Source organism: Amycolatopsis sp. NPDC058340 (assembly GCF_042723975.1).
Taxonomy (GTDB): Bacteria; Actinomycetota; Actinomycetes; order Mycobacteriales; family Pseudonocardiaceae; genus Amycolatopsis.
Map to the genome: position 1 here is coordinate 84,310 of NZ_JBHXIB010000004.1, position 55,736 is coordinate 140,045.

Genomic DNA, 55,736 nt, shown 5'->3' on the forward strand with positions numbered 1-55,736 from the left:
GCTCCACCCCGATCTGCCCCCTTACTGCCCCGCTCCCCCCCTGGCGGCGGGGGGCGCCACCCGCTTGAGCACCGCCCCCGCCCCCGGCTCCGCCCGACCATGGTGCGACCGCGACCGGTGCCCGCGCATGGGTGCCGGGACCCCATATTCCGGTGCGGCATCGGCCGGCCACCGTCCGTGCCCGGCGGTCACTCTCCGGACATCTTCGTGCGTGCGCTGAATGTGGGGGTGCCGCCCCCATGTGCGTACCGCGCCGGGCTGACAGCATTGCCGCCGTGACGCCCCCACCATCGGCGACGTCCCTGCCGCCGAGGTGGTGGGAGCACGGCCGGACCCCGCGCGAACGGACAGCGGACAAGCCCCTCTGGGCGGACTTCGCCGAACACGCAGTCGCCACGCTTCTGCCGGAGCGCCCCCCAGTCGGTGACTGGCGTGTGGAGTTCGCCGGGGTCTTCAGGTCGCTCGTCGACGCCGCCTCGCGTGACGCGGTCCCGGACGATCTCGCCGGCGCCGACGCCGACGCGCTTCGCCAGGGTTTCGCGGCTCAACTCGACCAGCACCTGCTCAACCTCTCGGTCCGCACTCTGGTCCTCGAACTCCACCGCGCCCGCAAGGCCGGAACCCTCCAGGGCGAGACGCCCGAAGAGCGCTTCTCGGATTTCGTGCGCGGGCAATCCACGCCGGCCGGGCTCGTCCGGTTGTTCGGCGAGTACCCGGTGCTGGCGCGGCTTCTCGCCCAGGCCTGTCTGCACGCCGCCGAAGCCAACGCCGAAACCCTCGCCCGGTTCTCCGCCGACGCGGCCTTGCTGCCCTGCTCGGTCGTCGACGGCGAACTCGGCACGCTCGTCGAGGTCGCGGGCGGGATCGGCGACTCGCACGCCCGCGGACGTTCGGTCAAACTGCTCCGCTTCTCCAGTGGCGCCAAGGTGATCTACAAACCCCGCCCGCTGATCCTGCACGAGCGTTTCACCGACGTCGTCGAGCAGCTCAACAAACGGCTGCCCGGGCTCGAACTGCGAACCGCCGACGCGCTTCAGCGTGACGGGTACGGCTGGCTCCGCTTCGTCGAACACCGGCCGTGCGCCGACATCGGCGACGTCGACCGTTTCTACCGCAGGCAGGGCATCCTCCTGGCGCTCCTGCACGCCCTCGACGCCACAGACGTCCACTACGAGAACATCATCGCCTGCGGCGACCAGCCGGTGCTGATCGACATCGAGACGCTGTTCCAGCCGTCGCCGCCCGTTCCACCGGAGGGTGATCCCGCGGCGGCGATGCTGGCCCGGTCGGTGCAGCGCACGCTGCTGCTCCCCCAGCTCTTCGCCGGTGAGCACGGTGCCGTCGACATCTCCGGCCTCGCCGGCCGCGGTGGCAAGCTGCCCACCGATCGGGTCGATTGGGCCGATCCGGGGACCGATCGGATGCGGCTGGTCCGCGTGCCCGGCGAACTCGCCGGAAGCAACAACCTCCCGCGCCTCGACGGCCGCGACGTCAGCCCCGCCGAGCACAGCGCGGCGCTGCTGGCCGGATTCCGGCTCGGCTATGACGCGATCTCCAGCGGACGGGACGAACTCGCCGAGCTTCTCCGGCGCTGCGCCGAGGATCCCATCCGGGTGCTCATCCGGCCGACGAACTTCTACTTCCGCTTGCTGGACGAGACCACCCATCCCGATCTGCTTCGCGACGCCGCCGACCGCGACCACGCGTTCGACCTGCTCGAAGAGGATTCGGTGCGCGAGGAGAAGCTGCTCCGGCTCGTACCGCACGAGCGAGAGGACCTGTGGGCGGGCGACGTGCCGATGTTCACCTCGAACCCCGGTTCGACGTCGCTGCTGGATTCGCGTGGAGACAGCGTCGAAGGGGTCGTCGAGCGGCCGTCGCTGGACACCGTGCTGGCGAAGGTCGCCGACATGGATCCGCTCGACCAGCGGGACCAGGAGTGGCTGATCTCGGCCACCCTCGCCATCAGCACGGCGGCCGACGGGCACCATGGCGGCGGCGAGACCGCGGAAACGGCGGTGCCGAACCAGGCGCCCGACGCGGAACGGCTGCTGGTCACCGCGTGCGGGATCGCCGACCAGATCGTCGCCAACGCCTTCTCCGACGAGCACCGCTCCAACTGGCTCGGGATCGAACTCGTCGACGACCGCTACTGGACGGTCCTCCCGATGGGTGCGGGGCTCGGCGAAGGCTATTGCGGTGTCGCGTTGTTCCTCGCACAGCTCGCCGAGCTGACCGGGATCGCGCGGTACCGCGATCTGGCCGCGTACGCGATCAGCCCGCTTCCCGGCCTTTTCGCCACGCTCCGCGCCGATCGCGAGCTGGCCGCCACCGCCGGTTGCGGCGGGCTTCTCGGGCTCGGCGGTGTCGCGTACACGATCGCCCGGCTCAGCACGCTGGTCGGGCTTCCCGCCGGCGACCTCATCGAGCAGGCCGTCGATCTGATGCCCGAGGCCACCCCCGAAACGCCGTCCGGGTTCACGACGGGACTCGCGGGCGGCGTCGCGTCGATGCGGTCGGTGTATGTCCAAACAGGACTGGAGACGGCGCTGACGCGCGCGGACCGCTACGCCGCACAGCTCCTCGAACGCGAACGTCCGGCGGAGAAGGCCTTCGCCCGCGGTTCGGCCGGGATCGATTGGGTTCTCCGGGCACACGCCCGTTCCGGCGAAGAACCACCCGGAAAGGCGGACGATCGGGCGGAAAGCGACGGCGGCTGGTGCGACGGCCTCGCGGGTGACGCCCTCGGAATGGCCGCGCACCTGCCCGATCCCGAGTACGCCAACGACCTGGACCGGACGATCAGACGACTGACCGACCGGGCACCGCTGAAGGATCTCAGCCTCTGCCACGGCGAGTCCGGAGTGCTGGACGTGTTGTGCGTGCTGGCGGAGAACGGGCACACTGGCGCCGCGAACGCGGTACGCCGCCGGACCGGTCATCTGCTCGCCGCCATCGACCAGCGCGGTGCCCGCTGCGGGACGCCCGGCGCGGTCCCGTCGCCAGGGCTGCTGAGCGGTCTGGCGGGGATCGGCTACGGCCTGCTGCGGCTGGGATTCGGCGACCGGGTCCCCTCCGCGCTCCTGCTCCGCCCCGACCGGCCGCATCCCGCGGCCACCGTTTTTCCGCCGGTAAACCGAGTATGAGGAGAAGAATCGCATGTACGAAAGAGATCTGCCCGCCACCGAAGACGTCCTCGGCGCCGTGAACCTGCCGCGCGCCCTCGAGGTCGGCTCGCGCAACCACGCGCTGGCGGGCAGCAAACCGCGGCTGAGCGCCAACCCGCTCGCCACCCTGTCCACGGACACCGGTTCCCCGTCCGTCGTCAGCGTCTTCACCGGCGGCTGGATCTGAGTCACAGGCTCACGAAGGCGGGTTCGCGCCGCCCGCCTTCGTGATCGACTTTTGGCCGTGACAGCGGAATCCGCTCGCTATAGTCACGGCGGTGGGTATCCGTTCGTCGCGGGTGATCGGCCGCGACGCCGAATTGGCCGAGCTCTCCGGAGCTCTCGATCGCGCCATCGCGGGTCGCGGCGGCGCGATCTTCCTCGTGGGCGAAGGCGGCATCGGCAAATCCCGGCTCGCCGTCGAAGCCGCCTCGCGAGCGGTCGCCGCCGACGTCCCGGTATTGCAGGGCAGGGCCAGTTCGATCGGCCCGCTCGTCCCGTTCCGGCCGCTCACCCAGGCGCTGCTGTCGCATTTCCGCGGCGGGGGCCCGCCGGAGGCGACCGAACTCGACCCGTTCATCCCGGTGCTCGCCCAGCTCATCCCCGATTGGAGCCGAGGAGACCGGCCTCGGGAATCGGGCTCCCTCATGGTGCTCGCCGAAGCGGTGTTCCGTCTGCTGGCCATCACCAGCCGCGACCGTGGCGCGCTCCTCGTCCTCGACGATCTCCAGGACGCCGACGCCGAGACGCTGTTCATCCTCGAATACCTCGTCGACAACCTGTCCGCGGCGCAGGCCCTGTTCGTCGGCACGCTCCGCAACGAGCCCTCCGACGCGCTGCGCCTGGCGACCTCCGGAGCGCAGCGGATGAGCTGCGCCGTCGTCGAACTCGGCAGGCTCGGCCTCGCCGACACCCACGCGCTCGCCGCCGCCTGCCTCGAAACCGAGCCGGGGCGACTGCCGTCGGCCGCGACGGAACTGTTGTGGCGCAACAGTGCCGGCCTTCCGTTCATCGTCGAGGAACTGCTCCACGGCATGGTGAACGACGGTCTGCTGGTCGAGGGCCGCGACGGCTGGCGCGTCATCGGCGAGCTCCGCGCCCGCGTCCCCGCCGCACTGGTCACCAGTATCGGCGTCCGGATGGAGCAGCTCGGCGAGCAGGCGGGCGAACTGCTTTCGGTCGCGGCGATCATCGGCCGCCGTTTCCCGCTGACGGTGGTGCAAGCGGTCACCGGGACGAACGACAGGACCCTGCACAACCACCTCGGCGCCGCGGTGTCCGCGAACCTGGTGACCACCGACGAGATGACGCCCGGCTGGTACGCCTTCCGTCATCCGCTGACCGCGGAAGCGTTGCTGGCGCGCCAGTCACCCGCACGGAAGGCGGAACTCGCCCGTCAAACCGCCGACGCGGTCGAGGAGCTGTACCCGGGGCTGCCGGGCGATCTGTGCGCGCTCGTCGCGTCGCTCCGGCTGACCGCCCTGGACGAGCCGGCCGCGGGCCGCTTGTTCGCGGAGACCGGTCGTCGCGCTCTCGACGCGGGTGCCGCGGACTCCGCGGTCACGATGCTCACCAAGGCCCTCGACCTGCTCGCCGGGGCCGACGCGGGTGATCGGGCCGAGGTGCTGGAGACGCTGGTGCACGCGCTCGGACAGACCGGTCAGTTCGACCGGGCCGTCGAACTTTCCGCCGCGTTCGGCGAGATCGGCACGCTCGAACGGGCCGCGAAGCTGCGCACCCAGCTGGCGTGGGCCGCCTACATCGCGGGACGGCACGACGAATGCCTCGGCCAGATCGAACGCGCCCGCGCTCCCCTCGGTTCGGCGATCTCACCCGCTCAGCGAGCGGCGCTCGACGCCGTCGAAGCGAACCTCTGGCTCGACGTCCCCGGCCGGACCGGCACGGCCGAACGGCTCGCACGTCAGGCGTGGAAGGTGGCCGAGGCGACCGAGCAGCCGTTCGTCGTCTGCCAGGCGTTGCAGGTGCTCGGGATGCTCGCGCTGTCGCGGGACCTCACCGAATCCGAGCACTACATGCAGCTCGCGCGGCGGACCGCCGAGGACAACCACCTGCACCACCTCCGCACCCAGGCGCTGGTCCGGCTCGGCGGACATCGCGTGCTGATGAACGGGGACGAGCAGACCCTCCTGCTCGCGCGCGCGGACGCCCAGCGGACCGGGTCGATCACCCTGCACTGCGCGGTCGATTCCGTGCGCACCATGCACGCGATCCTGCGCTGCGACTTCGGCACCGCGCACACCCTGCTCGCGGAGAACCTCGCCGTGCTGGGCAGGCTCCGGTTGACCGCGTTGCTGCAGTACGCGCATATGACCAGGGCGATGTCGGCGGGGCACCGGGCGGACCGTCCCGCGATGGAGCAGGCACTCGGCGACTTCCGCGACTGCGGGGGTGAGAACGCGCAGGAGATGGTGCTCAGCATCGGGCTGGCGCGTGTCTTCTGTTCACTGCTCGAAGAGGACTTCGACCGGGCCCGCCGCGAACTCGGCCAGGTCGTCGAACTGGAGGACCGGCGGCCGAGCCGCTTCCACCTCGCCGGCCAGCACGGGCTCAGGACGCTCGTCGACACCCTCGGCGGCGCGCCCTGCCCGGAGGACGGATCCGCGGTGAGCGGGATGCGGTGGAACCGGCAGTTCGTCGAGTTCGCGCACGCCGTCGAGCACGGCAGGCGCGGCGACGTGGCCGAAGCCGAACGAGCGGTGGCCTCCGCGCTGGAGACGTCGGCGCCCTATCCCCTTGCCCGCCATCTCGGGCTCCGGCTGATCGCCGAACCGGCCGCCGCCGATGGCTGGGGCGATCCGGCCGGCTGGCTCAAGGAGGCCGAGGAGTACTTCCACGGCAGGGATATCCCAGCGGTGGCGGCCGCCTGCCGGAGCCTGCTGCGCAAACTCGGCGCGCCCGTCCGGCAGCGGCGCTCCGGGGTCGACCGGGTTCCCGGCGGCCTGCGCGCGGCGGGGGTCACCGTGCGCGAATACGAGGTGCTGGTGCTGCTCGCCGAGCGGATGGGCAACAAGGACATCGGCGCCCGCCTGCACATCTCGCCCCGGACGGTCGAGAAACATGTCGCGAGCCTGCTCGCCAAGACCGGGCTCGCCGACCGTGCGGCCCTCGCCGAACACGCCGCCGGACCGCGACCTGGCATGCTGTGATCCATGAGCGACCTGATCGTGTACGGCGCCGGCTGGTGCCCCGACGTCAAACGCAGCCGGGCCCTGCTGGACTCGAAGGGCGTCGAGTACGACTACATCGACGTCGAAGCGGACTCCGGCGCGGAAGAGACGGTGCGGGCACTGCAGAACGGCGCGCGGCGGATCCCGACCATCGTCTGGCCCGACGGCACCCACCTGGTCGAGCCGAGCGACGACGAGCTCACCGCGCACCTGAACCGGTGACCCTCCCGGACGTCCCGGTCGGCACGAGGGTCGTCGTGCGGTACCGGATCGAAGGCGGGTTCACCGACGCCCTCGGCTACCTGCGCTCCCGTGACGACACCGAATGCACGGTGGAGACCAAACGCGGACTCGCGACGATCCGGCTCGCGGATATCGTCCTGGCGAAGACGGTCCCGCCGCCTCCGGCTCCGCGCGCACCTCGTGCGTGGTAAGGACGGTTCTAACCGTCCTTACCACTCACGAGCCCATCGTGAACGGGACTAGCTCTTGCGCGACTTGGTGGCCTTCTTCTTCGCGTCCTTGGCCTTGCCCTTGATCGTCCCGACCGCGTCCTGCAGCGGCGCATAAGTGCCGTACAGCGCGGGATCCGGCTTCGGAGCGGTGCCCGGACCGCCGAGCGGCTCCGGGTCCATCAGGTACTCGATCCCGTCTTCGCCGAAGCTCCAGCCGCCCTTCGAGCCGTCCGGCCCGTCGGACAGATGCCACACGGTGTTGTTGTGGTCCTGGTTCTCCTCGTCGAACAACGCCGTCGGCGCGATGTCGCTTTCCAGGCCGTCGGCCTTGAGTTCCTCGATCGCGGCGAGCCACTGCTTCTGGTGCACCGTGTCCCGGGCGAGGTTGAACTGCAGCATCGCCTTCACACCGGGGTCGTCGGTCATGTTGTACAGCCGCGCCGTCTGCAACCGGCCCTGCGCCTCGGCCGCCGCGTTCGCCCGGAAATCGGCCAGCAGATTGCCCGACGCCACGACGTAGCGGCCGTTCCAGGGATAGCCCTGGCTGTCACTCGGCGTGGCCCCGCCACCGGAGATGATCGCCTGCTGGGGATCCATCCCGCCGAGGATCGCCGCGGTGGCCGGATCCTTCGCCGCTTCGGCCACCATGGTGGCGGGAGCCCCTTCCAGCAGCCGGGCGACCATCGTCGCGAGCATCTCGACGTGCCCGATCTCCTCGGTCGCCGTATCCATGATCAGATCCTTGTACTTGCCCTCGATCCGGCAATTCCAGCCTTGGAAGAGGTACTGCATGGTGACGGTCATTTCACCGTAGGCGCCGCCGATGAGTTCCTGCAGCTTACGGGCGTACAAGGCGTCCGGCTTTTCCGGTCTGGCCTCGAACTGGAGCGATTTGGTATGACGGAACACTGATTACCTCCGAAGAATTCAGGGAAAGAACGGATCAGCGGGAGTCGGCGATCGGCGCCTTCGAGCCGGAGAGCGGAATGAGCCCGAGTGCGATCATCCCGACGGCGAGCCCGAGGTGCAGCCAGTTGTCGGCGCTGTTGACCGGCACGAAATTCGCCGCCGACCCGTGGTCGATCAGCAGCCCGTACAGCCACAGCACCAGGTAGATCACCCCGCCGCCGACGAGGAACGCCTTCGCGCCACCAGCCGTCCGGGCCAGCACGATGCCCGCGACGCCGAACGCCAGATGGACGATGTTGTGCAGGATGGAAACCTGGAACACGCCCAGCAGCAACGCGCCGGACTCGTGCCCGGCACCGCTCAGCTGCTCGTAGTTCGTCGTGATTCCGGGAATGAAGCCGAGGATGCCGACGAGCAGGAAGACCGCGCCCACGCCGAGGGCGATGAGCTGGCGCGGTGCCCGCCGAACGGTGGCCGGCGATGCAGTCATGATTTCCTCCGATCCGGGTGGAATGGATTTCTCGAACGTCGAGTACCCGCGCCAAAGCCGGTCACACGGGAATCCAGGTTTTCGAATTCTGGGGAATCAGCGTGTGATCCGGGGTTTCCGGGGTAGCCACAGCGAAGCACCCACGTGACAAGGAGGCGGAAATCGTGGCCGAGCAGACAGGGCCGGTCGGCAGGGTTTTCCGGGCCGGCTTCCACGCTCTCTCCGCACTTCGCGGCGCGCGAGCGTTCCACCCGAACGGCCTACTGCTCAAGGGGGAGCTTCACGCTTTGAGGCGCGACGACCTGGCGCTGCCGGTGGAACCGGTGGAAGTCACCGTGCGAATGTCCAAAGGGGCCGGTCTTCCGGGCCGGACACCCGACGCGCTCGGGCTCGCGGTCCGGATCCCCGCCGCCGACGGCGATCCGTGGGACCTCACCCTGACCACTTCCGCCGGCCGCGTTCTACCGCGGCCGGCACGAGGCTGGACCCACGGCCGCTACAGCTCGCTGCTGCCCTATCGCGCGAACGGCGAACTGCTCTGGCTGTCGGCCCGTGCGGAAACGCCACGGCACGCCGAAGCGTCACTGGACGCTTTGAGGCGGCTGGTGAAGGAAGGGCCGGTGACCTTCCTCGTCGAATCCGTTCGCGCGAACGGGCATCGGAAGCCCTGCGCGACGCTCACCCTCTATGAGGTGGACGAAGACGCCCCGCGCCCCGCCTTCGATCCCATGCTGAACGCTCCCCCTGGCTGGGAGCCGCGGCCCCGCTGGCTCACCGGGCTGCGCGAGCGCGCGTATGAGGGCAGCCGCGAAGGACGCTGACTCATCCCGCGAGCGGTTTGTCCAGCACGGCCTTCACGTGGCTGAAGTTCTCGATCGAGTAGCGCCCGTGATAGCGGCCCATCCCGCTCTCCCCCACGCCGCCGAACGGCAGTTCCGGCGCGGCGAGGTGGATGATCGCCGCGCCGAACACCAGCCCGCCCGACGACGTCTCCGTCTCGATCCTGCGCTTCGTTTCGTCCGATTCGGTGAAGGCGTACAGCGCCAGCGGCTTGTCGCGTTCGTTGACGAACGCCAGCGCCGCGTCGACGTCCGGCACGTCGATGATCGGCAGGATCGGGCCGAAGATCTCGTCCCGCATCACCGGCGCGTCCGGCGATACATCGGTGAGCACGGTGGGCGCGATGTACTTCTCGTCGCGGTCGGCCTGGCCGCCGACGACCACGGTTCCGTTGTCCAGCAAGGCGGTGAGCCGGTCGTGGTGCCGGGTCGAGACGATGCGGCCGTAGGACTCGCTGGTGGCCGGGTCATCACCGAACATCGCTCGGACGGTCTCGGCCAGGTGTTCCGCCAGCTTGGGGCCGGTGTCGCCGATCGCGAGGACGTAGTCGGGCGCGACGCAGGTCTGGCCCGCGTTGGCGAACTTGCCGTAGGCCAGCCGCTGGGCGGTCACGGCGAGGTCCGCCCCCGGCTCGACGATCGCCGGGCTCTTCCCGCCCAGCTCCAGCGTGACCGGCGTGAGGTGCTTCGCCGCCGCGGCCATGACGATCCGGCCGACCGTCCCGTTGCCGGTGTAGAAGATGGTGTCGAACTTCTGCTCCAGCAACGCCGTCGTCTCGGGGATCGCACCCTCGACGACACGGACGCCCTCGACGTAGTTCGGCAGATGCTCCGCGATCGCGGCCGAGGTGTTCGGAGACAGCTCGCTCGGCTTCACGACCGCGCAATTACCCGCCGCCAGCGCGCCGACCAGCGGCGCGAGCACCAGCTGCAGCGGGTAGTTCCACGGCCCGATGATCAGCGCCACCCCGAGCGGCTCGCGAACGACACGGCCGTCGGCCGGTCGCAGCGGGTACGGCAGGTCGGCTGGCTCCGGGCTCAGCCAGGAGTCGAGATTCTCCAGCGTGTGGTCGATCTCGTTCCGCACGAGCGCGATCTCCGCGCGCTTCGCCTCGGCGGTGTTCTTCCGCAGGTCGGCGTACAGCGCCTTGAGGAAGACGTCGGCCTGCTCGGACAGGAGCCTCCGCAGGCCCGTGAGCTGCGTTCGCCGCCACTCCACCGGTTTCGTGACACCGGAACGAAAGAGGGTGCGCAGTTCGTCGACGACGACGTGGGCATCGCTGCTGGTCATGAATCCGAGCCTAGCCATGGACCGCGGCGGATGCCCAGCGCTGCGCGGTATAGAGCGTTATACAAGAAGGTGAAGGGCGCTTTCCCCGCGTGGCATGCGGGGAAAGCGCCCTTCGGCGTTACGGGTAGCTCACCAGGTTGCTCGGCCGCGTGTCCGGCGGCGTCACCGCCCCGGCGTCGTTGATCACGTGGGTGATGGTCCCCTTGTAGTTCAACGAGACCGTCACCAGGTTGTGGAACCGGACGCCGGAGCGGTTCGGCACCTCGAAAGCGTGATAAAGGTTCACTGACGGGTTGTCGTTGAAGAAGCAGTAGCTGCCAAGGCCCCACGCCTCGTGCGTGGTCACGTTGTCCCCCACCTTGTAGGCGGCGTACCCGTTGAGCCCGTTGGGACTCTTCCAGCCTGCCTGATCGGGGACGTCGTACGGGATCTCGTTCTGGAAGAAGATCGTCCTGCCGTTCTGGCCGTTCCAGATCACCTGGTACTTCTGGTAGTGCTCGACGAACAGACCGGTGGCCAGCACGTTGTCGCCGTTGACGACCACACCGGTGTCGCCGGTGTTGATCGTCCAGCCGTAGGTGCCCGCGTTGCCGTGGTCGGCGCGCCAGGCCCAGATGTGGTCGATGATCGTGTCACGGCTGTTCACGATCAGGCTGTTCGTCGCCTTGCCCGCGATCTGGCCGCCGATCCGGAAGAACACGTCCTGCAAGGTCGTCGGGTTCGCGGCGTGGTTCGCCGTCGAGCCGGCCTGCCCGACCGTGAGCAGCGACTGGGAATTCGTCGTTCCGGCGTCGAACAGCAGGCCCTTGAGCCGGACGCCGTCGACGTCGGCGACCTTCATGGCGTCGACGCCGTTGTCCGGCACCAGCGTCGGATAGCCGACACCGAGCACGACGGTGTTCGCCTTCGTCACGTTCAGCGTCTGGTTCAGGTGGTAGACGCCCGGGGTGAAGAACAGGTTGCAGCCCTGGGAAAGCGCGGTGTTGATCGACGACGCCGTGTCTCCCGCCTTCACGACGTAGAACTGGCTCATCGGCAGCGAGGAGCCCTGGGTGCCGCCGTTGGCCCAGCTCGGCCCGGAAGCGTTGGTGCGCAAGGAGGGCAGGAACACGCGGTACTTGCCGGAGCCGTCGAGGTACAGATACGGGACGTCGCGCGACACCGGCGTGGTGCCGAGCGTCGTCTCCGGCGGGTTCGGGAAGGTGTTGGCGGGCGCGCCGTTCGTCCCGGAGAAGACCATGTTCCAGACGCCGCCGTCCCAGCTGCCGTAGCTGCTGTCCCGGGTGTACCACTGCTGCTGCGAGACCGACGCGGCCTGTCCGGAGACCTTGGTGTCGGCGGTGTAGCCACCGCTGGCGAATCCGTAGCTGGCGGGATAGAGCTGGAGCCCGCCGCGGATGTCCATCCGGCGGAACGGCGCGGCCTGCGCGACGGCCCAGCGGGTCGAACCACCGCTCGGGACGACGGCGAGGTTCTCCGCCGAGCGCCAGAAGTTCTGCAGTGCCACACCCTTGTCCGACTCGTTGAACGCGTCGACGGTCACGTCACCGTTGATCACCACGTCGCCCGGGTTCTGGCCGAGGCCCGCGACCGAGGTGTAGTAGCCGACGTTGTCGTGGATTCCGTTGTACACACCGGGCTTGAACAGATGTGCGTACCGGCGCTCGGTGAACTGCGCGGTCAGTGTGTCCTTCTGCGCGTTGAAGTCCGCGTCGAGCTTCGCCTGGATCGACGACGCCGGCATGCCCGGGTCGAAGATCCGCACGTTCGGGCCGAAATCCGGGACCTCGGCCTGAGCCGGGCAGGTCGCCTGCGTCGATCCGATCGTGTAGGTCGCGGACGCCACCGGGGAGTTCGCCGAGCCGGATTTGAGTGCGATCGCGGAGATCGTCGAAGACGCGGAGACCGTGATCGGCCCGGTGTACAGAGTGGACGAAGCCGTCGGCGCGGAACCGTCCACTGTGTACCGGATGGTCGCGCCCGCGGTCGCGCTCGACAGGGTCACCGAACGGGCGCTCGGATAGCTGCCGCCCGGCGGATCGAAGGTCGGCGAGGCGACGGTCGTGCCGCCGCCACCATGGGTGTACGTGAAGTGCGGGGTGTCGTACTGCGGCCCGTTCTTCTCGTAGGTGAACCAGTAGTCGAGCACCGTGCCCGCCGACAGCGAGCCGACGGTGTGCCGCCATGTGCCCCCGTTGTCGGTCATGCGGACGTTCTGCTGCCCTACGCCCGGAACGCCGGTGTAGTGGATATCGACGTAACGCGCGGGGGTCGACGGCGTGAAGGAGAACTGCGCCTGTGTCGAGTTCAAGGACGCGGCGCTCTGGCTGTAGTCGGCGGCCGCGGCGGTGGCACCGCCGAGCCCGGCGGCGATCAGGAGCGCGGAAAGGCCGAGGGCGAGCACACCCCGGACCCCTTTCCGCCGTTTGGGCTGCACAAAGATCCGATTCACGTCGTGACACCTCCGGCGTTGGAAATCCACGGGCGAAGCAATTCGTTGCGCGCCACAACAAAGTAGCCGTCCGTGCGATATGTCCAGATCACGCTTCGGTAACAGTGGTGGTCCAAACCACTCACTCCGCCAGGCAGCCCACCTTGACAGGGCCGTTCGGCGCCATCGAGCGGTGCGTTCAGGTGCCGGTCAGCGGTCCGGGACGACGTAGAGCGTCGACGCTTCCCCGCCGTGCATCGCGCTCAGGCTGGTCCGGCAGGCGAGGAGGACCTCGCGGTTCGCGACCGTGTCCGGCGGGACGCCACAGCCGTCGCAGAAGAGCTCGACCGATCCCGGGAAGGTCTCGTCGACCCGGACTTCGACCGTGCGATCGCAGCGGCGGCACCACCGGTGCCCGGTGACGATCAGGACGTGCATCGGATCCGAGATGCACTGGTGCACCCAGCAGCGGTGGACGTAGCAGGTCGTCCGGACGTGCGCGCTGAGCCCGTGCTCTTCCGCCACGTCCTCCGCGGCGAGGATCGCGGCCAGCCGTCGATCGGCGATTTCGCCGTACCGGTCCCGGCGCCGGGCCGGAGGGGCCGTGTCCGCCGCCGCGAGCAGTCTGAGATGAGCCCTTGAGGGTGGCGGAGTACGTAGCACCATGTGGGTCTCGACCTTTCGGCGTCCACCGGAAGTCTTATCAGCTCAACCCCGGTTTCGCCGGAGTGACACCCGACCGGGCGACAAGGACCTGAGAAAGGTTCGTTTGTACGGCCCTTGTATTCCCGCTGCCCATGCTGCCCGGACAACCGAATCCGTTCAGGAGGCAGGAATTGTTGACCAAGGTAGCCGTGCTCGCGACAGCGACCGCGCTCTCCTTCGGCGTGGCCGCACCGGCCGGCGCCGAGGTGACCGCGTTGCCGACGGCCAATATGGAAGCGGTGCTCAAGGCCGCCCAGATCGACCCGCGCCGGGCCGACAGCGCGCTGACCCCTGGTGCCAAGGACAGCGTGCTGCTGGTGGAGCAGGCACTGGCCGCCAAGGGGCTGCTCGACCAGCAGTACGTGGACGGCCACTTCGGCACGTCGACGATCACGGCGTACTCCAGCTACCAGAAGTCGCTGGGCTACACCGGGATCGACGCCTCCGGCCTGCCGGGAAAGACGTCGCTCGAGAAGCTGGGCGAGAACCGCTACACCGTCACCGCGGTGGTCTCGGCGGGTAGCCGCCTCACCTACCACGGTAAGACGATGAACACCCGGACCAAGGCGATGCTGGTGAAGGCCGAGGGGCTGCTCGGCAGGCAGCTCACCATCACGCAGGGCTCGTACAACCCCGGCGGCGTCGGCGCTTCGGCGGGGACGCACGACGGTGGCGGCGCGCTCGACATCGGCGTCGAGGGCATGTCCTCGACCACGCGGACCGACGTCGCGCGGAAGCTGCGGCAGGTGGGCTTCGCGGCTTGGGTCCGGACTCCGGCCCAAGGCTTCGCCTACCACATCCACGCCATCGCACTGTCCGATCCGGACCTTTCGTCCGGCGCGCAGCACCAGGCGGGCGACTACTACCTCGGCTACAACGGCCTCGCCGGCCGCGGTGCCGACGACGGCCCGGCCGTCACGCCGAAGCTCACCTGGGAGGAGTACCAGCGCTCCTGATCACCTTTCCAAAGGCCACCTTCGCCGATGCCGATCGTCGCGAAGGTGGCCTTCGGGCTGTCCGGGAACGCCCGGGTAGGCTTCGGCGCGACGGCAAAACCAGCGGGAAGGGAACATCGCGTGGAGGCTCAACCGGTCGGTCAGTGGCTCGACGAGCTGGCATCGAAGGCCTCGACGCCCGGTGGTGGCGCGGGTGCCGCGATGAACGCCGCTGTCGGCGCCGCCCTGGTCTCCATGGTGTGCAACCTGACCATCGGCAAGCCGAAGTACGCCGAGCACGAGGCCACCATGACCGAGGCGCTGGCCAAGGCCGAGGACCTCCGTGCGCGCGCGCTCGGCCTCGCCGCCGACGACGCCGCCGCGTTCGACGCCGTGGTCGCCGCGTACAAGCTCCCCAAGGCCACCGACGAGGAGAAGCAGGCCCGCACGGCCGCCATCCAGGCCGCGCTGGTCGGCGCCGCCGAGGTGCCGCTGCGCACGGCCGCCCTCGCCGCCGAGGTCATCGACGTCGCCGCTTCGATCCTCGAAGGCGCCAACACCAACGTCATCTCCGACATCGCGGTCGCGGCCTCGTCCGCGAAGTCCGCGCTCGAATCGGGCGTGGTCAACGTCGAGGTCAACCTCGCGTCCATGTCGGACGAGCAGCTCCGCAAGGAGACCGAGGCCCGCCTCACCGAGTACACCCCCGCCGCCGGGCGCGCCGACGCCCTGATCGCCCAGGTTCGCGAAAGGCTCGCCCGATGACCCTGATCGACGGGCGCGCCATCGCCGCCGCCATCACCGCCGAGGTCACCGAGACCGCCGCCAAACTCCGCGAATCGGGCACCGCCCCGACGCTGGCCGTGCTCGTGCCGACCGACGACGACGCCACCGCCTGGTACGTGCGCTCGATCGAGCGTGCCGCGAAGAAGGTCGGCGTCGACTGCCGGGTGGTCCAGCTCGAGAACCCGACCGGCGCGGACGTCACCCGCGAGCTCGACAAGCTGTCCGCGGACCCGTCGGTCCACGGCATCATCTGCCAGACCCCGCTGCCCGAAGGCGTGACACTCGACGACGTCGGCGCGCACATCGACCCGCGCAAGGACGTCGACGGCGCAAACCCGGTCAGCCTCGGCCGTCTCACCGCCGGCCTCCCGACCTACGCGCCCGCCACCGCCGCCGCGGTGCTGGAGATCCTGAAGCGCGAGCAGGTCGCCCTGTCCGGTGCCCAGGTCGCCGTCGTGGGCCGCTCGACCATCGTCGGGAAGCCCGCCGCGCTGCTGCTGCTCGGCGAACACGCGACGGTGACCGTCTGCCACTCCCGCACCAAGGACCTCGCGGCGGTCACCAAGACCGCGGACGTCCTGGTCGTGGCCGTCGGCCGCGCGCACTTCATCGGCGCGGACCACGTCAAGCCCGGTGCCGTGGTGATCGACGTCGGCACGAACCCGACTCCCGAAGGCGGGCTCGCCGGCGACGTCGACCAGGCCGCGGTCGAGGAGATCGCGGGTTCGATCACGCCGGTCCCCGGCGGCGTCGGCCCGGTCACGACGTCGCTGCTGCTGCGGCACACCGTCACCGCCGCGCAGTCCTGAACCACCGAAGGCGGCGAGTCCACTGAGGACTCGCCGCCATTTCTCTTGTGCTCAGACGCCGAACTCGCGTGATCAGAGACGGATCTCGCGTGATTGGGGACCGAACACGGTGTTCGCCCTCCAATCACGCGAGATCCGCCTTCAATCACGCGAGTTCGGCGTCTGATCACGCGAGTTACGCCTCCCGTCAGGTCCCGATCACCGTTTCGACCACCTTTCGCACCTGCGCGGTCTCCGGGGCGGGGGCGGTGCGGTCGGCGTAAAGCAGGTGCGTAGCACCGATGAGCGTGGCGGCCAGGGTCTCGACGTCGGCGTCCTCGGCGATCCGGCCCTGATCCCGTTCCTCCTTGAGGTAACCGCCGATCATGACGGCGGCCTGGGTCAGCACCGGAATCCCGGCGGGCCATTCGCGGCGCAACCGGGCACGAAGCTCGTCGCGGAAGATCACGAGCGGGACGATCGCGACCGCGACCGACTCGAAGACCGTCGTGAGCGCCGAGGTGAGGTTTTCCACGACCGTCCCGGTGCCGACGGACTCCCGCAGCCCCTTCTCGTCGAGCTTCTCGATCCGGTCCAGCACGAACTCCGCGAGGAAGCCGTCGAAGTCGTCGAAATGCCGGTGCAGCACGCCTTTCGCGCAGTCCGCCTCCGTGGTCACCGCGCGGCTGGTGAGCCCGCTCGGCCCGTCTCGTAGCAAGACCCGTTCGGCGGCGTCGAACAACTGCGCGCGGACGGCGCGCAAAGCTACCCCGGTCGGCATCCGGCTCCCTTGCGTTGACGAGTGGGCAAGTGCCCACTTAAGGTGGGCGCATGCCCACTCTACCCTCGGGGCAAGAGCCTCATCGCTATCGACAGGCCGCGGAATCCTTCGGCGTGGACGTCGAACGCTACGACCGGACCCGCCCCGCCTATCCCCCGGAACTCGTCGGCCAGCTCATCGCCGCCGCTCCCGGCCGCGAGACCCTCGACGTCGGTGCCGGCACCGGCATCGAAGCGCGCCAGTTCCAAGCCTCGGGTTGCCACGTGCTGGGCGTCGAGCCGGACCAGAGGATGGCCGAGTTCGCCCGCCGGAGCGGGATCGACGTCGAAGTCGCGAAGTTCGAGGATTGGGAGCCCGCCGGACGCCGGTTCGATCTGCTCGTCTCCGGGCAGGCCTGGCATTGGGTCGACCCGGTGGCGGGCGCAGTCAAGGCCGCCGAGGTCTTACGGCCCGCCGGGCTCTTCGCCGCGTTCTGGCACGTACCCGAACCGCCGGAAGAGGTCGCGGACGCCCTGGCGGACGCGTACGGGCGGCTCGTGCCGGACGCCCCGATCGACCTCAAGAGCGTGCCGAAACAGTCCTCGGACCCGTACGGGCCACTCATCGTGAAGGTCGCCGACGGCCTGCGCGAAGCGGGCGCGTTCGGCGAGCCGGAACGAAGCCGTCACGACTGGGACCGCGTCTACACCCGTGACGAGTGGCTGGATCAGCTTCCGACGTTCGGCTCGCTGACCTGGGTCGAATCCACAGTGCGACAAGAGATCCTCGCTGAAGTCGGGGCGGCGATCGACAGGATGGGCGGCCGGTTCACCACGCGCTACGCCACCGTCGCGATCACCGCGGTCCGGCGCTGACCCGCCGGTGACGGGAGCCGCCCCGCTCCCGTCACCGGCGTCCGTCAGGGCGTGACGGGGACGTTGGTCAGCCCGTTCACCGCCCTCGACACGGTGTTGGACGCATAGACGACGTTCGGCCGCTCCGAGCACTTCGACGTCGACGTGATCTTGATGGCGTACTGGCCGACGCCGCCGAGATCGGACTTGTTGTCCCGCCACACGTTCCCGCAGCCGTTCGGGAACGACGGGGTGGTACCGGGATTGTGCGTCTCGTAGCCGTTCGCGAAGGTTCCCGGCGAGGCGAAGGTGCCGGTGTTCCCCTCGATGACGTATCCGAATCCCTTGACGTCGACCCAGGAATCGGCCGAGTTCTGCCCGGAAACCCCTTGACCGTCGAAGGTGTTGCCCCGGATCACGCCGCCCTCGGTGCCCTCCTTGACGTCGATGCCCTCCGCGGCAACGTACGGTCCGATGTGGTTGTTCAGCACCTGGATCCGGTCGCTTCGGTCCACCCCGCCGGAGTTCCCGTGGCAGGCCCAGTTCGAGTTCGCCGAGCCGAGGTAGACGCCCTCGCCGTAACCGGCCTGCACGAGCCCGGTGTGGCTGATCGTCGAATCACGGATGACGCTGTCGGCCGAGGAACGGCGGAAATGCACGGCTTCCTCGTCGATCCGGTGCACCCGCACCCCTTCGATCACGGTGTGGTGCGAGTTGTCGGCGACGATCCCCTTCTTGGCCTCCTGCACGGTGAAGCCCTTGAGGTGCCAGTACGGCGCGCCGTAGAGCCAGAACCCGTACCCGGAATCCCAGCCCGCCGTCGGAGCCGGGCAGGAAGGTGCTTCACCGGACGGGCCGTCGTTGATCAGGACCGCCGTCGACGGTCCGGTCACCGTGATCGGCGCCGCAGCCGTGCCCGGTTTCGTCGCGACGAACGAACCCCGGTAGGTGCCCGCGGCCAGCCGGATGGTCTGGCCAGGGCTCGCCGCGGCCAACGCGGCCCGCAGTTCCGCCGCGGTGCCCACGTCGACGACGTCCCCGGGTGGCACGCTGGTGGTGGTCGTCGGCGGGGTGCTCGTGGTCGGCGACGACGGGGTGGTGGTCGTGGTCGGCGCTCCTCCCCCGCACGGGCCGCCATTGACGGTGCACCCGGTCGGCAGGCCCAGTCCCTTGGTGTTGAAACCGAAGGACACCGTGCCGCCGGGTTTGACCGTACCGTTGAAGGCGGCGTTGGTGACCTTGTAGTGCTGCCCGGTCTTGGTGAGCACCGAGCTCCACGACGTGGTGATCGAGGTGCCCTCGGGAAGATCGAACTCGATCGTCCACTGTGTACTGTTCGCGTCCCCCGCGTTGGTCAGCGTGTACTTACCGCCGTATCCGCTGTCCCAGACCGAGCTTTGGGCGAACGTCGCGGTCAGGCTGGGCGCGGCGGCTTCGGCCGTGACGACCGCCCCGAACAGGCCCGCCGCCGACGCCGTGGCCGCGATCGCGGCGAGCAGTCGTTTCCTCGTCATTCCGTGCCTCCGCATTTCGTTCCGGCGATCGAGCAGGCGAGCGGCAGTCCCTGACCGGCGGCGTTGAAGCCGAACGTCGCCGTGCCGCCGGGTTGGACGCTCCCGTTGTAGGTGGCGTTCCCGAACCGGTAGTGCTGCCCGCTCTTGGTCAGCACCGAACTCCAGGAACTGGTGATCGTCGTCCCGGCGGGCAGGTCGAACTCGACCGCCCACGAACCCACGGACGCCGAACACGTGTTGCTGATCGTGAAGCCGCCGCCGTAGCCGCCGTCCCACACCGACTTCCGGGTGAAGGTCGCGTTCAGGCAGGCACTGGGGTTCTGCGTCGTCGTGGTGGATGTGGTCGTGGTCGGGGTCTGGCTCGTCGAAGAAGACGGCGGCGTCCCGTCGACGGACTTCAGGAACAGCGACGACGCGGCGTCGGTCTTGGTGGCGTCCACCCCGTGCCCGCCGGTGTAGTCCCGCTGCTCGTTCTTCGCCCAGTCGGCGATCGGCGTGCCGCCGATGTCGAGGTGCTTGTACGCGGTGCCGTCCCAGCCGAAGGAGTAAACGCGGTGCCGGTCGGCGTAGAAGTCGTTATACGGGCCGTTGTCCGCGAGTTGTTTGGTCATGGCGTTGTTGAAGAACACGTTTCGGTAGCCGGAGGCACCCGACCACTTGACGGCTTTCTTCCCCGCGCCCCACCAGATCGGGAACCAGTTCGAGTCGTCGGGGCCGCCGCCGCCCTCCTCGCCGCAGTTGGCGCGGCAGTTCCCGGAACGGTGCGCGTACGGGACCTTGACCGTGTTGAGCTCGAAGAGGTTGTTGCGTTCCCAGCCGCCGTGGAGGTTCAGGTCGGAGTCGAACGAGTTGCCGATCACCACGTTGCCCGCGGCGGACCACTGGAAGGTGAAGTGCCGCAACAGGGTCGAGGTGTTGCCCGCGTAGAGCGAATCCCAGACCCGGGAGCCGCGGAAGTAGCCGTTGCCGCCCTTGCCCTTGTTCCACGATCCGTTGAGCTCGTTGTCGACGATCTGGAGGTTCTTCGCCTCCTCGGTGACGATCGGATGCGAGCCGGTCATATCCGCGCGGATCCCGCGGACCCAGGAGTTCGCCGCCCACTTGAACACGATCCCGTGCATTTCCGCGGCGGGCGCCATGTTCCCGTAGTTGTTGTTCGCCTCGGCGGGGTTCAGGCCCGGCATGTCCTGGGTGAAGCCGAGGTTCTCGAACCCGACGCCGAGCACCGGGTCGACCAGCGGTGCCGCCTTGGAGTCGTAGGTGGCGCCGTCGATCGGTGCCGAACCGTCCGAAGTGGAGTTCACCGGCACGTCGTATTCGAGCGGTTTGTCGAGGGTGATCGTGCGCGCCGTGGTGTCGAGCGCCGCGATCGTGAAGATCTGCTGGCGCATGTGCATGTTCAGCAACGGGAACGTGGTCGGCGTCGCCTGCTGCTGCTCGTAGAACTTCCGCGAGTTGGCCGCCCGGATGTTGACCAGGTTCCCGGCGGCGAGCGGGGTCAGCGCACCGCTGCTCGCCAGATGGACGACCTTGTCCCCCATTCGCGCGGCGAACGCGGTGTCACCCGGCTTGCCCCGCAGTTTCACCCCGGCCTTCCAGTGGACGTTGACCGTGCCTTCGAAGATGTCCTTGCGGTTGGCGGGTGCCGCGGCGTGGTCGCTCGCATAGGAGGTGTGCACTCCCCTGGACTGGACCCGGAACAATCCGCGTCCTGGCCACAGCCAGCCGCCCTTGCCCGCGCCCGAGGTCATCCCGTCCTCGTCCCAGTCGGAACCGTCCGGGGTGAGCGTGTCGTAAAGGGTGTTCGCGTCCGGCTTGTAGACGAACTTCGTGGCGTCCTTGCCCGCGCCGCGCAGGATCAGATAGTCGGCGTCGACGTGGATCTCGTGCGTGACGTCGAACCGGCCGGCCGGGAAGGTGATCGTGCTCAGCTTCGTGTAGCTCCCGGACGGCGAGCACGCGCTCTTGATCCCGTCGATCGCCGCCTGGATCCCGTTCGTGTCGTCGGCGCCGTCGTCGGGCTTGACGTTGTACTGGCTCGCCAGTTCGGCCGCGGTGACCTGGCAGGTGGCGCTCGGATTCACTTCACCGGAGCCGGGTAGCGCGGCACCACCGCGATACCCGGCTTTGGACCAGTCGTAGAGGCCGGCGACCGGCGCGCGGCGATTGGCCGCGCCGAGGTCGAGACCGGTCAGCGCGCCTGGCCCCGGCGCGGCGTCCGCCGCTGGGGGCGGTACCTGCAGGAACGCGGCGGTGGCGACCACGGCGGCGACCGCCGGTAGGACGGCACGACGAAGAGGACTTTTTCGGGACACCCGAAACCTCCGTGACGGACTGACGGAAGGTGTTGCGGCGTGTACACCCGGACCCCGTCTTTATAGTTCACGTCCCTGGCGTCCGTCAACGGATGTGAATCATGTCCACGTATGTGAACGGTTGAACGTCGAGACAAGGTTGTGGAAGGCCTCGAGATAGCGACGGAGGAACGCCTCGGTCCCCTCGTCCGTCACCTTGCCGTTGTCCGTGATCAGCCCGTCGGTGTACCTGATGTAGGCCTCGGGCTGGCCCAGCACCGGGGAGTTGGTGAAGGACAGGATGCTCTTCAGATGCTGCTGGGCCACGGCCGTGGAGATGAGACCCGGCGACGCGCCGATCACGGCGGCCGGCTTCCCGTCGAGGGAGTTCGACCCCCACGGCCGGGTCGCCCAGTCGATCGCGTTCTTGAGGGCCCCCGGGATCGAGCGGTTGTACTCCGGCGTGACGAACAAGAGCGCGTCCGATCCCTCGATCGCCCGCTTCAATTCCCGGGCGGCCGGCGGGAAATCCGGGTCGAGGTCGTGATCGTACAACGGGAGGTCGCGGATCGGGATCTCGGTGAACCGCATCGCCTGTGGCGCCAGCCCGACGAGCGCTCCCGCCAGCCGCCGGTTGATCGAGCCTTGCGACAGGCTGCCGACCACGTAGCCGACTTCGTAGGTCATGCTCATTGCCTTTCTCGTTGTTTTCCGCGAATCAGAGGAAGGAGGCCCGGCGCCGCACCGGGCCGCCCAAGGCCGTGGCGCCGAACGCCGCGGCCAAGCCCACCAGGCCGACGCCGCCCCAGAGCGCGCCAGGTCCGAAGGGCAGCAGGAAGGAGCCGAGCACCGGGGCGAGAACCGCGCCCACCGACCAGCTCATTCCGGAAAGTCCGGCGTACGTGCCCTGCAACGCGGGCGGGGACAGGAGGGACACGATGGTCGGGATCGAGCCCGCGACCGCGATCTCCCCCGCCGTCCAGATCACCACCGTGGCCGCGAGCCCTTTCGCGTCGTGCACGAACGCGGTCAGCGCGAACCCCGTGGCCACGACGGCCGTCCCGGCCGCCAGGACCCGGTTGGGATCGAGGCGCGAGAGCCGTTCCCCGACCAAGGGCTGCACGGCGACGATCAGAACGCCGTTGAGCGCCATGACCAGTCCGAAGTGGACACCGGTGATCCCCTGCCCGGCCATGGCGAGCGGCAGGGTCGTGAACGCCTGGGCGTACATGGCGCCGTAGGCCGTCGTCACGACGCAGAAGGCGAGCATCGGCGGGTCACGGAGCACCAGTCGCCAGGCACCGCTCGCCGCCGCCGCGGGCCTGGATTCCGGCACCGCCCGCCACACGAGCACCGCGAAGGCGACGGCGACGGCGGCGTTGACGCCGAACATCGCCGTGGGGCCGCGGTCGGCGAACCAGCCGCCCGCCACCATCGCGACGGCGTAACCGAGGTTCACGCCCCAGAAGAGCAGGCCGTACGCCCGCGGCCGGACCGAGGGCGGGACGAGGTCGGCCACCATGGCCTGCGACGCGGGACGGTAGGACTCGATGGTCAGCCCGAGCAGGAACGCCGTCACGGCCACGAGCGCGAACCCGGTCGCCGCACCCATCAGGACCATCGACGCCGAGGTCGCGAGCATGCCGCCGGTCAGGGTCACCCGGCGGCCGAAGCGATCGGCGAGCCGGCCCGCCACCATGTGCGAGAGCACCGAGCCGACCCCGAACACGGCCATCACGGCGCCGGTCTCGCCGATCTCGAAGCCCTGTACGCGGGTCAGGTAGACGGACAGGAACGGCTGCACCATCGCACCGGCACGGTTGACGAGGACACCCAGCCACAGCATCCAGAACGGACGCGGAAGCGACAGCGGCCCGGCCGCCGGAGAGGTGAGGGTGATCATGCGGTCCATCGTTGACCGGAGGTTCCGGAGCCGATAAACGTTTCAGTTGTGCCTGAATCCTCGTGGGCGGAGTTCGACTTCACCTCCAGCGACCTCGCCCGGCTGCGCTTCGCGTTCTCCCCCGCTTCCGAAGCGATCGCGAGCCTGCGGCTGCTCCAGGACCCCGGACGGCACGCCGTACACCTGCCCTGGATCCGCGCCGTCCGGCCGCTCCTGCGTGAACTCGACCTGCGCCTGCTCTTCGCGCTGGTCCCGCTCGGTGCCTACTTCGCGGATTTCCTGACCCCGCCACCGGCGAGCCCGGTCCCCGACATCGACGCCGAACTCGACCGGATCACCCGCGCCGATCTCGGCGAAGCCGTCGCGGAGGCATCCCGGGTCCCCGCCGCGGCGACCGACGTCGTGCAGCGGTTCCTCGCCGACCCCGCCGCCGGGGTCGCGCGGGCGGCGGAGGAGCTCCGGCTCTACTGGGACACGGCGCTGGCCAGGTTCTGGCCGCAGATCCGCGGCCTGTTCGAAGCGGAGATCCTCCGCCGCTCACGCCAGCTGGCCCGCGACGGGGCCGGTGCGCTGTTCAACGATCTGCATCCGAACATCTCCTGGGACGACGGACGGCTGAAAGTGCGCACCCGCGCGTGGCAGCGCCGCGGGCCGCTCGGCGGGGACGGCCTGATCCTGATCCCCAGCGTCTTCCACTGGCCCGACACCGCGGTGATGGCCGAGCCGTATCAGCCGAATCTCGTCTACCCCGCGCCCGGTGTCGCCACCGTGTGGGCGCGCGACGTCGTCCCGACCACCGGCGCCCTCGACGCTTTGATCGGCCGGACCCGGGCCCGCGTCCTCGTGGCCCTGTCCGAGAGCGTGACGACGACCGCGCTGGGCCGACGGCTGTCGATGGCGCCCGGCGCGGTAAGCCAGCATCTGAAGGTCTTGCACGACAATGGGCTGATCACCCGGCATCGCACCGGCCGGGAGGTCTTCTACGCGCGCTCGGCGCTCGGTGACACCTTGTGCGCCAACGGGTCAGCGCTCACCTGAGCGGAACCGGTCGAGCACGCGGCGTTCCCGTTTGGTCGGGCGCCCCGCGCCGCGCTCCCGCCGCGCGACCGGCACGGCGGCCTCGGGTGGCGGTGCGGGAGTCCGGTCGATGAAACAGGTCGCCGCGTCGGCGGCACCGACCCGCTTCTGGATCACCCGCGTCACTTCCAAGATCCGCGTCGTGTCGTGCACCCGCGCACGGACCTCGTCACCCGCCACGACGGTGGTCGCGGGTTTGGCCGGTTTGCCGTTCACGCGGACATGGCCGCCACGGCACGCCGCTGCGGCGTCCGGACGCGTTTTGGTCAGCCGGACGGCCCACAGCCAGCGATCAACTCGAGTGGACTCCACAGCAGTACATAGTGGCCTATCGGCCGTCTTTATTGCCACTCGGTATAGACGCAGGTATAACTTGTTCTAAATCCCTCAACGGTGAGGAAGATCACGTGAGCGACGAAACCATGTGGAGAAGCGCTTCCGGACAGTTATCCCGTCGCCTCTTTATCACTGGAACTGGTTCTATCTTGGGGGCGGCCGCCCTCGGCGGGACCGCTTCCGCGAAAAGTTCGATCGCCGACGCCGCCCGAATCCCGGCGCTCGTCGTCGGTTCCGGATACGGCGGCTGTGTCGCCGCGCTCCGGCTCGCCGAAGCCGGCGTCGACGTCCATCTCGTCGAGCTCGGCATGGCATGGGACACCCCGGGCACGGACGGCAAGATCTTCGCCAACACCACCAAGCCCGACTATCGTTCCTTCTGGCTGCGAACGAGGACCAAGCAGCCGTTGAGCAACTTCCTCGGCTTCCCGCTGGACAAGGACGTCCCTCGCCACACCGGGATCCTCGACGCCGAAGAGTTCGGTGGCATCACCGTCTACCAGGGCCGCGGCGTCGGCGGCGGCTCACTGGTGAACGGCGGCATGGCCGTCACGCCGAAACGCGAGAACTTCGCTTCGGTCCTGCCCACGGTCGACGCGGACGAGATGTACGGCGTCTACTATCCGCGCGCCAACGCGGGTCTCGGCGTCGCCACCATCGACCCGGACTGGTTCGAGACCGCCGAGTGCTACCAGTACGCGCGGGTCGGCCGGAAACACGCGCAGCGGTCCGGTTTCCCGTTCCTGTTCGTCCCGGACGTGTACGACTGGGACTACATGAAGAAGGAACAGGCTGGCACGGTGCCGAGGTCCGCGCTGGCCGGAGAGATCCTCTACGGCAACAACGCGGGCAAGAAGTCGTTGCAGCAGACCTATCTCCCGCGGATCAAGGCGACAGGGCGGGTGACGATCTCGGCGCTGCACCGCGTCACGTCGGTCACGCCCGCGTCCGGCGGCGGCTACACCGTGACGATGGAGCAGCTCGACACCGGCGGCACGGTGACGGCGACCAAGTCGGTCACCGCCGACAAGGTGTTCTTCGCGGCCGGAAGCGTCGGCACGAGCAAGCTACTGGTCAAGCTCAAGGCCACCGGCGCGCTGCCCAACCTTAGCGGCGAAGTCGGAAAAGGCTGGGGCGACAACGGGAACGTCATGTGCGGCCGGGCCAACCACATGTGGGACGCCACCGGGGCACTGCAGTCGTCCATCCCCACCGCGGGGATCGACAACTGGGCGGCCGGCGGCGCGTTCGCGGAGGCCGCGCCACTGCCGACCGGTATCGAGACCTACGCCTCGTTCTACCTGTCGATCACCAAGAACCCCCACCGCGCGACGTTCTCCTGGAACCCGAGCGCGAACAAGGTCGACCTGAACTGGCAGACCGCCTGGAAACAGCCGTCGATCGAGATGGCGAAGACGATCTTCGACAAGATCAACGCCAAGGAAGGCACCATCTACCGGACCGACCTCTTCGGCACGTACAAGATCTGGGGCGACCATCTCACCTACCACCCGCTCGGCGGCGCGGTGCTCGGCAAGGCGACCGACAATTACGGCAGGCTCCACGGATATCCGGGCCTTTACGTGATCGACGGCGCGTTGATTCCGGGCAATACGTCGGTGAACCCGTTCGTCACCATTACCGCGCTCGCGGAACGGAACATCGAAAAGATCGTCGCCACCGATCTGTGACGACGATCGAAGAAAGGCCGGGGCCGCCACCCCGGCCTTTTCTCACAGCTTCGGAAGAACGCAGACGGTGTCGATGCCCAAAACGTGGTTCAGCCGCCCGAAGGCGAGCCAGGAACCGATGCTCATGCTCAATTCGACGATCTCCTTCTGGCTGTAGTGTTCGGCCATCCGCTTCCAGAATTCGTCGTCGATACCGTGGTGGTCGAGCGCGTAGCGTTCCGCGTACTCGGCCGCCAGCCTGGTCCGCTCGTCGAACGCGTCCGTGGTGCGCCACTCGGTCACCGCGTCGGCGAACTCCTCCTCGACCTTCACCCCGTCGCGTTCGGTCCGCCAGTCCAGGCAGAAGACGCAGCCGTTGATCTGCGCGATCCGCAGCCTGGCCGCCTCGAACTCGCGCAGCCCCAGCGTGGTGTGCGAGTACACCGCGAGCGAGAGATTCGAGGCCGCGACACCGATCCCGGGCACCATCTCGCCCCAGACGTAGCCGATCGGGTCCTTGCCCTCGGGAATGTCGATGTTCATCGCGCGCTCCTTCCGAGCTTGCCGGTGGCCGGTCGCAACGGGACGTCGAGTGCGTCGTAGAGGCCCGGTTTCGCGTCCACGAGCCAGTCGATGGCGCCGACCAGCCTGCCGACCGCGGTCGCGTTGCCGCCGGCGGACCGGTTCTCGCCCTCGTCGGTGGCCTCGACCGAGACCTCGATCCTGGGACGGCCTTCGATGATCACCTTGTGCGCCCCGTCGCCGCTGGGCGGCATCGGCCAGTCCGGCGCGCACGAGGCATGGATCCGGGTGACGTGCTCGATGACGATGCGGGGTTCGCCGTCCACGATCCCCTGCACTTCGAAGCGGACGGCGCCCTGTGTCCCCGCTTCGAACTCGCCCATCGCCCGTGTGGTCACGGTTTCCTCGAGCGGGCGGCGGTCGAGCGTCTCCCGGATCTCGTCCAGTTCGACACCGAGACCGCGGGCGATGAGCCGCACCTGCCCGCCCCACACCATCGTGGGTACCGACGGGGCCAGCATCGGCGGCTGATAGTCCATCGGCTGCCCCATCCCGACCAGATAGCGGACGGAATCCGGCTGGTCGTAGGTGGAGTAGTCGAAGATCTCCTGGCAGCGGACCGCGTCCACGGTGGTGCCGAGCCCGCTGATCAGCAACGGCAGGATGTCGTTGCCCCAGCCGGGATCCACGCCGGAGACGAACAGCGAACCGCCGCCCTCCGCGATCGCCGCGAGCACCGGCTCACGCAGTTCGTCCGGCGCGTTGCGCTGGTCGTACAGCGCGTAGAGCGCGGGTGTCACCACCACCGCCCCGGCCCGGACCGCGCGGACGATGTCGGCCAGCGCTTCGGCGGGCCGGATGTCACCGGACGCCGCGTACACCACCGCCCGCGGACCCGCCGCGAAAACCGCTTCGACGTCATCGGTCGCCGCCACGCCCAGTTCGCCGTCGATCCCCGCGAGCGCGGCCGCGTCGCGGCCCACCTTCGCGGGATCGTGCACGACCACTCCGGTGAGTTCCAGCGCCGGATGCGCGTCGACGGCCCGGATGGAGGCACGGCCGATGTTTCCGGTACCCCAGACGACCGTGGGAATCATGAAGTCGAGGTTAACCGAATCCAAGTTCGGTTCCCAGTACCGAAACAATCACGAAAACCGCAGGTCAGAGCGCATTACTCGGATTCATTCGAGCGGGCAACGAAAGCGTTCCGGTGCGCGGAACGGGCACCGTTTTCTCCGGTGAGCGGCGATACCCGTTGGACCGGTCGCGCGGAGTCTGTGTAGTGTGCGCTCTCGTGACGAGCCCCGAGTCGGACAGAACCCCGCCGCCGGTCATCCGGCGGCGAGTCGTCGTGTCCTGCCGTTAGGCCCGCTCGCCTCCCGGTGACCGGAGCGCTGTTCCGTGCGCCCGGCCGGGTTCCCTCCTGTCCAGCGCACGGCTCCTCCTGTTCACGTTTCTCTTGGGAGTCGTCCGTTGCCCCTGTTCGTCTATGTCCTCGGCCTTGCCGTTTTCGCGCAAGGCACCTCGGAATTCATGGCCTCCGGTCTCGTGCCGGGGATCGCCGGTGAGCTGTCCGTCCCGGTGGGCGCGGCCGCCGCGCTGACGTCCGCCTACGCCGTCGGAATGATCGTCGGCGCTCCCGCGATGGCCGTGCTCAGCGCGCGCTGGCCCCGGCGCCGAGCGTTGGCCGGGTTCCTGGCCGCCTTCGTCGTCGTGCATGTCGTTGGCGCCGTCACGACGAGCTTCCCGCTGCTGTTCGGCACGCGGATCGTCGCGGCGGTGGTCAACGCCGGATTCCTCGCCGTGGCGATGCCGGTCGCGGCCGCTCTCGCACCAGAAGGCAAACAAGCGCGGGCGACCGCGATCCTGTTGGCGGGTATCACGTTGTCGTGTGTCGCCGGGGTGCCCGCGGGCGCCGTGCTGGGTGATCTCGCGGGCTGGCGGTCCGCGTTCTGGGCGGTCGCCGCGCTCTGCCTTCCCGCGCTGGTACTGGTGTTCCGTTCGGCACCGGCCGACGCGGCGAGTCCGCCCGAAGTCTCGATCAGGCGGGAACTACGCGAACTGAAATCACCGCCCGTGCGACACGCGATGCTGCTCGGCGCGTTGGTCAACGGCGCGACCTTCACGACGTTCGCCTTTCTCGCCGTCATCGCGACGGACGTCGCCCACCTTCCCGCCGGAGCGGTTTCCGGTCTGCTGGCGGCGTTCGGTGTCGGCGCGTTCCTCGGTGTCACGGTGGCGGGGCGCAAGGGGAACGGCGAGCTCCGACGCGGTCTGATCCTCGGATTGTGCGCCCTGCCGGTCGGCTGGGCGGCGCTGGCCGCGACCGGCACGCAGCCGATCGCGTTGTTCGTCCTGGCGACCGTCCAAGGTGGACTGTCGTTCGGCTGCGGTTCCGCCCTCATCGCGCGGGTCATGCGCGTGGCCCCCGGAGCCCCGGCCCTGGGCGGTTCGTTCGCGACGGTCGCGTTCAACGTCGGCGCGTTCCTGGGCCCGGTGCTCGCCGGGTTCGTCACGGAGGCGACCGGTGACTACCGGGACGCCGTCTGGATCAGCGCGGCGGTCGCCGTTGCCGCGCTTCCGCTCGTGCTGCGGCGAGGGTGGGTAACATCGGCCGGACCATGGAGATGATCACCGTCCCGGCGGGCCGGGCGACGCTGGCGGACCGCCGGACGCGGCGGAGCTGGACCGTCGATGTCGCGTCCTTCCGGCTCGCCCCGGTTCCGGTCACCCGGGAGACCGGCAGGCTGCCGCTCGTCGATGTCTCCTGGCAGGACGCCCTTCTGTTCTGCAACACGCTGTCCGAACGCGAGGGCCTGACTCCCGTCTACGAGCCGGCTTCCCCGGCCTGGGACCGGTCCGCGAACGGCTACCGGCTGCCCACCGAAGCGGAATGGGAACACGCCTGCCGGGCCGGCACGACCGGTCCCCGCTACGGGCCGCTCGACGAGATCGCCTGGTACCGCGAGAACTCGGCGGAGTCCGTGCACGACGTCGGCGGGAAGAAGCCCAACGCGTGGGGTCTGCACGACATGCTCGGCAACGTCTGGGAGTGGTGCTGGGACGTGTACGACGCCGAGGTGTACGGCGAGTACCGGGTCTTGAAGGGCGGTGGCTGGTTCGACGAGCAGTGGAGCTGCCGGGCCTCCGTGCGGCGCCGCAGCCACCCCACCTTCCGCGTCGACGACGTCGGCTTCCGCCTGGCCAGGTCACTGTGACCCCGCCCGCGACGCCCGTTGATCACCCGATTGAATGAAGCCAGGACACCCGGCCGGGGTGTCGTACCTCTGGAGGAAACCGTGACCGGAACCGCTCCCCGAGACGTCGAACGCGTCTACTCCACCGCCGACGTCGTCGCGAAACTGCGCAGGCTCGCCGACGCGCTCGAGTCCGAGACCTCGTTCCGCATCCAGATCGCCGGGGAACGGTTCCGCGTCCCCGCCCGCGCTCAGTTCTCGATCGAGCACGAACGCGGTGACGGCGAGGAAGAGGTCGAGTTCCAGCTGAAGTGGAAGATCGAGGAGACCGACTCGGACGACGAGTCCGAAGGCACCGTCGTCTGATCTTCTGTCCACAAAGGACCGGGCGGGCTCGTATCTCGTTGGCGAGCCCGCCCTGTTCTTCAGTACCGTTCGCTCGTGACCAAGCGCTATGACCGCCGTACGTTCGCTCTCGCGTACCTCGCGGCCCAGCCTGAGTACTCGCACGGGTTCAGCGACGACGTGTGCGAGTTCAACGACGCCCTCAAGGCTTATCGGGAACGACTGCTCAAGGGGCTGGAGTCCCTCTTCGGTCTCGAGCTGACCCGGGACGGCATCTCCGGCAGGACCGACGGCTCGGTCTTGTTCATGCTGTTCACCAGCGCCGCCCGGAAGCATCTGGAAATGAAGGCATCGGGCTTCCTCGAAGGCGGATTGCTCGTCAAGGTGCTGGAACGGGCCGGACAGGACGGGCCCGTGCTCGCGTCGATGAGCCGGAGCAACGAACTGCGAGACAGGCTGTGTGAGTCCTACGTCGACACGATGGAACTGGTGCTCGGCATCCTGCTCGGCGAGCGGGCGGACGCTGTGTTCACCTCCGACGACCTTCGCGGGATCGGGGTGGACGACACCGAGCCTCGTGAGTGGTAAGGACGGTTCTAACCGTCCTTACCACTCACGAGGCGTCAGACGATGCCGCCGTTGGCGCGAAGGACCTGCCCGTTGACCCACCGCGCCGGACCGGCGAGGAACGAGACGACCTCGGCGATGTCGGACGGGGTGCCGAGGCGTTCGAGCGGGGGCTGCGCCGCCATGCTCGCGATGGTCGCCTCGTCCTTGCCGTCGAGGAACAGCGCCGTGGCGGTCGGGCCGGGGGCGACCGCGTTCACGGTGATGTCGCGGCCGCGCAGTTCGCGGGCGAGGACCAGGGTGACGGCCTCGACCGCGCCCTTCGTGGCGGCGTAGGCGGCGTATCCCGGCAGGGCGAGGCCGAGCACCGACGTGGAGAAGTTGATGATCGCGCCGCCGTCGCGCACACGGCGCGCGGCCTGCTGATCGACCACGAAGGTGCCGCGGATGTTGGTGCGGTGCAACCGGTCCAGCCGATCGAGATCCAATTCCGCCACCGGCGCGAGGTACATGATGCCCGCGGCGTGGACCACGACGTCGACCCCGCCGAAGGTCTTCTCCGCGGTGTCGAACACGGCCGCGACGGCCTGCTCGTCGGCGACGTCGGCCTGGGCCGCGATCGCCTGACCTCCGGCGGCCGTGATCGCGTCGACCGCGGCCTGCGCCTCGTCCTTGTTGCCGCCGTATACGACGACGACCGCGAACCCGTCGGACGCGAGCCGCTCGGCGGACTCCCTGCCGATGCCCCGCGACCCGCCGGTGACGATCGCTACGCGTGCCATGACTTGCTCCCATCAGGTGTTTCCGCCGCTAACGAGATCACAGTATCACCGATATCGAACCGCCGCTAACGGCAAGGTGTTATCGTCGATACATGACGACCCGAGACCGGTTGATCCACGCCGCGGCGGAGCTTCTGCGGGAAGGCGGGCGCGAAGCGTTGTCAACGCGTGCGGTCAGCGCCGCCGCCGGAGTGCAGGCACCGACGCTCTACCGGACCTTCGGCGACAAGGACGGCCTGCTCGACGCCGTCGCGACGTACGGCTTCAAGAGCTACTTGGAGGGGAAGCAAGCCCTCGGCGAGACCGACGACCCGGTGGGCGACCTGCGGCGAGGCTGGGACCTGCATGTCGAGTTCGGGCTGCGGCAGCCCGCCTTCTACATGCTCATGTACGGCGAGCCCCGTGTCCGCGAAGCCCGCCGGGAGGCGGACGCGATCCTCCGCCGGATCGTCGGACGCATCGCCGAGGCAGGCAGGCTGCGTGTCCCGGTCGAACAGGCCGCCCAGCTGGTGCACGCGACCGGGATGGGCGTGATCCTCTCGTACCTCGCCAGCCCGCCAGAGCACCGCGACCCGGACCTGATCGTCGCCGCGCGCGAACACGTCATCGCGGCCATCACCACCGACAGCGCGGACACGACGTCGGACATCCCCAGCCGCGCGATCGCGCTCAAAGCCGCACTGGAGAAGGAACCCGGGGACGTGCTGACCGCGGCCGAGCACGCGATGCTCGCCGAATGGCTCGACCGCCTCGCGCGGTGACCTACCGGCCGACGGCCTTCGCCGCCGCGACCGCCTGCCCGGCGTAGGACCGTCCGAAAAGGACGGTGTGGACCAGGAGCGGGAACAGCTGGTGCGCGCCGATCCGATCGGTCCAGCCGTCGGCGAGCGGGGCGACCTCCTGGTACGCGGCGAGCACTCGGTCGAGCAACGGACAGCCGAACAACTGCAGCATGGCGAGATCGGTTTCACGGTGGCCACCGTGCGCCGCCGGATCGATGAGCGAGGCTTCGACGGGGCCCCACAGCACGTTGCCGTTCCACAGATCGCCGTGCAGGCGCGCCGGAGGTTCGGCCACCTCCGGGAGCCGCGTGCAGGCCCGCTCGATGACAGCGGCCTCGTCGGTGGTCAAAGTGCCCTCGTCGACCGCGCGGCGGACATAGGGCAGGACCCGGTGTTCGGCGTACCACCGCGGCCAGTCCTCCCCTGGCATGTTCTTCATCGGAGCCAGGCCGATCCACGCTTCGACGGGCCCATCCGGCGGCGCCGCGCCGAACGCGGGCGCACCCGCCGCGTGCAGCGCCGCGAGCCCTCGCCCCAGCCGCTCCGCCGCGTGATACGTCGGGCGTCCCCCGCCGACGAGGTCCGTGACCAGCCACTCGTCGTCATGGCCACGAACTCCGGGCACCCGCACGGCGCCTGCCTCGCCCAGCCATCGCAGGCCCGCGGCCTCCGCGGGTGTCGCGTTCCGGGCGTGGCCGCGTTTGACGACCACGGTGTCGCCGCTGTCCAGCACCACTTCGGTCACCCCGCCCGAGAGGCTTCTCTGCTCGGAGACGGAGCGTCCGGTGATCCTCGTGGCAGCCTCGGCAGGCGGCGAAACCTGGGTCATGTCCGCAACCTACCGCCGCCGTCGCAGGGTTACGAAAGCGCCGATTCACATGACGGGACGAACAGCCCCGCCGGTTTCCCGACCTCGGTGGGGCTGTACCCGGTCAACGCCCGGAACTCCCGGACGAGATGTGCCTGGTCGCTGTAGCCGCCCACGTGCGCGATCTCGGCCCACGGCAGGGAGGACGAACGGCTCACCAGCGCCAGCACGCGATTGAGCCGGGCGATCCGCCCGGCCGTGCGGGGATTCAGGCCGATCTGCTCACGGAACCGGGCGTTGAGATGCTGCCTGCTCCAGCCGATCTCGTCCGCCAGTGCGTCGACACGGACCGGGCCGGCCGAGAGCCGGTCCCACGCGTGCCGGACGGAGGCGGCCAGCGCGGGGCCGCGAGCAAGCTTCGCCGCGAGATACTCGTCGAGCAGCCGGAACCTTTCCGGCCAGTCCGCCGCCTCGGCCAGCCGTTCGGTCAACGCCTCGGCCGGCAGCAGTTCGGACGCCGCGACCACCGAATTCGTCAGCTCTCGCAACGGGATCCCGAACAACGCGTACGAACCGAGCGGGGTCAGGCTGACGACGATCCCGCGCGAAGCCCCGGCCTGTTCGACGCGCAACGGCCGGTCCCGCAGGCCCAGCACGGGCGAATCGGGAACCTCGGCGTCACGGACCGGAGCTTCGAGGTCGATCACCCAGGTGAGCACGGACAACGGGGTGATCCGCCAGGAGTTCGCCCCCGCGTCGGGAAGGTCGTGCGCGACGTAGCTCGACACATGGGCGGCCAGCGCGGGATGAGGCCACCTGAGCACCCGCTCGCCGGGCGCGCGGACGATGTCCCGCCGCGGCACCACGAGACCCCACCCGCCCATGCCTTCACCTTACTTTCGTTCAAGACCGGAAACGCGGCTCCGCCTAGCGTCCCGTTCATGCGGAAAATCGGGGGTTTCAGGAATCCGGCGGCCGAGAAGCGCTACTTCGCCGCCTATGACCGTGCAATGGCCGAGTGCCCGGAGCCGGACGCGGTCTTCGACGTCGAGACCCACCACGGCACCACGCGGGTCTACCGCTATGGCGAGGGTGGCAGTCCGATCGTCCTCTTGCCGGGACTCATGGCCACGTCAGCCTGTTTCGCGGCGTTGATCCCCGCGTTGGCGGAGCGGCACCCGGTCTACGCGATCGACACCCTCGGTGAGGCCGGCCGAAGCGTGCACAAGGTCCCTTTCGAAGACCTCCGTGACCGGGCGAGCGCTCTCGACGCCGTCTTCGAGAACCTGGCGCTGACCGAGGTGCGTCTCGTGGGCGGATCGACCGGCGGCTGGCACGCGGTCAACCAGGCGATCCACGCGCCCGGAAGGCTCGCGTCCATCGGGTTGCTGGACGCCACCACCGTTTCGGCGCCGTTCTCCCGGCGCGTGTTCTGGTACGGCTTGCCCGTGGCCGTACTCGACAACGACCGCCTGTGGCGCCGGTTCCTGGCGTGGACCGCCGGCGAGGACGTCTTCGACCAGCCCGCCGCGCGGCTCATTCTCGCCGGGATCCGGTGCTATCGCGCCCGGGTGCCGTTCCAGGTCCGTCCGAGTGACGACGCGTTGCGGTCCATCGAAGTACCCACGCTCGCCCTGTTCGGCGGACGCAGCGTCGTACACGATCCGGTCGCCGCCGCCGCACGACTCGAAAGCCTGATCCCCCATGCCGACGTCGAGGTCCTGCCGGACGCCGGTCACTATCTCCATCTCCGCCCCCAGGATCGCGACCTGATCATCGAGCGCGTCCTCGAATGGGCCGGTTAGGCGGCCCGCGCACCGAAACGGCGGCGTGCGGCGGCCAAACTGGCCCGGCACGCGGCGATCAGCCGGGCTGAGGCGGCGCTTTCGCCGTGGCCGCACCGGGGGCAGTACATCGTGACGTCGCCGGACAGTTCGTCGATGGAGACGGTCAACGCGGTCGCGCACGAACGGCACCAGCGGTGCCGCGTGATCGGGTTGACGTGCAGCGGCGAAGCCACGCACTGGTGGATCCAGCGGCCGTGCACGTGGCAGGTCAGGCGGTCGTCCGGGGACAGACGGCCGACGTCTTCCGCGTCGTCCTCCATCGCCAGCAGAACCGGCAGGGTGCGGCTCACCGGGTTCAGCCGCGTGGTCGAGGCCAGTGTCGTGGTGTTCATCGCTTTCTCCTTCCGGCTCTTATCAGGACGTCGAACAGGAAGTGCCAGATACGACACGGCCGGGCATCTTTTCCCGAAGAGCTCCCCCTCGCGGGTGAATTGATCTTGGTCGAATCCGAACCGTTACCCCATTCGGGTTAATGGCGCGTATCTTTCGGATCATGACGGCCGCACTGGTTTCACTGTCTACATCAGACAGTCACAGCCGCGGCTACCTGCTGTTTCCGCCCGCCGGCGGCACGCTCCAGGCATTCGGATCACTCGCCGCCGCGGCCGGCGCGGAGGTCTGCGGCGTCGAATATCCCGGGCACGGCGAAAGGCTCGCGGAGCCACCGGCGTCCGCCGTCGAAGAACTCGCCGCACACTCGGCGGCGGCGATGCCGACGGCCTGGTTCTCCCGTTCCGTGACGATCGGATTCGGCTTGGGCGCCTTCGTCGCTTTGGAAACGGCTCAACGGCTGGGTGTCTCACCTCACGCGCTGATCGTCGTGGACGCGTGCGCCCCGCAACGGCGTTCACCCGACAAAAACGCCAAAGCCGGGGCCTCGGCGATGGGACGCGTGTTCGGCCGTACAGGGCTCACTCCCGTCGCGGGCTACCGCGATTCACCCGAAAGCTGGGAGTACGCCCTCGACCTGCTGCTCGGCGATCTCCAGCTGCTGAACGCCTACCGCGGGCCGGCCAGGGCCCAGCTCTCGTGCCCGATCGCGGCGATCCGCGGCACCGACGATCCCGCCTCCGCTTCGGGCGACGACGCCACGGGCGGATGGCGGGTGTGGACGTCCGGTCCGTTCGTGGGCCGTGTGGTCCCCGGTGGCTACCTCGGCGTTCTCGAATCCGGCCGGGAGGACGCGTTCTGGGCGCGCATCCACCGGCTGGAAGCTGCCTTCATGACCGCCGAGCCGGAAGTGGCCTAGGCGCTGTCCTGCAAGTCTTGTTCGCGGTCTTCGCGCCCAGGCGGTCCCTGACGGCACGGGCGGATGCGGCCGAGTACGACCCGGTACGAGGCCGATCCGCCCGCACCGCCAGGAACCACCTGGATCACGAAGCCCATCGAACAGACTCACAGGACACCGCCTAGCGACTTACACCGGTGACGTCGTCCGACGGTCGCCGCGCTCGGAGCCGTCCGCTTAATTTCGTCCCGTACCAGGCGTTTCGCGGGAGGAATCAGGATGCTCAGCAGGAGAAGGTTCGCGCAGGCCGTCGTCGCCGCGACAGCGGGTGCCACCGTGGCGGGCTGCTCGGCCCAGCCCGCGGCGGCCCCGGTGGCGGCGCCCGCCACGACCGGCGGGAACACCTCGTTCGGCCCGCTCAAGCAGATCGACGCCGGGGAACTGAGCATCGGTTACGCCGAAGCCGGCCCCGCCGGCGGCCCGGTGGTGATCCTCCTGCACGGCTGGCCCTACGACATCCACAGCTACGTCGACGTCACCCCGTGCCTGGTCGCGGCCGGATACCGGGTGATCGTGCCGTTACTGCGCGGCTACGGGCCGACGCGATTCCTGTCGAAGGACACGTTCCGCAACGGCCAGCAGTCCGCGATCGCCGCCGACATCGTCGCGCTGATGGACGCGCTCAAGATCGAGAAGGCCGTGTTCGGCGGCTTCGACTGGGGCGCCCGCACGGCCGTGATCATCGCCGCGCTGTGGCCCGAGCGGTGCAAGGCGCTCGTGTCGGTGAGCGGCTACCTGGTGACCAACCGGGAGACGAACAAGCAGCCGCTCTCCCCCGCCGCCGAACTCGGCTGGTGGTACCAGTACTACTTCGCCACCGAGCGCGGAATCCTCGGGTACACGAAGAACCGGCACGATTTCAACAAGCTGATCTGGAAGATCGCGTCGCCGAAGTGGAACTTCGACGACGCGACCTACGACCGTTCCGCAGCCTGCTTCGACAACCCGGACCACGTGGCCATCGTGATCCACAACTACCGGTGGCGGCTGAGTCTCGCCGCGGGCGACCCTAAACTCGACGCACTGGAACAGAAGCTCGCCCGGGGACCGGCGGTTTCGGTGCCCACCATCACGATCGGCAGCGATTTCGACGGCCCGAACACCGACGGCAAGGCGTACCGGTCGAAGTTCTCCGGCAAGTACGAACACCGCGTCCTGAACGGGATCGGCCACAACGTTCCGCAGGAGGCCCCGGCGGAGTTCGCCAAGGCCGTCCTGGACGTCGACCGGTTCTAGCGGGCCCCGGTGAGGTGTTCGAGGGCGAGCTGGGACAGGCGGATAAAACCGTAACCGCGTTCCGCCGCCTTGTCCGGGTCGAAGTCCTCGAACGCCGACCGGTCCGCAAGCAGATCCGCCGCGGTCTCACCCTCGTTCAGGGTCGGCGTCGCCAGCTCGGGGACCAGGGCGGCGTCCAACGCCGCCTGCACCTCGGGATCGGCACGGAACGCGCGGGCGCGTTCGGCGAACAGCAGGTAACTGGCCATATTGGCCGCGGCGCTGGCCCAGACGCCGTCCATGTTCTCGGTGCGCAGCGGCTTGTAGTCGAAGTGGCGCGGCCCGTCGTAGCCGCCGTGCTCCAGCAGGTCGACCAGGAAGAACGACGACAGCACGTCGCCGTGGCCGAACACGAGATCCTGGTCGAACCGCGGGCCGCGCTGGCCGTTGAGGTCGATGTGGAACAGCTTGCCCTGCCACAGGGCCTGCCCGATGCCGTGGACGATGTTGAGCCCGGCCATCTGTTCGTGCCCGACCTCGGGGTTCACCCCGACGATCTCGTGGTTGTCGAGCGTGGAGATGAACGCGAGCGCGTGGCCGATGGTCGGCAACAGGATGTCGCCGCGAGGCTCGTTCGGCTTCGGTTCGAGCGCGAGCCGCAGGCCGTAGCCCTGGTCGAGGACGTACTGGGCGAGGAAGTCGATGCCCTCGCGGTAGCGGTCCATCGCCGCGCGGACGTCCTTCGCGGCGTCCGTCTCACTGCCTTCGCGGCCACCCCAGAGCACGAACGTCGACGCGCCGAGTTCGGCGGCGAGGTCGAGGTTTCGCAGCACCTTCCGCAGCGCGTAGCGGCGGACGTCACGGTCGTTGCTGGTCAGGCCACCGTCCTTGAAGACGGGGTGGCTGAACAGGTTCGTGGTCACCATCGGGACCACGAGACCGGTCTCGGCGAGCGCGCCCTGGAAGCGCTTGAGGTGCCGCGCGCGTTCCGCGTCGGCCGAACCGAACGGGACGAGGTCGTCGTCGTGGAAGGTGATCCCCCACGCACCCAGGTCCGAGAGGCGGTGCACGGCCTCGACCGGGTCGAGCGGAGGTCGGCTCGCGGGGCCGAACATGTCGTTCGCCTGCCAGCCCACGGTCCACAGCCCGAAGCTGAACTTGTCCTCACGCGTCGGTGCCTGAGCCATCTCGCCTCCAATTAGTTTGATGCCTGAACTTATCGACGCCCGGCCCGGCGGGTCAAGGCTTTCGTTCAGGCATCGAACGAATACAATCGCGCGATGATCGGCACGCGCCCGGCGGGACAGCACACCGTGCGGCAGCACAACGCCGCCCTCGTCCTCGGGGCGATCGCGGACGGCCCCGGCACGTCCCGAGCGGGCCTCGCCGCCGCCACCGGACTCACGAAGGCGACCGTGTCGAGTGTGGTCGACCGATTGATCGCGGCGGATCTCGTGGCCGAAGGCGAACCGGAGCAACGCGTCGGCCCCGGGCGGCGCGGCACCGTCGTGTCGCTCTCCCCCACCGGCCCGCACGGGCTCGGCATCGAGATCGGCGTCGACTACCTGGCGTCCTGCCTCGTCGATCTGACCGGCTCCGTCCGGGCGCAGGAGGTCCGGTACGCGGACAACCGGACCCCGCGCGTCTTCCAGCGTGTGTCGGCGTTCCTGCGTAGAGCCAGGAAGCAGGCGGACGCGCTGGGCGTCCCTGTCGGCGGTGTCGGGATCGCGGTTCCCGGCCTGGTCGAATCCGGCCTCGTGCGGCTCGCCCCCAACCTGGGCTGGCGCGATGTCGACCTCTCCGAGCGGCTCGGTGGGACGTTCACCGTCGCCAACGAAGCGAACTTCGCGGCACTCGCCGAACTCTGGCACGGCTCGGCGTTGCCGGATTTCGTCCACGTGTCGGGCGAGATCGGGATCGGTGCGGGAATCGTCCTGGAGCGTGCCCTGTTCGAAGGCGTCCGCGGCGCCGGCGGCGAGATCGGCCACCTGCCCGTCGCGCCCGACGGCCCGTCGTGTTCCTGCGGCGCGAACGGCTGTCTCGAACGAATGGCGGGCCAGGAGGAGATCCTGCGGCTCGCGGGGGCGGAAACGGTGGACGGACTGGTGTCCGCGCTGGAATCCGGCGACGACGCCGCACTGTCCGCGGTGGCCACCACGGCGCGGCACCTCGGCATCGGACTGTCCACTGTGGTCAATCTGATGGATGTTCCTGCGGTGGTGCTAGGCGGAACCTACGCGCGGCTGGAGCCGTGGCTGCGTGAGCCACTCCTCGCCGAACTCGAACGCCGCGTGCCCAGCACGGCGTGGTCGCCGGTGCGGGTCGTCCGCTCGGCGCTCGGCACGGGAGCCGCCGTACGCGGCGCCGCCGGCTCGGTGATCCGCGGCATCCTCGCGGATCCCGAGCACCATCTCACGACTCACTCGTCATCCGATCAGGACGCTCGGGATCGGTGACCCCGGGCAACGACGCCTCGATGGACTGCGCGCGCTCCTCGATGTCGGCACGCCGGACGCGCCTGGCGTAGGCGATCAGTTCGTCGCGATCCGCATGCGGGAGCCAGCCCTGTTCACAGCCGGTCTCCAGCCGCACGAGGTACCGCACCAGCTCCGCCGACTCGGCACCGAACTCCCGCATGCGGCGCGTCAGCAGCTCCGCCGCGGCGAGATAGCCGTTGTTCCACGCGTGGACCGCCAGCAGTTGCGCGGTCGCGGCGAGGATGTCGCCCAGGTGGAACCCGCCCTCCGCGGCGAGATGCCCGGCGATCCGGAAACTGCGTCTGCCCTCGCCGACCGGGCCCTCCTCGCGAATCGCCTCGAGCAACGCCCCGATCTGCCGTGTCAGGTAGTCCTGACCCGCGTCCTCCACCGTCACCGCATTCCTCCGCCCAGTCGCCGCGATCGCAGGAAGGTGTCAATGGGGTGAACGTCAGATACATCGAATGCCGAACCGTTATCACCCGAATGGCGTGTAGTTCAACAGCGTGCCACCGCCCCGGTCTCGCCCGCGGGACACCAGCCGGGACGCTCGCGGAGCCACTCGTCGCGCTGTTTCTCGACGTCGCGCTGCGTCATCCCGCGTCCGGCGTTGACGCAGCCGCCGGTCTGGCATTTGGTGTCGGTCCCTGGCTCGTAGCACTGATTCTCGTCCTTGCGGCAGGCCGCTCGGCGCTGGTCCGCCGTCTTCTTGGCGGGCACTTTGCTCGTGGTCGGCACGACGGTGACCGAGGTGGTCACCACCGTCGTGGTCGCCGCTGTGCTCGGCGGGTCGGTCGTGGCTCGTTCGACACTCGTGGTGACCGTCGGGGTGGGGCGAGACGCCGGTTCCGACCGCGTGCAGGCAGGCGTCGCGAACACGGCCGCGGCGACCGCCATCAGGACCAGGACACGCGCCACGATTCCTCCGCCTCCGCCATCGAACCCGCTTGTACTCGGCGGAAGCGCGGTGAGCGTTACAGCGTCAGCTCGTGGTGGCGGTGTTGATCGCCCGTGCGTAGTCGGCGGCCGTTCCTTGCGCCGAGCACTTCTTGATGTCGTCGTAGAGCCACATGAAGCCGCCCGGAATCCCGGCGGACGACTTCCAGGCCCTCATCTTGCTTTCCACCTGAGCGGGCGAATCGCCGGAGGTACAGCCGGAGCCGTTCTTGCTCCAGAGTCCCGGATCCACCGGCATACCGAGCGACCTCGTCCACGTGGCCGGGTCGTTGCCGCTGCCACCCGCGTAGGCCTGCAAGTACACGCGATCGACGAGGCCGCCGAGCCCGTTCTTCACCCCCTGCCAGTACGACACCGCGGTGTACGGAGCGAGCGTGAAGTTCCGGTAGCCCATGGCGTTCGCCATCCGCGCGAAGGTGACGGTGGAGTCGACGTCGTAGTGGGCTTCGTCGTCATTGTTGATCGCGTCCGCGCCGGTGGCGTTCTTCAGTGCCAGGAAGTTGCGGTACAACACGGTCCCGCTGCCGGTGCCGTCGCGCGTGATCAGGTTGTCGATGGCCTGCCAGTCCGGTGTGCCCCACGCGCCGACCGAGACTTCGATTCGATCGACCGACGTCGGCGCCTGCTTCAGCGTCCGCAGCCGGGCGGGCCACCCCGCGTCGCCGACGTACTGCCCGTCTTTGACCACGAGGTGGTCGTTGTAGTACAGATCCCCGTTGTCGTGGACGTGAATGCTCCACAGGATGACCGTGGTGAAACCCGACGACCGAAGGACGTCCATGACGCCCTGTCCGTCCTGATAGAACGGTCCCCCGCCGTAGATCGCGGACCGGCCGGGACTCACCTGCGCTTCGGCTGTGTCCGGTTGGCTCGTTTGGACGATCGACGCGGCGACCACCAACGCCACCGCCGCCGTACGCACCCAGGTCCACCGCATCAGGTCAGCTCCCTTCGGCTTGCTTCGGAGGGTATGGGATTTTCCAACGGCGCGGCCAGGTTTGTTCGGCGACCTGTCCGATGGAATGGACCATTCGGCTCACGCCACCAGTCGCTCGGCGACCAGGAGGGTGCCCACCAGGATCATCGAGGCGCCCGAAATCCGGGAAACGACGCGGGAAACGGCGGGGCGGGCGCGCAGCAGGGCCTGCGCCCCGGCACCGACGCGCGGGCAGACCATCGAGCAGGTGCCGACGAAGGTGCGACCGAGAACGGCCAGCTGGATTGGGATCGGCCAGCGCGCGGCCGCTGACCGCCATTCCCTCCAGCAGCGTGCCACACCGGCTCCCGGCACCGTCTTGAATCCGAGCCAGATCAGGTAGAGCCCGCCCGCGACGGTGAGCACGAGCACCGCCATCGGCGTCGAGGACGCCCAGCTCCGCGGCCACCGCCAGGTAGCCGAGAAGGCGAGAACGGATCCGAGAGGCCTGCTCGAAACGCCACCACGGCCTCGTGAGTGGCGAGGACGGTTAGAACCGTCCTTACCACTCACGAGGGGCGACGCCCGGCTGTTCCTCGAAGATCAGCCAGGTCCGCGTCGAGCGCACGCCGTCCAGTGCCTGCAACCGTTCCAGTACGACATCCCGCAGCGAGGCGTTGTCCGGCGTGCGCACCAGTAGCAGGATGTCGAAGTCGCCGCCGACCAGCGAGACGTGCTCGACGAACGGGATCTCTCGCAGCTCGGCCGACATCGTGCGCCACGACGTCTGCTCGACGGTGATCAGGATGTACGCGCTAGTTCCGAGCCCGGCCCGCCGAGGGTCGATCCGGGCGCCGAAGCCGGTGATGACGCCTTCGGACATCAGCCTGTCCAGCCTCGCGTAGGCGTTGGTGCGCGAGATGTGCAGTCGTTCCGCCAGTGCACGGACGGCGAGCCTTCCGTCGGCGGTCAGCTCGGCGAGGATGGCGCGATCGATGTCGTCGAGGGCAAGGACCGTTCGTCCCGGATCCGGCCCGTGAGCCACGCCACTACTGGACGGTCGGTCCGGCTGAACCGATTCTGCCGACAGTTTGTCGCTCATTTCGCGCACCTCTTGAACACTGGGACTCCGGAATCCACGATCTCAGCATCATATGTCTGTGAAAGGTGGTGCTGCGCCATGTCGCGGGAGACCCCTGCCGCCGCGTTGCTGCCGTCCGGGATCCCGGTGCGCTTCCTCGCCGAGGACGGCACGCGCGTCGACGAGCACGGTGACTACACCGTGCCTCCGGCCGAACGGCTCGTGGAGGCCTATCGGCTGATGGTGCTCGGCCGCCGGTTCGACGCGCAGGCGACCGCGCTGACCAAGCAGGGCCGCCTCGCCGTGTACCCGTCCAGCGCCGGCCAGGAGGCCTGCCAGGTCGCGAGCGCGCTCGCCCTCACCGACGCCGACTGGCTCTTCCCCACTTACCGCGACTCGGTCGCACTGGTCGCTCGCGGCCTCGAACCGGGCGAGATCCTCACGCTGCTCCGCGGCGACGCGCACTGCGGCTACGACCCCGCCGCGACCCGTGTCGCACCGCAGTGCACCCCGCTGGCGACCCAGACCCTCCACGCCGCCGGGCTAGCCCACGCGATGCACCGCCGCGGCGAGGACGCCGTCGCGTTCGCGCTCATCGGTGACGGCGCCACCAGTGAGGGCGACTTCCACGAGGCACTCAACTTCGCCGCCGTGTTCAAGGCGCCGGTGGTGTTCTTCGTGCAGAACAACGGGTTCGCGATCTCCGTGCCGTTCGAGAAGCAGAGCGCCGCCCCCGCACTGGCCTACAAGGGGGTCGGCTACGGCGTCCGCTCCGAACAGGTCGACGGCAACGACGCCGTCGCCGTCCTGTCCGTGCTGGACGACGCCGTCGCGCACGCGCGTTCCGGTCGCGGGCCGGTACTGGTGGAGGCGCACACCTACCGGATCGACGCGCACACCAACGCCGACGACGCCACCCGTTACCGCGATCAGGCCGAGGTCGAGAAGTGGCGCGCGGCCGACCCGGTCCGTCGCCTCCAGACCTACCTGACCAACGAGAACCTGTTGTCCGACAACGACATCGAGCGATTCCGGGCCGAGGCTGAGACCTTCGCCGCCGGGGTGCGCGACACCCTCAACGCCGACGTGGAGCCGGATCCGTTGTCGCTGTTCGAGCACGTGTACGCCGTCCCGACCCGTCAGCTGGCCGCCCAGCGCGCGCTGGTCGCGGCCGAACTGGAGGCCTGATGACCGAGATCTCGATGGCACAAGCCCTCAACGCCGCCCTTCGTGACGCGGTCAAGGACGACGACCGCGTGCTGATCTTCGGCGAGGACGTCGGCCCGCTCGGCGGCGTGTTCCGGGTGACCGACGGCATCACCGCCGATTTCGGCGAGGAACGCTGTTTCGACACGCCACTGGCCGAATCCGGCATCGTCGGTTTCGCGGTCGGGATGGCGATGGGCGGATTCCGCCCGGTGGTCGAAATGCAGTTCGACGCCTTCGCCTACCCCGCTTTCGAGCAGATCACCTCGCACGTGGCGAAGCTGCGGAACCGCACCCGCGGCGCCTTGTCACTGCCGATGGTCATCCGGATCCCCTACGCGGGCGGGATCGGCGGCGTGGAGCACCACTGCGATTCGAGCGAGGCCTACTACACCCACACACCCGGCCTGCGCGTCGTCACACCCGGCACTCCCCAGGACGCCTACGACCTCCTGCGCGACGCGATCGACTCGCCGGATCCGGTGATCTTCCTGGAACCCAAATGCCGCTACTGGTCGAAGGAACCGGTGTCCTTCACCCGGGACGGCGCACCCATGGACCGCGCGGTCGTGCGTCGCGAGGGCAAGGACGTCACGTTGATCGCGTACGGCCCGATGGTCGCCACGGCGCTGGAGACCGCGGAGGCCGCGACCGCCGAGGGCTGGGACGTCGAGGTGGTCGATCTCCGGTCGCTGAGCCCGTTCGACGACGAGACCGTCGCCGCTTCGGTGCGCCGCACCGGACGCGCGGTCGTGGTCCACGAGGCCGCCGGGTTCGGCGGCTACGGCGCCGAGGTGGTCGCCCGGATCACCGAGCAGTGCTTCCACCAGCTGCACGCGCCCGTCCTGCGCGTCACCGGGCTCGACATCCCTTATCCGCCGCCGAAACTGGAGCGCCATCAGCTTCCGGACGTCGACCGGATCCTGGACACGGTCGCCCGGCTGCAGTGGAACGACGAACCGGTGGTGGCCGGTGCCTGACTTCCTGCTCCCCGACCTCGGCGAGGGCCTGACCGAAGGCACCATCGTCACCTGGCTCGTCGCGGAGGGCGACACCGTCGGCGTCGACCAGCCCGTCGTCGAAGTCGAGACCGCGAAGGCCGCCGTCGAGGTGCCGGTGCCGTTCGCCGGTGTGGTCACCCGCCTTCACGGTGAACCCGGTCAGTCGCTGCCGGTCGGCGCTCCCCTGCTCACCATCGGTCCCGGATTCACCGAACCCGGCGTGACGACCGCGAGCGAAGGCAGCGGCAACGTCCTCATCGGCTACGGCACGACCACCACGACGAGGCGCCGCCGGACCCGCACCGTCGTCGCCACCCCGGAGAAGCCGTCGAAGGCACCGGGCGTGATCTCGCCGTTCGTCCGCAAGATGGCCGCGGACAACAAGATCGACCTGACGAAGCTGACCGGCAGCGGGCCGGGCGGCATCATCCGGCGCGCCGACGTCGAAGCGGCCCTCGCCGTCCCCGAGCAACGCGACGGCGAGACACGGATCCTGCTGACCGGGGTCCGCAAGGCGGTCGCCGACAAGCTGACGACCTCGCGGCGGCAGATCCCCGAGGCGACGGTCTGGGTCGACGTCGACGCGACCGGACTCGTCGCCGCGCGGAAATCGCTCAACGCCTCGGCGCCGGATCGCCCGGTCAGTCTTCTCGGCCTCGTCGCCCGGTTCGCCGTCTCGGGCCTGCGGAAGTTCCCCGAGCTGAACTCGCGCGTCGAGGGCGACGAGATCGTCCAGCTTCGGGACATCAACCTCGGTTTCGCCGCACAGACCGACCGCGGGCTCGTCGTGCCGGTGGTCCGCGACGCGGGGGCACTGTCCACAAGGGAGCTTTCGGCGGCGATCGGCGACCGGACCACACAGGCCAGGGAAGGGAAACTCGGCCCGGCCGGCCTCACCGGCGGGACCTTCACGGTCAACAACTACGGGGTGTTCGGGGTGGACGGCTCCGCCGCGATCATCAATCACCCGGAGGCGGCGATCCTCGGCATCGGCCGGATCATCGACCGCGCCTGGGTGGTCGACGGCGAGCTGGTGGCGAGGAAGATCTGCGAGCTGACGCTGGCATTCGACCACCGGGTGTGCGACGGCGGGACCGCCGGCGGGTTCCTGCGGTTCGTCGCGGACTGTGTCGAATCGCCGATCACCGCGCTCGGGGATCTCTGAACGGCTCGCACAACTCGCGGTTGTGACCCGCCAACGACCCGTTGTTCGACTTCGGGGCTCCGGCTTGCTTTGATCTCGCGGGTGGGTGGGAGATCGCTGGGGCGACGGTTCGGCTGGTTGTGGGCGGCCTACGCGGCGAGCGCGTTCGGGACCAGGTTCGCGTTCGACGCGTTCAGCCTGATCGCCATCGTGGTGCTCGGCGCGGGCACCGCCGAGGTCTCGCTGCTGGCGGCCGCCGGTCTCGTCGTGGGCGCCGTGGTCGCGCTGCCGCTCGGCCCCTGGGTCGAGTTCCGGCGCAAACGGCCGGTGATGATCGCGATGGACCTCGTCCGGTTCGTGGCGCTGCTGACCGTCCCGGTGGCGTACGCGTTCGGGCTGCTCGGGTTCGGCCAGCTTCTCGCGGTGTCCGTCGTCGTCGCCGCGGCTGACATCACGTTCCTGGCGGCCAGCGGGGCTTTCCTCAAAACCCTGCTGCCCCGGGAGGACTTGCTGGTCGCGAACGCCCGGTTCGAATCGACGACCTGGACGGCGACCGTGCTCGGGCCGCCGCTCGGCGGTTTCGCCGTCGGCCTGTTCGGGCCGGTGGTCACGATCGCCGCCGACGCGGTCAGCTATCTGCTCTCGGCGGCCGGGATCCGTGCCGTCGGTGGTTCGGAACCGCCGCCCGCGAAGCCGGACGGGCCCCGGCTGACCGGCCGCGACCTGCGGGAGGGCTGGCGGTTCATCCTCGCCCATCCGCTGCTGCGACCCCTGTTCGTCAACACGATCGTGGTCAACGGCCTGATCATGGCGACCGCGCCGCTGTTCGCCGTGCTGATGCTCGGGCAGCTCGGCTTCGCGCCATGGGAGTACGCGGTCGCCTTCGCCGTGCCCTGTCTCGGTGGCTTGATCGGGGCGCGGCTCTCGCGGCCCTTGGTCGCCCGGTACGGCCGCGACAAGGTCCTCTTCGTCTCCGGTTGGCTGCGGGTCTGCTGGCCCGTCGGGCTGGTCTTCATCCAGCCCGGTGTGCCCGGCCTGATCCTGGTCATCGTCGTCGAGCTCTGCCTGATCACCTGCATCGGCGTGTACAACCCGGTGCTCGCCACCAGCAGGCTCGAACAGGTACCCCTCGACCGCGCGGCCCGCACGCTGTCGGCCTGGTCCATCGCCGGGAAGCTCACCACCGCCACCCTGACCGCGCTGTGGGGCTTGCTCGCCACGTTCACCGGTGCGCGCGCCGCGGTCGGCATCGCGGGAGCACTCATGCTGGCGACGCCGCTCCTGCTCCCCCGAAACCGTCGGACCCCTGTGCCAGTATCCGAACATGTCGATCAAGAGAGTGGTCACCGACCTCGAAACCCGGACACTGGCGGAGGCGAAGGCCTTCTACGTACAGGTTCTCGGCTTCGAGGTGGTGATGGATCACGGCTGGATCGTGACCCTGGCCGATCCGGAGCGGCCGGAGGTCCAGCTGAGCCTCATGACCCATGACGAGACGGCGCCCGTCGTGCCGATCGCCTCGATCGAGGTCGACGACGTCGACGCGCGATACGCGGCGGCGAAGGCGGCCGGCGCGGAGATCGTGCACGAGCTGACCGACGAGCCGTGGGGTGTCCGGCGGTTCTTCGTCCGCGATCCGAGCGGGCACGTGGTCAACGTGCTGTCCCATCGCTGATGACCGAAGGGGGTTTCATCGAAATTTCATGACTCGTCCCTAGCGTTCGACCACGCACCGTAGTCGAACGGAAGGACGATGAATGTGAAGAAACTCAGGGGGGTCCTGGCGGCGGCCGCACTGGCCACCGGCTTGATCGGTGTCATGGCGCCCACGGCCCAGGCCGACCAGGCGCGCTACTACATCCTCGTCGGCGGCACCTGCGACGGCGCCGCGACCGTCTACAACGACGCCTGGTTGCGGGGCGGGATCAAGAAGGTGGTCCACTATCCGGCAGGGGCCGCCGGAGCACCCAACTGCGACCAGACGCCCATGGACCAGAGCGTCGCTCGCGGGCACGAAGAGGCCCGCCGCGTCGTCCAGAGCTCCTTCGACGAGAACCCCGGCGCGGAATTCACCGTCGTCGGCTACTCGCAGGGCGCGCTGGTCGCGAACCTGGTGCTGAACGACATCGCCGACGGGAAACTGGCCGTGGACAAGTCGCGGTTCCGGGCGAAGATCTTCGCCGACCCGATGCAGCCCGTCGGCCCTCCGGGACGAGGGATCAGCGCGGTGCTCCCGGCGGGTACCGGGGCGCCGTCGCCGTTCGGCGGCTACGTGTCGTTCGGGCCCGGCCGCACCGACTTCGGCGGTATCCCGTTCATCCGCTACTGCATCGAAACCGACGGTGTCTGCCACTTCGACACCATCGAGGCGCCTGGCGGATATTTCGCGCAGCACCTCTGCTACCAGTGGGCCCGCCCGACCGATCACCGCTCGATCATGGAGGACACGATCGCGGACGGCGTGTACACCAACGGATCGCACGCGCTGCCGCGGCAGAACTGCCGTCCTCCGTGGCCTTCGGTGTGACCGGGTGAAGACGGCTGCCGCCCGGCGCCCGATAGCCGGGTGACAGCGGTTCGGGCGATGGCCCGCCCACAGCGTCGTGGGCGGGCCATCGTCGGTCTACTGCACCGCACTCGCGTGTTTGAAGCCGTAACTCGCGTGATCAGAGGCGGAACACCGAGTGCGGCATCCAATCACGCGAGTTACGTGCCTGATCACGCGAATCACGGACTTCGGACCAGGGCGAAGGCGCGAACTACCGGACCGGCAGGCCCTCCGGCGCCGGCGCGTGGCCGATCGGCCGGGCGGTGAAGGTGCCCCGGCCCTGGGTCCGGCTGCGCAGCCGCGTCGCGTAACCGAACAGTTCGGCCAGCGGCACGGTCGCGGTGACCACGGTCGTTCCCGCGCGCACCGCCGACCCCAGCACCCGCCCACGCCGGGCGGCGAGGTCGCCGAGCACCACGCCGACGGCACTTTCGGGCACCGTGACGGTCACTTCGGCGATCGGCTCAAGCAGTGTCATCGCGCCGGCGGCCAACGCCGCCCGGAGCGCGAACCGCCCGGCCGCCCGGAACGCGAGCTCCGACGAGTCCTTCGGGTGGGTCGCCCCGTCGGTCAGCGTGACCCGGACACCGGTCACCGGATACCCGCCGAGCGGGCCTTCCGCCAGCGCGTCACGGCAACCCGCTTCGACGGCACGGACGTATTCCCGCGGCACCCGCCCACCGACCACAGTGGACCCGAACTCGAATTCCCCTTCCTCCAGTGGTTCCGTGTCGATGACGACGTGGGCGAACTGCCCGGCGCCGCCGTCCTGCTTGACGTGCCGGTGGACGAAACCGGACACGCCGCGCGTGACCGTCTCGAGGTAGGCGACCCGAGGCCGCCCGACGCCGACGTCCAGCCCGTGGTCGCGCCGGATCTTCTCCACCGCCACCTCCAGGTGCAGTTCGCCCATCCCCGACAGCAGGGTCTGGCCGGTCTCACGATCGGTCCGGACGACCAGCGACGGATCCTCCTCGACCAGCCGTGCCAGCGCCGACATCACGCGTTCCGTGTCGATACCCTTCCGCGGCTCGACGGCGACCGACACGACCGGATCGGCCGAGACGGGCGGCTCGAGCAGGAGCGGCTCCGACGGCGTGCACAGTGTCGCGCCCGGGCGGACCGTCTTCAGCCCGACCACCGCGACGATGTCGCCCGCGACGGCGCTGTCCACCCTGGTGTGCCGGTCCGCCTGGACCCGCAGGATGCGGCCGACACGCTCGATACGGCCGCTGCCCACGTCCATCACCGCCTCCGAAGTCCGGATCGTGCCCGAATACACCCGCAGGAACGTCAACCGCCCGGTGGCGGTCGAGGTCACCTTGAACGCCAGCGCCGCGAACGGCGCCGACGGATCGGCGGGACGTTCCTGAGCCGTGCCTTCGTACTCGCCCCGGACCGGCGGAACATCCGACGGCGCGGGCAAATACGCCACCACGGCTTCCAGCAACGGCTCCACCCCGCGATCGCGGTAGGCCGAGCCGCACAGGACCACGACACCGTCGCCGGTCCGGGTGAGCTCGCGCAGCGCCGAAACCAGCGTCTCCGTCGACACCGCCGACGACGCGCAGAACTCCTCCAGCGCACCCGGATGGGCTTCCGCCACCGTCTCGTCGAGCAGGCGGCGGCGCCGGTTCGCTTCGTCCACAAGGGACTCCGGAACCGGCCCCTCCACGGCGGCTTCGGCGCCATCGGCCCAGACGAGTGCCCGCATCCGCAGCAGGTCGACGACGCCGACGAAGCCGTCTTCCCTCCCGATCGGCAGCTGGACCACCAGCGGACGAGGGTGCAGCCGATCCCGGATCGACGCCACGGCGGCGTCCAGGTCGGCACCCGCACGGTCGAGTTTGTTGACGAACGCGATCCGCGGCACGCCGTGCCGATCGGCCTGGCGCCACACCGATTCGCTCTGCGGTTCGACCCCGGCGACACCGTCGAACACCGCGATCGCGCCGTCGAGGACCCGCAGCGACCGTTCGACCTCGTCGGAGAAGTCGACGTGGCCGGGCGTGTCGATCAGGTTGACGAGATGGCCGTCCCACGAACAGCTGACGGCGGCGGCGAAGATGGTGATGCCACGGTCTCGCTCCTGGGAATCGAAGTCGGTCACGGTCGTGCCGTCGTGGACCTCACCCCGTTTGTGGGTGGTGCCGGTGACGTACAGGATCCGTTCGGTGAGAGTGGTCTTGCCGGCGTCGACATGGGCGAGGATGCCCAGATTGCGGACGGCGGACAAGGGGACGCTGCGCATGGCGCGGGCCTTTCGAGCTGGACTGGCGGAAACTCCGGCGGCGCGATTCGGCGAACGCGGACAGGCGCCTCCCCCCGTCGCACGGCAACGGGAAGAAAGCTCAGGCGTTCGTCGGACGGACCGGTGTCAGCCGCGCGGCTGACACCGGGTGCACGGAGACACCAGGATCACCTCGTAGCGAGCCGAGGGGACGACGACGGCGTTGTGATGACGCACGATCCTGTCCTTCCTCGCCGGGGTGATTTCGTGGCGAGTGTAGCCACTCCGATGTGGACCGCGAACCGGTTTTCCGCGAATCCGGGGGAAACTGGTCCGCGACCGACCAGTTTCCGGCGACGGCGGTGTCCATCCCTTCGAGAGACACCACAAGAGGAGGGAACCCGGTATGCGGGTGGACGAACTGCTGGCCTTGGCGAAGACCGGTGACGGCGAGGCGTTCCGCGACCTCGTCGCGCCGTACCGCCGTGAACTGCAGGTGCACTGCTACCGCATCCTTGGCTCGGTGCAGGACGCCGAAGACCTGCTGCAGGAGACGTTGCTGGCCGCGTGGCGCGGGATCGACGCGTACGAGGAACGCGCGTCCATCCGGACCTGGCTGTACCGGATCGCGACCAACCGCTGCCTCAACGCGCTGCGTGCGGGCGGCCGCCGCCCGCACGACGACTCGGCCTACCGACCGGAGGTCCCCTTGCCCGAGCCGACGCGCCGCCGCCCGGAACCCAGCTGGCTGGAGCCGTACCCGGACCTGCTGCTCGCCGAGATCGCCGATCGCGTGCCCGGCCCAGAGGCGCGCTACGAGGCCAGGGAGTCGATCTCGCTCGCGTTCCTGGCGGCACTCCAGCGACTCCCTCCCCGGCAGCGGGCCGTGCTGGTCCTGCGCGATGTGCTCGGGTTCCGTGCCGCCGAGGTGGCCGGGATCCTCGACACCACCGAGAACGCCGTGACCAGCGCGCTGAACCGGGCGCGTTCGGCGCTGGCCAAGGAGATTCCCGCCGGCGAACGGGAGACCGCTCCCCTGCCCGATTCCCCGCGGGAACGCCGGATCGTCGACGAATTCACCCGTGCCTTCGAGAACGGCGACGTCGACGCCATCGTGGCACTGTTGACCGACGACGCCTGGCTGACCATGCCCCCGCTTCCCTTGGAGTACCAGGGACCGGAAGCCATCGGCCACTTCCTGGCGACCGTCGCACTCCACGATGGCCGCCGGTATTCCCTGATCCCGACCCGTGCCAACGGCCAGCCCGCCTTCGGCTGCTATCTCCGCGACCCGAGGACACCCATCGGCCACGCGCACGGCGTGCTCGTGCTGGAACTCGCGGGCGACCGGGTCACCGCGGTGACCCGGTTCCTCGACAACTCCCTGCTCGCGGCCTTCGGGCTGCCCCGCTCGCTGCGCGGCTGACCACCGGCGCCTCCCTCGCCACGCCCACGCCGGGCGTGTGCCCCGTCCTGCCCGAAAACACTTCCACCAAGGAGAAATCTTGACCCCCAAACAGGCGTGGGTCCTGGGGCTGGCCTCGCTGGCGTCGTTCATGATGGCGCTGGACAGCCAGGTCGTGACGACGGCGCTGGGCACGGTCCGCGAGGATCTGTCCGCGTCGATCGAGCAGCTCGAATGGATCGTCAACGCCTACAACCTCAGCTTCGCCGTCCTGCTGCTCACCGGGGCGGCACTCGGTGACCGGTTCGGCCGCCGCAGGATGTTCGTCACCGGCCTCATCGTGTTCACCGTCGCCTCGGTGGGCTGCGCGGTGTCCGGGGACATCGGCACGCTGATCGTCGCGCGGGCGGTGCAGGGCGCCGGTGCCGCGATGGTGCTGCCGCTGTCGCTCACCCTGATCAGCGCGATCTTCCCGCCCGAACGGCGGGGCAAGGCGATGGGGCTCTACCTGGGGCTCACCGGGCTGGCGACGTTCAGTGGCCCGTTCATCGGCGGCGTGATCGCCGAAGGGCTGGCGTGGCAGTGGATCTTCTGGCTCAACCTGCCCGTCGGCGTGGTCGCGGTCCTGCTGACCCTCCGGCGCGTCGACGAGAGCACCGGTCCGGGAGGCCGGTTCGACCACGGCGGTGTCGTCCTCGTGACGCTGGGATCGCTCGGCATCGTCTGGGGTCTGGTCCGGGGGAATCTCGCGGGCTGGGACAGCGCCGAGGTAGTGGGCACGCTGACCGTCGGTGTCGCGCTGGTGATCGCTTTCGTGTGGTGGGAGCGTCGCAGCGAAGCGCCGATGCTGCCGATGACGTTCTTCCGGCTGAGGGCCTTCTCGACGGCCAACGCGGCGAATTTCTGCGTCTTCGCCTCGCTGTACGGCACGTTGTTCTTCCTGCCCCAGTACTTCCAGACCGCACAAGGTCTCGGGCCGTTCGAAGCCGGGCTGCGGATGATGCCGTGGACCGCGACCCTGATGATCTGCGCGCCCCTCGCCGGCAAGCTGGCGGACAAGTACAGCGCGCGCACCTTCGTCGCCGTCGGCTTGCTGCTCCAGACGATCGGCATGAGCTGGATCGTCCTGGTCGCCGAACCCGGCGCCGGCTACACCATCCTGCTGCCGGGGCTGATCGTCAGCGGGGCCGGCATCACGTCGGCCATGCCCGCCGCACAGCGCACGGCCGTCGGAGCGGTCCGGCAGGCCGAGATCGGCCAAGCGTCCGGCGCGTTCATGACACTGCGGATCTTCGGCGGGGTCTTCGGGGTGGCGGTGGTGGTCGCCGTCTTCGCCGGTGCAGGAAGCCATCTGTCACCCGAAGAGTTCGGCAGCGGCTTCACCGCGGCGATGGCCGCTGTCGTCGCGTTCGCCTTCATCGGCTTGCTCGTCGCCCTGGGCATGCCGGCCGCCCTGTCCACTACCGACCAAGGAGGAAATCGATGACCGATCCGAAGACGCGAGCCGAAACACTGCGAAGCCTGCACAGCGGCGAAATGCTCGTGCTGCCGAACGTCTGGGACGCGGCGAGCGCCGAAATCGTGGCGGAGGCGGGTTTCCCGGCGATCGCCACGGCCAGTGCCGCGGTCTCGGCGATGCTCGGATACCCCGACGGCGAAGGCGCGCCGTGGCGGGAGATGTTCGCGGCGGCGGCGCGGATCGCCCGCGTGGTCCCGGTGCCGGTCACCGTCGACGCGGAAGCAGGCTACGGCCTGGCGCCGAGGGAATTCGTGGAAAGGCTGCTGGAGACCGGAGCCGTGGGCTGCAATCTGGAGGACACCGATCACCGGTCCGGCGGACTGGCCGACGCGGGCGCGCAGGCCGAGCGGATCGCGGGGATCCGCTCGGCCGCGACCGACGCCGGGGTCCCGATCGTCGTCAACGCCAGGGTCGACACGTTCCTGGCCGATCGCGGGATCCCGGAGCCCGGCAGGCTCGCCGAGGCCGTCCGGCGGGGCGGGCTCTACCGGGCGGCCGGTGCCGACTGCGTGTACCCGATCGGGGTCCGGCGCCGGGACGACCTCGCCACGCTGGTCACCGAACTCGGGTGCCCGGTGAACGGGAACGTCGGCGAGGAACTGGATCTCGCCGCGCTCCGCGAGCTCGGTGTGGCGCGGGTGTCGTACGGCCCGCGCTTCTATCGCGCGGCACTGGAGGGATTCCGTACCGCGATCGGGCAGCTCGACGGATGACCTGTTGCGAAAGCCACTTTCGCAACCTTGATGGTCGCGAAAGTGGCTTTCACGACATCCGTGTCACTCGCAGAACGCGGTGTCCACAGTGGCCATGACCGCCTTGGAGCCCTTCTCGCCATCGCCGAAGGTCCCCGGCAGCGCGGTCACCGCGAGCCCGACGGTGCGGCCGTCTTCCGTGGCCCCACCGCGGGTTTCGAATCCGTGGATGTCCCCGCCGTGGCCCCAGTACACGCCACCGCAGCTGAGCGGGTTGCTCATCAGCCCGAGGCCGTACTTCGTCCCCGGGAACAGGGGCGCGTCGACCGTCTTCCGCATTTCGGCGAGCTGTGCGGCGGGCAGCAGCCTGCCTTCGAGCAGCACCCTGAAGAATTCACCGAGGTCGCCGGGCGTCGAGATCAGCTGGCCGGCGGCACCGCCCCAGGACGGATCCAGTTCGGTCGCGTCGATCACCTTGCCGGTGGCGGCGTTGCCGATCGCGTACCCCTGCGGGTGCCGTCCCTGGATGGTCTGGTCACCGACCTGCGGCCAGTAGGTGTTCTTCAAACCGGCCTTCTTGATCACGCGTTCGGTGATCTGCTCCTGGATCGGGCGCCCGGTCACCTTCTCGATCACCATGCCCGCCAGCAGGTAGCCGGTGTTGCTGTACTCCCATTTGGTGCCGGGCGCGAACTTCGCCGGGTGGCTCAGGGCCGCGGCGAGCAGTTCGTGGGTGGGGAAATACCGGTGCTGCACCTGTTCGAAATCCTCAAGGCCCAGGTACTCGGTGTAGTTCGGGAGCCCGCTGGTGTGCT

54 protein-coding genes and 1 pseudogene (1 of these 55 running past the window's edge) are annotated in these 55,736 nt (G+C 69.2%); 30 read left to right on the forward strand and 25 right to left on the reverse strand.

What is annotated here, in order from left to right; all coding sequences use genetic code 11:
• Nucleotides 1-275 precede the first annotated feature (275 nt).
• The 5 genes from ACFWIW_RS07050 (at nt 276) to ACFWIW_RS07070 (ending at nt 6,789) form a co-directional block, all read left to right on the forward strand.
• A complete protein-coding gene (locus tag ACFWIW_RS07050) occupies nt 276-3,146 on the forward strand; it encodes a type 2 lanthipeptide synthetase LanM family protein (RefSeq protein WP_378367573.1) in 2,871 nt (956 codons plus the stop codon).
• A 13-nt stretch (nt 3,147-3,159) separates the two neighbouring features.
• Nucleotides 3,160-3,354, forward strand: a complete 195-nt coding sequence (locus tag ACFWIW_RS07055) for a hypothetical protein (protein ID WP_016334466.1) — start codon at nt 3,160-3,162, stop codon at nt 3,352-3,354.
• A 91-nt stretch (nt 3,355-3,445) separates the two neighbouring features.
• Entirely contained in the window at nt 3,446-6,334 is a 2,889-nt protein-coding gene (locus ACFWIW_RS07060; protein WP_378367574.1) for an AAA family ATPase, read from the forward strand.
• Nucleotides 6,335-6,337: 3 nt separating this feature from the next.
• Nucleotides 6,338-6,577: a glutaredoxin domain-containing protein gene (locus ACFWIW_RS07065; protein ID WP_350586497.1), complete on the forward strand. Its 240-nt coding sequence runs from the start codon at nt 6,338-6,340 to the stop codon at nt 6,575-6,577.
• The gene (locus ACFWIW_RS07070; protein WP_378367575.1) at nt 6,574-6,789 is read left to right on the forward strand and encodes a ferrous iron transport protein A; all 216 of its coding nucleotides are present in this window, start codon (nt 6,574-6,576) and stop codon (nt 6,787-6,789) included. The genes ACFWIW_RS07065 and ACFWIW_RS07070 overlap by 4 nt, the downstream gene beginning before the upstream one ends.
• 48 nt (nt 6,790-6,837) lie before the next feature.
• On the opposite strand, the gene ACFWIW_RS07075 is transcribed toward ACFWIW_RS07070, so the two are convergent.
• Together ACFWIW_RS07075 and ACFWIW_RS07080 are read right to left on the reverse strand one after the other, a co-directional pair.
• Nucleotides 6,838-7,719 carry a manganese catalase family protein gene (locus ACFWIW_RS07075; RefSeq protein ID WP_378367576.1) on the reverse strand — a complete coding sequence of 294 codons (882 nt, stop codon included), beginning with the start codon at nt 7,717-7,719 and terminating at the stop codon, nt 6,838-6,840.
• Nucleotides 7,720-7,753: 34 nt separating this feature from the next.
• Nucleotides 7,754-8,209: a DUF4383 domain-containing protein gene (locus ACFWIW_RS07080; RefSeq protein ID WP_378367577.1), complete on the reverse strand. Its 456-nt coding sequence runs from the start codon at nt 8,207-8,209 to the stop codon at nt 7,754-7,756.
• 164 nt (nt 8,210-8,373) lie between these two features.
• Between ACFWIW_RS07080 and ACFWIW_RS07085 the strand changes: the two genes are divergently transcribed.
• Entirely contained in the window at nt 8,374-9,030 is a 657-nt protein-coding gene (locus tag ACFWIW_RS07085) for a hypothetical protein (protein ID WP_378367578.1), read from the forward strand.
• Nucleotide 9,031: 1 nt separating this feature from the next.
• On the opposite strand, the gene ACFWIW_RS07090 is transcribed toward ACFWIW_RS07085, so the two are convergent.
• The 3 genes from ACFWIW_RS07090 to ACFWIW_RS07100 form a co-directional block, all read right to left on the reverse strand.
• Nucleotides 9,032-10,339, reverse strand: a complete 1,308-nt coding sequence (locus ACFWIW_RS07090; RefSeq protein ID WP_378367579.1) for an aldehyde dehydrogenase family protein — start codon at nt 10,337-10,339, stop codon at nt 9,032-9,034.
• Nucleotides 10,340-10,457: 118 nt separating this feature from the next.
• Entirely contained in the window at nt 10,458-12,791 is a 2,334-nt protein-coding gene (locus ACFWIW_RS07095) for a chitobiase/beta-hexosaminidase C-terminal domain-containing protein (RefSeq protein WP_378367580.1), read from the reverse strand.
• Nucleotides 12,792-12,980: 189 nt separating this feature from the next.
• The gene (locus tag ACFWIW_RS07100; protein WP_378367581.1) at nt 12,981-13,436 is read right to left on the reverse strand and encodes a hypothetical protein; all 456 of its coding nucleotides are present in this window, start codon (nt 13,434-13,436) and stop codon (nt 12,981-12,983) included.
• A 170-nt stretch (nt 13,437-13,606) separates the two neighbouring features.
• Here ACFWIW_RS07100 and ACFWIW_RS07105 point away from each other — a divergent pair, with 170 nt between their 5' ends.
• The 3 genes from ACFWIW_RS07105 (at nt 13,607) to ACFWIW_RS07115 (ending at nt 16,005) form a co-directional block, all read left to right on the forward strand.
• Nucleotides 13,607-14,431: a peptidoglycan-binding protein gene (locus ACFWIW_RS07105; RefSeq protein ID WP_378367582.1), complete on the forward strand. Its 825-nt coding sequence runs from the start codon at nt 13,607-13,609 to the stop codon at nt 14,429-14,431.
• A 120-nt stretch (nt 14,432-14,551) separates the two neighbouring features.
• Complete coding sequence (locus ACFWIW_RS07110; protein WP_037338332.1) at nt 14,552-15,175, forward strand: cyclodeaminase/cyclohydrolase family protein; 624 nt, start codon at nt 14,552-14,554, stop codon at nt 15,173-15,175.
• Nucleotides 15,172-16,005: a bifunctional 5,10-methylenetetrahydrofolate dehydrogenase/5,10-methenyltetrahydrofolate cyclohydrolase gene (locus tag ACFWIW_RS07115; protein WP_378367583.1), complete on the forward strand. Its 834-nt coding sequence runs from the start codon at nt 15,172-15,174 to the stop codon at nt 16,003-16,005. Before ACFWIW_RS07110 ends, ACFWIW_RS07115 begins: the two co-directional genes overlap by 4 nt.
• A gap of 187 nt (nt 16,006-16,192) precedes the next feature.
• On the opposite strand, the gene ACFWIW_RS07120 is transcribed toward ACFWIW_RS07115, so the two are convergent.
• Nucleotides 16,193-16,765, reverse strand: a complete 573-nt coding sequence (locus tag ACFWIW_RS07120; protein ID WP_378367584.1) for a TetR/AcrR family transcriptional regulator — start codon at nt 16,763-16,765, stop codon at nt 16,193-16,195.
• Nucleotides 16,766-16,878: 113 nt separating this feature from the next.
• Between ACFWIW_RS07120 and ACFWIW_RS07125 the strand changes: the two genes are divergently transcribed.
• Nucleotides 16,879-17,619: a class I SAM-dependent methyltransferase gene (locus ACFWIW_RS07125; protein ID WP_378367784.1), complete on the forward strand. Its 741-nt coding sequence runs from the start codon at nt 16,879-16,881 to the stop codon at nt 17,617-17,619.
• Nucleotides 17,620-17,663: 44 nt separating this feature from the next.
• Here the strand turns inward: ACFWIW_RS07125 and ACFWIW_RS07130 are convergent, their stop codons facing one another.
• The 4 genes from ACFWIW_RS07130 to ACFWIW_RS07145 all read right to left on the reverse strand — a co-directional run bounded on the left by ACFWIW_RS07130 (nt 17,664) and on the right by ACFWIW_RS07145 (nt 23,309).
• Nucleotides 17,664-19,112 carry a cellulose binding domain-containing protein gene (locus ACFWIW_RS07130; protein WP_378367585.1) on the reverse strand — a complete coding sequence of 483 codons (1,449 nt, stop codon included), beginning with the start codon at nt 19,110-19,112 and terminating at the stop codon, nt 17,664-17,666.
• Nucleotides 19,109-21,427: a cellulose binding domain-containing protein gene (locus ACFWIW_RS07135; RefSeq protein ID WP_378367586.1), complete on the reverse strand. Its 2,319-nt coding sequence runs from the start codon at nt 21,425-21,427 to the stop codon at nt 19,109-19,111. The genes ACFWIW_RS07130 and ACFWIW_RS07135 overlap by 4 nt, the downstream gene beginning before the upstream one ends.
• Nucleotides 21,428-21,526: 99 nt before the next feature.
• Entirely contained in the window at nt 21,527-22,099 is a 573-nt protein-coding gene (locus tag ACFWIW_RS07140; protein WP_378367587.1) for an NADPH-dependent FMN reductase, read from the reverse strand.
• Between the two features lie 25 nt (nt 22,100-22,124).
• Nucleotides 22,125-23,309, reverse strand: coding sequence for an MFS transporter (locus ACFWIW_RS07145; RefSeq protein ID WP_378367588.1), 1,185 nt, complete (start codon nt 23,307-23,309; stop codon nt 22,125-22,127).
• 48 nt (nt 23,310-23,357) lie between these two features.
• Between ACFWIW_RS07145 and ACFWIW_RS07150 the strand changes: the two genes are divergently transcribed.
• Complete coding sequence (locus ACFWIW_RS07150; protein WP_378367589.1) at nt 23,358-24,347, forward strand: DUF5937 family protein; 990 nt, start codon at nt 23,358-23,360, stop codon at nt 24,345-24,347.
• On the opposite strand, the gene ACFWIW_RS07155 is transcribed toward ACFWIW_RS07150, so the two are convergent.
• Nucleotides 24,333-24,698 carry an RNA-binding S4 domain-containing protein gene (locus ACFWIW_RS07155; protein ID WP_007029562.1) on the reverse strand — a complete coding sequence of 122 codons (366 nt, stop codon included), beginning with the start codon at nt 24,696-24,698 and terminating at the stop codon, nt 24,333-24,335. The genes ACFWIW_RS07150 and ACFWIW_RS07155 overlap by 15 nt on opposite strands.
• A 173-nt stretch (nt 24,699-24,871) precedes the next feature.
• Between ACFWIW_RS07155 and ACFWIW_RS07160 the strand changes: the two genes are divergently transcribed.
• Entirely contained in the window at nt 24,872-26,413 is a 1,542-nt protein-coding gene (locus ACFWIW_RS07160; protein WP_378367590.1) for a GMC oxidoreductase, read from the forward strand.
• 42 nt (nt 26,414-26,455) lie between these two features.
• Here ACFWIW_RS07160 and ACFWIW_RS07165 read toward each other — a convergent pair whose 3' ends face one another.
• On the reverse strand, nt 26,456-26,935 hold the full coding sequence (locus ACFWIW_RS07165) for a carboxymuconolactone decarboxylase family protein (RefSeq protein WP_240598371.1): 480 nt from the start codon (nt 26,933-26,935) through the stop codon (nt 26,456-26,458).
• Nucleotides 26,932-28,011: a dihydrodipicolinate reductase gene (locus ACFWIW_RS07170; protein ID WP_378367591.1), complete on the reverse strand. Its 1,080-nt coding sequence runs from the start codon at nt 28,009-28,011 to the stop codon at nt 26,932-26,934. Before ACFWIW_RS07170 ends, ACFWIW_RS07165 begins: the two co-directional genes overlap by 4 nt.
• A gap of 376 nt (nt 28,012-28,387) precedes the next feature.
• Between ACFWIW_RS07170 and ACFWIW_RS07175 the strand changes: the two genes are divergently transcribed.
• The 4 genes from ACFWIW_RS07175 to ACFWIW_RS07190 all read left to right on the forward strand — a co-directional run bounded on the left by ACFWIW_RS07175 (nt 28,388) and on the right by ACFWIW_RS07190 (nt 31,044).
• A complete protein-coding gene (locus ACFWIW_RS07175; protein ID WP_378367592.1) occupies nt 28,388-29,545 on the forward strand; it encodes a Cmx/CmrA family chloramphenicol efflux MFS transporter in 1,158 nt (385 codons plus the stop codon).
• Nucleotides 29,536-30,132, forward strand: a complete 597-nt coding sequence (locus ACFWIW_RS07180; RefSeq protein ID WP_378367593.1) for a formylglycine-generating enzyme family protein — start codon at nt 29,536-29,538, stop codon at nt 30,130-30,132. Before ACFWIW_RS07175 ends, ACFWIW_RS07180 begins: the two co-directional genes overlap by 10 nt.
• 81 nt (nt 30,133-30,213) lie before the next feature.
• Nucleotides 30,214-30,477: an amphi-Trp domain-containing protein gene (locus tag ACFWIW_RS07185; protein ID WP_007029555.1), complete on the forward strand. Its 264-nt coding sequence runs from the start codon at nt 30,214-30,216 to the stop codon at nt 30,475-30,477.
• 75 nt (nt 30,478-30,552) lie between these two features.
• A complete protein-coding gene (locus ACFWIW_RS07190; protein ID WP_378367594.1) occupies nt 30,553-31,044 on the forward strand; it encodes a hypothetical protein in 492 nt (163 codons plus the stop codon).
• A 35-nt stretch (nt 31,045-31,079) separates the two neighbouring features.
• Here ACFWIW_RS07190 and ACFWIW_RS07195 read toward each other — a convergent pair whose 3' ends face one another.
• A complete protein-coding gene (locus ACFWIW_RS07195) occupies nt 31,080-31,805 on the reverse strand; it encodes an SDR family oxidoreductase (RefSeq protein ID WP_240598367.1) in 726 nt (241 codons plus the stop codon).
• A 92-nt stretch (nt 31,806-31,897) separates the two neighbouring features.
• Here ACFWIW_RS07195 and ACFWIW_RS07200 point away from each other — a divergent pair, with 92 nt between their 5' ends.
• Nucleotides 31,898-32,566 (forward strand): TetR/AcrR family transcriptional regulator, encoded by a 669-nt coding sequence (locus ACFWIW_RS07200; protein WP_378367595.1) that lies wholly within the window; start codon nt 31,898-31,900, stop codon nt 32,564-32,566.
• Between the two features lies 1 nt (nt 32,567).
• On the opposite strand, the gene ACFWIW_RS07205 is transcribed toward ACFWIW_RS07200, so the two are convergent.
• Together ACFWIW_RS07205 and ACFWIW_RS07210 are read right to left on the reverse strand one after the other, a co-directional pair.
• Nucleotides 32,568-33,416, reverse strand: a complete 849-nt coding sequence (locus ACFWIW_RS07205; RefSeq protein ID WP_378367596.1) for a fructosamine kinase family protein — start codon at nt 33,414-33,416, stop codon at nt 32,568-32,570.
• Nucleotides 33,417-33,445: 29 nt separating this feature from the next.
• Entirely contained in the window at nt 33,446-34,279 is an 834-nt protein-coding gene (locus ACFWIW_RS07210; protein ID WP_378367597.1) for a helix-turn-helix domain-containing protein, read from the reverse strand.
• A 57-nt stretch (nt 34,280-34,336) separates the two neighbouring features.
• On the opposite strand from ACFWIW_RS07210, the gene ACFWIW_RS07215 reads away from it, so the two are divergent.
• Entirely contained in the window at nt 34,337-35,200 is an 864-nt protein-coding gene (locus ACFWIW_RS07215) for an alpha/beta fold hydrolase (RefSeq protein ID WP_378367598.1), read from the forward strand.
• Here ACFWIW_RS07215 and ACFWIW_RS07220 read toward each other — a convergent pair.
• Nucleotides 35,197-35,574: a hypothetical protein gene (locus tag ACFWIW_RS07220; protein WP_378367599.1), complete on the reverse strand. Its 378-nt coding sequence runs from the start codon at nt 35,572-35,574 to the stop codon at nt 35,197-35,199. The genes ACFWIW_RS07215 and ACFWIW_RS07220 overlap by 4 nt on opposite strands.
• Nucleotides 35,575-35,735: 161 nt before the next feature.
• On the opposite strand from ACFWIW_RS07220, the gene ACFWIW_RS07225 reads away from it, so the two are divergent.
• Nucleotides 35,736-36,491, forward strand: coding sequence for a thioesterase II family protein (locus ACFWIW_RS07225; RefSeq protein ID WP_378367600.1), 756 nt, complete (start codon nt 35,736-35,738; stop codon nt 36,489-36,491).
• A gap of 258 nt (nt 36,492-36,749) precedes the next feature.
• Entirely contained in the window at nt 36,750-37,766 is a 1,017-nt protein-coding gene (locus ACFWIW_RS07230) for an alpha/beta fold hydrolase (RefSeq protein ID WP_378367601.1), read from the forward strand.
• Here ACFWIW_RS07230 and xylA read toward each other — a convergent pair.
• Complete coding sequence (gene xylA, locus ACFWIW_RS07235) at nt 37,763-38,932, reverse strand: xylose isomerase (protein ID WP_378367602.1); 1,170 nt, start codon at nt 38,930-38,932, stop codon at nt 37,763-37,765. The two genes, ACFWIW_RS07230 and xylA, sit on opposite strands and share 4 nt — an antisense overlap.
• Before the next feature lie 93 nt (nt 38,933-39,025).
• Here xylA and ACFWIW_RS07240 point away from each other — a divergent pair, with 93 nt between their 5' ends.
• On the forward strand, nt 39,026-40,201 hold the full coding sequence (locus ACFWIW_RS07240) for an ROK family protein (protein WP_378367603.1): 1,176 nt from the start codon (nt 39,026-39,028) through the stop codon (nt 40,199-40,201).
• On the opposite strand, the gene ACFWIW_RS07245 is transcribed toward ACFWIW_RS07240, so the two are convergent.
• The 5 genes from ACFWIW_RS07245 to ACFWIW_RS07265 form a co-directional block, all read right to left on the reverse strand.
• On the reverse strand, nt 40,158-40,619 hold the full coding sequence (locus tag ACFWIW_RS07245; RefSeq protein WP_378367604.1) for a hypothetical protein: 462 nt from the start codon (nt 40,617-40,619) through the stop codon (nt 40,158-40,160). The two genes, ACFWIW_RS07240 and ACFWIW_RS07245, sit on opposite strands and share 44 nt — an antisense overlap.
• A gap of 101 nt (nt 40,620-40,720) precedes the next feature.
• The gene (locus ACFWIW_RS07250; RefSeq protein ID WP_378367605.1) at nt 40,721-41,140 is read right to left on the reverse strand and encodes a hypothetical protein; all 420 of its coding nucleotides are present in this window, start codon (nt 41,138-41,140) and stop codon (nt 40,721-40,723) included.
• Nucleotides 41,141-41,204: 64 nt separating this feature from the next.
• Complete coding sequence (locus ACFWIW_RS07255; protein WP_378367606.1) at nt 41,205-42,116, reverse strand: lysyl endopeptidase; 912 nt, start codon at nt 42,114-42,116, stop codon at nt 41,205-41,207.
• Nucleotides 42,117-42,215: 99 nt separating this feature from the next.
• Entirely contained in the window at nt 42,216-42,533 is a 318-nt protein-coding gene (locus ACFWIW_RS07260) for a hypothetical protein (RefSeq protein ID WP_378367607.1), read from the reverse strand.
• Between the two features lie 124 nt (nt 42,534-42,657).
• Nucleotides 42,658-43,140 carry an Lrp/AsnC family transcriptional regulator gene (locus ACFWIW_RS07265; RefSeq protein WP_072027029.1) on the reverse strand — a complete coding sequence of 161 codons (483 nt, stop codon included), beginning with the start codon at nt 43,138-43,140 and terminating at the stop codon, nt 42,658-42,660.
• Between the two features lie 135 nt (nt 43,141-43,275).
• Here ACFWIW_RS07265 and pdhA point away from each other — a divergent pair, with 135 nt between their 5' ends.
• From pdhA to ACFWIW_RS07295, 6 genes and pseudogenes are all read left to right on the forward strand, one after another.
• Nucleotides 43,276-44,364, forward strand: coding sequence for a pyruvate dehydrogenase (acetyl-transferring) E1 component subunit alpha (gene pdhA / locus ACFWIW_RS07270; protein ID WP_378367608.1), 1,089 nt, complete (start codon nt 43,276-43,278; stop codon nt 44,362-44,364).
• Nucleotides 44,364-45,362 (forward strand): alpha-ketoacid dehydrogenase subunit beta, encoded by a 999-nt coding sequence (locus ACFWIW_RS07275; protein ID WP_378367609.1) that lies wholly within the window; start codon nt 44,364-44,366, stop codon nt 45,360-45,362. The genes pdhA and ACFWIW_RS07275 overlap by 1 nt, the downstream gene beginning before the upstream one ends.
• Entirely contained in the window at nt 45,355-46,548 is a 1,194-nt protein-coding gene (locus tag ACFWIW_RS07280; protein ID WP_378367610.1) for a dihydrolipoamide acetyltransferase family protein, read from the forward strand. The genes ACFWIW_RS07275 and ACFWIW_RS07280 overlap by 8 nt, the downstream gene beginning before the upstream one ends.
• Before the next feature lie 81 nt (nt 46,549-46,629).
• Nucleotides 46,630-48,018 carry an MFS transporter gene (locus tag ACFWIW_RS07285; RefSeq protein WP_378367611.1) on the forward strand — a complete coding sequence of 463 codons (1,389 nt, stop codon included), beginning with the start codon at nt 46,630-46,632 and terminating at the stop codon, nt 48,016-48,018.
• A pseudogene (locus ACFWIW_RS07290) lies at nt 47,927-48,202 on the forward strand (VOC family protein); the annotation flags it as partial. The gene ACFWIW_RS07285 and the pseudogene ACFWIW_RS07290, both read left to right, overlap by 92 nt.
• A gap of 78 nt (nt 48,203-48,280) precedes the next feature.
• Nucleotides 48,281-49,054: a PE-PPE domain-containing protein gene (locus tag ACFWIW_RS07295; protein ID WP_378367612.1), complete on the forward strand. Its 774-nt coding sequence runs from the start codon at nt 48,281-48,283 to the stop codon at nt 49,052-49,054.
• Between the two features lie 232 nt (nt 49,055-49,286).
• Here the strand turns inward: ACFWIW_RS07295 and fusA are convergent, their stop codons facing one another.
• Nucleotides 49,287-51,326 carry an elongation factor G gene (gene fusA / locus ACFWIW_RS07300; protein ID WP_378367613.1) on the reverse strand — a complete coding sequence of 680 codons (2,040 nt, stop codon included), beginning with the start codon at nt 51,324-51,326 and terminating at the stop codon, nt 49,287-49,289.
• Nucleotides 51,327-51,711: 385 nt separating this feature from the next.
• On the opposite strand from fusA, the gene ACFWIW_RS07305 reads away from it, so the two are divergent.
• From ACFWIW_RS07305 to ACFWIW_RS07315, 3 genes are all read left to right on the forward strand, one after another.
• Nucleotides 51,712-52,731: a sigma-70 family RNA polymerase sigma factor gene (locus tag ACFWIW_RS07305; protein ID WP_378367614.1), complete on the forward strand. Its 1,020-nt coding sequence runs from the start codon at nt 51,712-51,714 to the stop codon at nt 52,729-52,731.
• Nucleotides 52,732-52,810: 79 nt separating this feature from the next.
• Nucleotides 52,811-54,196, forward strand: a complete 1,386-nt coding sequence (locus ACFWIW_RS07310; protein ID WP_378367615.1) for an MFS transporter — start codon at nt 52,811-52,813, stop codon at nt 54,194-54,196.
• Complete coding sequence (locus ACFWIW_RS07315) at nt 54,193-54,942, forward strand: isocitrate lyase/phosphoenolpyruvate mutase family protein (protein ID WP_378367616.1); 750 nt, start codon at nt 54,193-54,195, stop codon at nt 54,940-54,942. The genes ACFWIW_RS07310 and ACFWIW_RS07315 overlap by 4 nt, the downstream gene beginning before the upstream one ends.
• A 63-nt stretch (nt 54,943-55,005) precedes the next feature.
• On the opposite strand, the gene ACFWIW_RS07320 is transcribed toward ACFWIW_RS07315, so the two are convergent.
• A protein-coding gene (locus tag ACFWIW_RS07320; protein ID WP_378367617.1) for a serine hydrolase domain-containing protein crosses the window boundary here: on the reverse strand, nt 55,006-55,736 show its 3' portion. Its footprint extends 406 nt past the window's final position; 731 of the gene's 1,137 nt are visible here — the last part of the coding sequence; its start codon lies beyond the right edge, outside the window; its stop codon occupies nt 55,006-55,008.

Excerpts from the sequence above, each read along its gene's own strand:
- xylA (WP_378367602.1), bottom strand. The coding sequence starts at position 38,932 with ATGGCTCAGGCACCGACGCGTGAGGACAAGTTCAGCTTCGGGCTGTGG.
- ACFWIW_RS07080 (WP_378367577.1), bottom strand. The coding sequence starts at position 8,209 with ATGACTGCATCGCCGGCCACCGTTCGGCGGGCACCGCGCCAGCTCATC.
- ACFWIW_RS07090 (WP_378367579.1), bottom strand. The coding sequence starts at position 10,339 with ATGACCAGCAGCGATGCCCACGTCGTCGTCGACGAACTGCGCACCCTC.
- ACFWIW_RS07100 (WP_378367581.1), bottom strand. The coding sequence starts at position 13,436 with ATGGTGCTACGTACTCCGCCACCCTCAAGGGCTCATCTCAGACTGCTC.
- ACFWIW_RS07170 (WP_378367591.1), bottom strand. The coding sequence starts at position 28,011 with ATGATTCCCACGGTCGTCTGGGGTACCGGAAACATCGGCCGTGCCTCC.
- ACFWIW_RS07220 (WP_378367599.1), bottom strand. The coding sequence starts at position 35,574 with ATGAACACCACGACACTGGCCTCGACCACGCGGCTGAACCCGGTGAGC.
- ACFWIW_RS07255 (WP_378367606.1), bottom strand. The coding sequence starts at position 42,116 with ATGCGGTGGACCTGGGTGCGTACGGCGGCGGTGGCGTTGGTGGTCGCC.
- ACFWIW_RS07305 (WP_378367614.1), top strand. The coding sequence starts at position 51,712 with ATGCGGGTGGACGAACTGCTGGCCTTGGCGAAGACCGGTGACGGCGAG.
- ACFWIW_RS07195 (WP_240598367.1), bottom strand. The coding sequence starts at position 31,805 with ATGGCACGCGTAGCGATCGTCACCGGCGGGTCGCGGGGCATCGGCAGG.
- ACFWIW_RS07230 (WP_378367601.1), top strand. The coding sequence starts at position 36,750 with ATGCTCAGCAGGAGAAGGTTCGCGCAGGCCGTCGTCGCCGCGACAGCG.
- ACFWIW_RS07120 (WP_378367584.1), bottom strand. The coding sequence starts at position 16,765 with ATGCCGACCGGGGTAGCTTTGCGCGCCGTCCGCGCGCAGTTGTTCGAC.
- pdhA (WP_378367608.1), top strand. The coding sequence starts at position 43,276 with ATGTCGCGGGAGACCCCTGCCGCCGCGTTGCTGCCGTCCGGGATCCCG.
- ACFWIW_RS07210 (WP_378367597.1), bottom strand. The coding sequence starts at position 34,279 with ATGGGCGGGTGGGGTCTCGTGGTGCCGCGGCGGGACATCGTCCGCGCG.
- ACFWIW_RS07315 (WP_378367616.1), top strand. The coding sequence starts at position 54,193 with ATGACCGATCCGAAGACGCGAGCCGAAACACTGCGAAGCCTGCACAGC.
- ACFWIW_RS07055 (WP_016334466.1), top strand. The coding sequence starts at position 3,160 with ATGTACGAAAGAGATCTGCCCGCCACCGAAGACGTCCTCGGCGCCGTG.
- ACFWIW_RS07145 (WP_378367588.1), bottom strand. The coding sequence starts at position 23,309 with ATGATCACCCTCACCTCTCCGGCGGCCGGGCCGCTGTCGCTTCCGCGT.
- ACFWIW_RS07240 (WP_378367603.1), top strand. The coding sequence starts at position 39,026 with ATGATCGGCACGCGCCCGGCGGGACAGCACACCGTGCGGCAGCACAAC.
- ACFWIW_RS07115 (WP_378367583.1), top strand. The coding sequence starts at position 15,172 with ATGACCCTGATCGACGGGCGCGCCATCGCCGCCGCCATCACCGCCGAG.
- ACFWIW_RS07165 (WP_240598371.1), bottom strand. The coding sequence starts at position 26,935 with ATGAACATCGACATTCCCGAGGGCAAGGACCCGATCGGCTACGTCTGG.
- ACFWIW_RS07215 (WP_378367598.1), top strand. The coding sequence starts at position 34,337 with ATGCGGAAAATCGGGGGTTTCAGGAATCCGGCGGCCGAGAAGCGCTAC.
- ACFWIW_RS07140 (WP_378367587.1), bottom strand. The coding sequence starts at position 22,099 with ATGAGCATGACCTACGAAGTCGGCTACGTGGTCGGCAGCCTGTCGCAA.
- ACFWIW_RS07200 (WP_378367595.1), top strand. The coding sequence starts at position 31,898 with ATGACGACCCGAGACCGGTTGATCCACGCCGCGGCGGAGCTTCTGCGG.
- ACFWIW_RS07275 (WP_378367609.1), top strand. The coding sequence starts at position 44,364 with ATGACCGAGATCTCGATGGCACAAGCCCTCAACGCCGCCCTTCGTGAC.
- ACFWIW_RS07260 (WP_378367607.1), bottom strand. The coding sequence starts at position 42,533 with ATGGCGGTGCTCGTGCTCACCGTCGCGGGCGGGCTCTACCTGATCTGG.
- ACFWIW_RS07065 (WP_350586497.1), top strand. The coding sequence starts at position 6,338 with ATGAGCGACCTGATCGTGTACGGCGCCGGCTGGTGCCCCGACGTCAAA.
- fusA (WP_378367613.1), bottom strand. The coding sequence starts at position 51,326 with ATGCGCAGCGTCCCCTTGTCCGCCGTCCGCAATCTGGGCATCCTCGCC.
- ACFWIW_RS07295 (WP_378367612.1), top strand. The coding sequence starts at position 48,281 with ATGAATGTGAAGAAACTCAGGGGGGTCCTGGCGGCGGCCGCACTGGCC.
- ACFWIW_RS07180 (WP_378367593.1), top strand. The coding sequence starts at position 29,536 with ATGGAGATGATCACCGTCCCGGCGGGCCGGGCGACGCTGGCGGACCGC.
- ACFWIW_RS07225 (WP_378367600.1), top strand. The coding sequence starts at position 35,736 with ATGACGGCCGCACTGGTTTCACTGTCTACATCAGACAGTCACAGCCGC.
- ACFWIW_RS07205 (WP_378367596.1), bottom strand. The coding sequence starts at position 33,416 with ATGACCCAGGTTTCGCCGCCTGCCGAGGCTGCCACGAGGATCACCGGA.
- ACFWIW_RS07130 (WP_378367585.1), bottom strand. The coding sequence starts at position 19,112 with ATGACGAGGAAACGACTGCTCGCCGCGATCGCGGCCACGGCGTCGGCG.